At 62.7% G+C, this 55950-nt stretch carries 50 protein-coding genes and 1 pseudogene (1 of these 51 only partly in view); 24 read left to right on the top strand and 27 right to left on the bottom strand.

Annotated elements, in window-relative coordinates; genetic code table 11:
- Nucleotides 1-338: 338 nt before the first annotated feature.
- A pseudogene (locus tag ACF8Q6_RS12730) lies at nucleotides 339-3562 on the top strand (hypothetical protein).
- On the opposite strand, the gene ACF8Q6_RS12735 reads toward ACF8Q6_RS12730, so the two are convergent.
- Nucleotides 3526-4326 (bottom strand): IclR family transcriptional regulator, encoded by an 801-nt coding sequence (locus ACF8Q6_RS12735; protein ID WP_392490842.1) that lies wholly within the window; start codon nucleotides 4324-4326, stop codon nucleotides 3526-3528. The pseudogene ACF8Q6_RS12730 and the gene ACF8Q6_RS12735 sit on opposite strands and share 37 nt — an antisense overlap.
- A 112-nt stretch (nucleotides 4327-4438) precedes the next feature.
- On the opposite strand from ACF8Q6_RS12735, the gene hmgA reads away from it, so the two are divergent.
- Genes hmgA through maiA form a run of 3 tightly spaced genes read left to right on the top strand, consistent with a single transcriptional unit; the run spans nucleotide 4439 to nucleotide 7681 of the window.
- Nucleotides 4439-5740 (top strand): homogentisate 1,2-dioxygenase, encoded by a 1302-nt coding sequence (gene hmgA / locus ACF8Q6_RS12740; RefSeq protein ID WP_003251670.1) that lies wholly within the window; start codon nucleotides 4439-4441, stop codon nucleotides 5738-5740.
- 3 nt (nucleotides 5741-5743) lie between these two features.
- On the top strand, nucleotides 5744-7036 hold the full coding sequence (gene fahA, locus ACF8Q6_RS12745) for a fumarylacetoacetase (protein WP_014754420.1): 1293 nt from the start codon (nucleotides 5744-5746) through the stop codon (nucleotides 7034-7036).
- 12 nt (nucleotides 7037-7048) lie between these two features.
- Nucleotides 7049-7681, top strand: a complete 633-nt coding sequence (maiA, locus tag ACF8Q6_RS12750) for a maleylacetoacetate isomerase (RefSeq protein WP_392490843.1) — start codon at nucleotides 7049-7051, stop codon at nucleotides 7679-7681.
- On the opposite strand, the gene ACF8Q6_RS12755 is transcribed toward maiA, so the two are convergent.
- Nucleotides 7675-8481 (bottom strand): SirB1 family protein, encoded by an 807-nt coding sequence (locus ACF8Q6_RS12755; RefSeq protein WP_104962550.1) that lies wholly within the window; start codon nucleotides 8479-8481, stop codon nucleotides 7675-7677. The genes maiA and ACF8Q6_RS12755 overlap by 7 nt on opposite strands.
- A gap of 124 nt (nucleotides 8482-8605) precedes the next feature.
- Between ACF8Q6_RS12755 and ACF8Q6_RS12760 the strand changes: the two genes are divergently transcribed.
- Complete coding sequence (locus tag ACF8Q6_RS12760) at nucleotides 8606-9625, top strand: Glu/Leu/Phe/Val dehydrogenase dimerization domain-containing protein (RefSeq protein ID WP_003251677.1); 1020 nt, start codon at nucleotides 8606-8608, stop codon at nucleotides 9623-9625.
- A gap of 58 nt (nucleotides 9626-9683) precedes the next feature.
- On the opposite strand, the gene ACF8Q6_RS12765 is transcribed toward ACF8Q6_RS12760, so the two are convergent.
- Entirely contained in the window at nucleotides 9684-9947 is a 264-nt protein-coding gene (locus ACF8Q6_RS12765; RefSeq protein ID WP_003251679.1) for a YebG family protein, read from the bottom strand.
- Between the two features lie 9 nt (nucleotides 9948-9956).
- On the bottom strand, nucleotides 9957-10283 hold the full coding sequence (locus ACF8Q6_RS12770; protein ID WP_392490844.1) for a hypothetical protein: 327 nt from the start codon (nucleotides 10281-10283) through the stop codon (nucleotides 9957-9959).
- A 132-nt stretch (nucleotides 10284-10415) separates the two neighbouring features.
- On the opposite strand from ACF8Q6_RS12770, the gene ACF8Q6_RS12775 reads away from it, so the two are divergent.
- Nucleotides 10416-10886 carry a phosphate-starvation-inducible protein PsiE gene (locus ACF8Q6_RS12775; RefSeq protein WP_003251685.1) on the top strand — a complete coding sequence of 157 codons (471 nt, stop codon included), beginning with the start codon at nucleotides 10416-10418 and terminating at the stop codon, nucleotides 10884-10886.
- A gap of 3 nt (nucleotides 10887-10889) precedes the next feature.
- Here the strand turns inward: ACF8Q6_RS12775 and ACF8Q6_RS12780 are convergent, their stop codons facing one another.
- Nucleotides 10890-11180 carry a DUF3509 domain-containing protein gene (locus tag ACF8Q6_RS12780; protein WP_003251688.1) on the bottom strand — a complete coding sequence of 97 codons (291 nt, stop codon included), beginning with the start codon at nucleotides 11178-11180 and terminating at the stop codon, nucleotides 10890-10892.
- A 121-nt stretch (nucleotides 11181-11301) separates the two neighbouring features.
- Entirely contained in the window at nucleotides 11302-11649 is a 348-nt protein-coding gene (locus ACF8Q6_RS12785) for an HPF/RaiA family ribosome-associated protein (protein WP_003251689.1), read from the bottom strand.
- A gap of 256 nt (nucleotides 11650-11905) precedes the next feature.
- On the opposite strand from ACF8Q6_RS12785, the gene ACF8Q6_RS12790 reads away from it, so the two are divergent.
- From ACF8Q6_RS12790 to ACF8Q6_RS12815, 6 genes are all read left to right on the top strand, one after another.
- Nucleotides 11906-12211: a DUF3649 domain-containing protein gene (locus ACF8Q6_RS12790; protein WP_392490845.1), complete on the top strand. Its 306-nt coding sequence runs from the start codon at nucleotides 11906-11908 to the stop codon at nucleotides 12209-12211.
- Nucleotides 12208-13785: a PepSY-associated TM helix domain-containing protein gene (locus ACF8Q6_RS12795; protein ID WP_392490846.1), complete on the top strand. Its 1578-nt coding sequence runs from the start codon at nucleotides 12208-12210 to the stop codon at nucleotides 13783-13785. Before ACF8Q6_RS12790 ends, ACF8Q6_RS12795 begins: the two co-directional genes overlap by 4 nt.
- The gene (locus ACF8Q6_RS12800) at nucleotides 13785-14111 is read left to right on the top strand and encodes a DUF3325 domain-containing protein (RefSeq protein ID WP_004575362.1); all 327 of its coding nucleotides are present in this window, start codon (nucleotides 13785-13787) and stop codon (nucleotides 14109-14111) included. Before ACF8Q6_RS12795 ends, ACF8Q6_RS12800 begins: the two co-directional genes overlap by 1 nt.
- A gap of 5 nt (nucleotides 14112-14116) precedes the next feature.
- Nucleotides 14117-14692 (top strand): RNA polymerase sigma factor, encoded by a 576-nt coding sequence (locus tag ACF8Q6_RS12805; RefSeq protein WP_014859905.1) that lies wholly within the window; start codon nucleotides 14117-14119, stop codon nucleotides 14690-14692.
- Nucleotides 14689-15669 (top strand): FecR family protein, encoded by a 981-nt coding sequence (locus ACF8Q6_RS12810; RefSeq protein WP_392490847.1) that lies wholly within the window; start codon nucleotides 14689-14691, stop codon nucleotides 15667-15669. The genes ACF8Q6_RS12805 and ACF8Q6_RS12810 overlap by 4 nt, the downstream gene beginning before the upstream one ends.
- 174 nt (nucleotides 15670-15843) lie before the next feature.
- Nucleotides 15844-18234: a TonB-dependent siderophore receptor gene (locus ACF8Q6_RS12815; protein WP_392490848.1), complete on the top strand. Its 2391-nt coding sequence runs from the start codon at nucleotides 15844-15846 to the stop codon at nucleotides 18232-18234.
- Nucleotides 18235-18263: 29 nt separating this feature from the next.
- Here ACF8Q6_RS12815 and ACF8Q6_RS12820 read toward each other — a convergent pair whose 3' ends face one another.
- Nucleotides 18264-19139 carry a helix-turn-helix domain-containing protein gene (locus ACF8Q6_RS12820; protein ID WP_012053686.1) on the bottom strand — a complete coding sequence of 292 codons (876 nt, stop codon included), beginning with the start codon at nucleotides 19137-19139 and terminating at the stop codon, nucleotides 18264-18266.
- Between the two features lie 185 nt (nucleotides 19140-19324).
- Here ACF8Q6_RS12820 and ACF8Q6_RS12825 point away from each other — a divergent pair, with 185 nt between their 5' ends.
- On the top strand, nucleotides 19325-20227 hold the full coding sequence (locus ACF8Q6_RS12825; RefSeq protein ID WP_392490849.1) for a DMT family transporter: 903 nt from the start codon (nucleotides 19325-19327) through the stop codon (nucleotides 20225-20227).
- Nucleotides 20228-20315: 88 nt separating this feature from the next.
- On the opposite strand, the gene ACF8Q6_RS12830 is transcribed toward ACF8Q6_RS12825, so the two are convergent.
- Nucleotides 20316-21290, bottom strand: a complete 975-nt coding sequence (locus ACF8Q6_RS12830; RefSeq protein ID WP_392493543.1) for a 2-hydroxyacid dehydrogenase — start codon at nucleotides 21288-21290, stop codon at nucleotides 20316-20318.
- Between the two features lie 173 nt (nucleotides 21291-21463).
- Nucleotides 21464-22411 (bottom strand): LysR family transcriptional regulator, encoded by a 948-nt coding sequence (locus ACF8Q6_RS12835; protein WP_003251712.1) that lies wholly within the window; start codon nucleotides 22409-22411, stop codon nucleotides 21464-21466.
- Between the two features lie 192 nt (nucleotides 22412-22603).
- Between ACF8Q6_RS12835 and ACF8Q6_RS12840 the strand changes: the two genes are divergently transcribed.
- The 4 genes from ACF8Q6_RS12840 to ACF8Q6_RS12855 are packed head-to-tail and all read left to right on the top strand — an operon-like array spanning nucleotide 22604 to nucleotide 27368.
- On the top strand, nucleotides 22604-24133 hold the full coding sequence (locus ACF8Q6_RS12840; protein ID WP_392493541.1) for an efflux transporter outer membrane subunit: 1530 nt from the start codon (nucleotides 22604-22606) through the stop codon (nucleotides 24131-24133).
- The gene (locus ACF8Q6_RS12845) at nucleotides 24130-26307 is read left to right on the top strand and encodes an FUSC family protein (RefSeq protein ID WP_003251716.1); all 2178 of its coding nucleotides are present in this window, start codon (nucleotides 24130-24132) and stop codon (nucleotides 26305-26307) included. Before ACF8Q6_RS12840 ends, ACF8Q6_RS12845 begins: the two co-directional genes overlap by 4 nt.
- Nucleotides 26297-26497, top strand: a complete 201-nt coding sequence (locus ACF8Q6_RS12850) for a DUF1656 domain-containing protein (protein WP_003251718.1) — start codon at nucleotides 26297-26299, stop codon at nucleotides 26495-26497. Before ACF8Q6_RS12845 ends, ACF8Q6_RS12850 begins: the two co-directional genes overlap by 11 nt.
- A 10-nt stretch (nucleotides 26498-26507) precedes the next feature.
- Nucleotides 26508-27368 (top strand): efflux RND transporter periplasmic adaptor subunit, encoded by an 861-nt coding sequence (locus ACF8Q6_RS12855; RefSeq protein WP_392493540.1) that lies wholly within the window; start codon nucleotides 26508-26510, stop codon nucleotides 27366-27368.
- 72 nt (nucleotides 27369-27440) lie between these two features.
- Here ACF8Q6_RS12855 and ACF8Q6_RS12860 read toward each other — a convergent pair whose 3' ends face one another.
- The 3 genes from ACF8Q6_RS12860 to ACF8Q6_RS12870 form a co-directional block, all read right to left on the bottom strand.
- Nucleotides 27441-27908, bottom strand: coding sequence for a type II toxin-antitoxin system YhaV family toxin (locus tag ACF8Q6_RS12860; RefSeq protein ID WP_014859916.1), 468 nt, complete (start codon nucleotides 27906-27908; stop codon nucleotides 27441-27443).
- Nucleotides 27905-28231 (bottom strand): type II toxin-antitoxin system PrlF family antitoxin, encoded by a 327-nt coding sequence (locus ACF8Q6_RS12865; RefSeq protein WP_014859917.1) that lies wholly within the window; start codon nucleotides 28229-28231, stop codon nucleotides 27905-27907. Before ACF8Q6_RS12865 ends, ACF8Q6_RS12860 begins: the two co-directional genes overlap by 4 nt.
- A gap of 92 nt (nucleotides 28232-28323) precedes the next feature.
- A complete protein-coding gene (locus ACF8Q6_RS12870; RefSeq protein ID WP_014859918.1) occupies nucleotides 28324-28770 on the bottom strand; it encodes a universal stress protein in 447 nt (148 codons plus the stop codon).
- A 273-nt stretch (nucleotides 28771-29043) separates the two neighbouring features.
- Between ACF8Q6_RS12870 and ACF8Q6_RS12875 the strand changes: the two genes are divergently transcribed.
- The 4 genes from ACF8Q6_RS12875 (at nucleotide 29044) to ACF8Q6_RS12890 (ending at nucleotide 34167) form a co-directional block, all read left to right on the top strand.
- Nucleotides 29044-29949, top strand: coding sequence for a LysR family transcriptional regulator (locus tag ACF8Q6_RS12875; RefSeq protein WP_392493539.1), 906 nt, complete (start codon nucleotides 29044-29046; stop codon nucleotides 29947-29949).
- A 135-nt stretch (nucleotides 29950-30084) separates the two neighbouring features.
- Entirely contained in the window at nucleotides 30085-31626 is a 1542-nt protein-coding gene (locus ACF8Q6_RS12880; protein WP_392493537.1) for an MFS transporter, read from the top strand.
- A gap of 28 nt (nucleotides 31627-31654) precedes the next feature.
- A complete protein-coding gene (locus tag ACF8Q6_RS12885; protein WP_392493535.1) occupies nucleotides 31655-32716 on the top strand; it encodes an HlyD family secretion protein in 1062 nt (353 codons plus the stop codon).
- Nucleotides 32713-34167, top strand: a complete 1455-nt coding sequence (locus ACF8Q6_RS12890; protein WP_392493534.1) for an efflux transporter outer membrane subunit — start codon at nucleotides 32713-32715, stop codon at nucleotides 34165-34167. Before ACF8Q6_RS12885 ends, ACF8Q6_RS12890 begins: the two co-directional genes overlap by 4 nt.
- A 249-nt stretch (nucleotides 34168-34416) precedes the next feature.
- On the opposite strand, the gene ACF8Q6_RS12895 is transcribed toward ACF8Q6_RS12890, so the two are convergent.
- Entirely contained in the window at nucleotides 34417-35229 is an 813-nt protein-coding gene (locus tag ACF8Q6_RS12895; RefSeq protein ID WP_392490467.1) for an SDR family oxidoreductase, read from the bottom strand.
- Nucleotides 35230-35260: 31 nt separating this feature from the next.
- Nucleotides 35261-35725, bottom strand: coding sequence for a multidrug transporter (locus ACF8Q6_RS12900; protein WP_392490466.1), 465 nt, complete (start codon nucleotides 35723-35725; stop codon nucleotides 35261-35263).
- A 169-nt stretch (nucleotides 35726-35894) separates the two neighbouring features.
- On the opposite strand from ACF8Q6_RS12900, the gene ACF8Q6_RS12905 reads away from it, so the two are divergent.
- Complete coding sequence (locus ACF8Q6_RS12905) at nucleotides 35895-36347, top strand: hypothetical protein (protein WP_392490465.1); 453 nt, start codon at nucleotides 35895-35897, stop codon at nucleotides 36345-36347.
- A gap of 39 nt (nucleotides 36348-36386) precedes the next feature.
- On the opposite strand, the gene ACF8Q6_RS12910 is transcribed toward ACF8Q6_RS12905, so the two are convergent.
- The 13 genes from ACF8Q6_RS12910 to yaaA form a co-directional block, all read right to left on the bottom strand.
- Nucleotides 36387-37841, bottom strand: a complete 1455-nt coding sequence (locus ACF8Q6_RS12910) for a mannose-1-phosphate guanylyltransferase/mannose-6-phosphate isomerase (RefSeq protein ID WP_003251742.1) — start codon at nucleotides 37839-37841, stop codon at nucleotides 36387-36389.
- Nucleotides 37842-37876: 35 nt separating this feature from the next.
- Nucleotides 37877-38524: an alginate O-acetyltransferase AlgF gene (locus ACF8Q6_RS12915; RefSeq protein ID WP_003251744.1), complete on the bottom strand. Its 648-nt coding sequence runs from the start codon at nucleotides 38522-38524 to the stop codon at nucleotides 37877-37879.
- A 20-nt stretch (nucleotides 38525-38544) separates the two neighbouring features.
- Nucleotides 38545-39702 carry an alginate O-acetyltransferase gene (locus tag ACF8Q6_RS12920; RefSeq protein ID WP_392490464.1) on the bottom strand — a complete coding sequence of 386 codons (1158 nt, stop codon included), beginning with the start codon at nucleotides 39700-39702 and terminating at the stop codon, nucleotides 38545-38547.
- Nucleotides 39703-39713: 11 nt separating this feature from the next.
- On the bottom strand, nucleotides 39714-41171 hold the full coding sequence (locus ACF8Q6_RS12925) for an MBOAT family protein (RefSeq protein WP_047604385.1): 1458 nt from the start codon (nucleotides 41169-41171) through the stop codon (nucleotides 39714-39716).
- Nucleotides 41172-41346: 175 nt separating this feature from the next.
- Entirely contained in the window at nucleotides 41347-42450 is a 1104-nt protein-coding gene (locus tag ACF8Q6_RS12930; protein WP_081384629.1) for a mannuronate-specific alginate lyase, read from the bottom strand.
- Between the two features lie 8 nt (nucleotides 42451-42458).
- Nucleotides 42459-43898, bottom strand: a complete 1440-nt coding sequence (locus ACF8Q6_RS12935; RefSeq protein WP_019752509.1) for an alginate O-acetyltransferase — start codon at nucleotides 43896-43898, stop codon at nucleotides 42459-42461.
- Nucleotides 43899-43911: 13 nt separating this feature from the next.
- Nucleotides 43912-45471 (bottom strand): mannuronan 5-epimerase AlgG, encoded by a 1560-nt coding sequence (gene algG, locus ACF8Q6_RS12940; protein WP_135199071.1) that lies wholly within the window; start codon nucleotides 45469-45471, stop codon nucleotides 43912-43914.
- A 22-nt stretch (nucleotides 45472-45493) separates the two neighbouring features.
- Nucleotides 45494-46972, bottom strand: a complete 1479-nt coding sequence (locus tag ACF8Q6_RS12945) for an alginate export family protein (protein ID WP_392490433.1) — start codon at nucleotides 46970-46972, stop codon at nucleotides 45494-45496.
- The gene (algK, locus tag ACF8Q6_RS12950) at nucleotides 46969-48402 is read right to left on the bottom strand and encodes an alginate biosynthesis TPR repeat lipoprotein AlgK (protein ID WP_392490432.1); all 1434 of its coding nucleotides are present in this window, start codon (nucleotides 48400-48402) and stop codon (nucleotides 46969-46971) included. Before algK ends, ACF8Q6_RS12945 begins: the two co-directional genes overlap by 4 nt.
- Nucleotides 48403-48412: 10 nt before the next feature.
- Nucleotides 48413-49579: a PilZ domain-containing protein gene (locus tag ACF8Q6_RS12955; RefSeq protein WP_392490431.1), complete on the bottom strand. Its 1167-nt coding sequence runs from the start codon at nucleotides 49577-49579 to the stop codon at nucleotides 48413-48415.
- A gap of 37 nt (nucleotides 49580-49616) precedes the next feature.
- Nucleotides 49617-51098: a glycosyltransferase family 2 protein gene (locus ACF8Q6_RS12960; RefSeq protein ID WP_003251762.1), complete on the bottom strand. Its 1482-nt coding sequence runs from the start codon at nucleotides 51096-51098 to the stop codon at nucleotides 49617-49619.
- 86 nt (nucleotides 51099-51184) lie between these two features.
- On the bottom strand, nucleotides 51185-52501 hold the full coding sequence (locus ACF8Q6_RS12965; RefSeq protein ID WP_004577139.1) for a nucleotide sugar dehydrogenase: 1317 nt from the start codon (nucleotides 52499-52501) through the stop codon (nucleotides 51185-51187).
- A gap of 843 nt (nucleotides 52502-53344) precedes the next feature.
- Nucleotides 53345-54124: a peroxide stress protein YaaA gene (gene yaaA, locus ACF8Q6_RS12970; protein WP_392491195.1), complete on the bottom strand. Its 780-nt coding sequence runs from the start codon at nucleotides 54122-54124 to the stop codon at nucleotides 53345-53347.
- Between the two features lie 137 nt (nucleotides 54125-54261).
- Here yaaA and ACF8Q6_RS12975 point away from each other — a divergent pair, with 137 nt between their 5' ends.
- Nucleotides 54262-55389 carry a polysaccharide deacetylase family protein gene (locus ACF8Q6_RS12975; RefSeq protein WP_019752505.1) on the top strand — a complete coding sequence of 376 codons (1128 nt, stop codon included), beginning with the start codon at nucleotides 54262-54264 and terminating at the stop codon, nucleotides 55387-55389.
- 281 nt (nucleotides 55390-55670) lie between these two features.
- Nucleotides 55671-55950 carry the start of a PhoH family protein gene (locus ACF8Q6_RS12980; RefSeq protein WP_003251772.1) on the top strand. It continues 1115 nt past the right edge of the window, so the window shows 280 of its 1395 coding nt (coding positions 1-280); the start codon lies at nucleotides 55671-55673; the stop codon falls past the right edge of the window.

Consider the following 55950-nt stretch of genomic DNA (forward strand, 5'->3'; position numbering starts at 1 on the left):
CGGCGCTGAAAGTCTTGACGGTCACCTGACCGCCAGGATGCATTTTCAGATTTCAAAAAAAAGGCCGCTGCAAGCCGCAGCGGCCAATCGAGACGTCAGATCAAGGAGCTTCAAAATCTACGTCGGTGAACCTCGCAGGCTTGAAAGGCGGGGGGGAGATCCCTTCAAGCCGGCCAGTGAGTCAAGAATAAGCGCTTGATCCGTTAGGAAAAATAGCGTCTGTCGACATTCACCTTTACGTTTCAGGCAACAGTGCCAAGTGCTGGGTAAGCTTCCCTGCGCTATTGCCTTTATCATCCGTTCACTCTGCTGCCTCCTTGTTTTTTGGAGCGCAGTTCATGTCTTTCGATTTCAACCTCGGCAGCCCCGATTTCGGTGAAGGGTGCCCAGGTGCACGCTCTGTGAAAGAACAGGTGAAGGCCATGATGGCCCATGCCCAGGAGCTGCAACAGCTGATGGCTGCGGTTGCGCAATTGGGCAGCCTGATACCGGAGGCGCATCGACAACAGTTCACCGAGCAGAAGCGTTTGCCGTTGGCGGTTGTCGAGTCGCTTGTGCCGCAAAGGCAGTCGGTTCTTGACCAGTGGTGGAAGCAACAGTCCAGATTAAGTTCGAAACCACTTACCCTGGCGTCCCATTTGATCCAGCTGATGTTTGCTGAAACGCGCCTCAAGGCCCTTAGGTTCAAGGCCTGGGAAGCCGGTATCGAGGCCCTTGAGCAGGACGGGGACGTAAACAAGCATGAGGTGTACCTGGTTGCCGGCGATTTGCGTTTTCGTTTGCCGGGCGTCGTCGCCAGCTGTCATGACCTCGAACAGAACCCGGACGCACCTGCGGATTTTCTGATCTACAGCCTGGCCAGCGGTTGCTGGTTCGACACTGAACGCGCGCGCGCAGCCAGCGCACTCGCCCCAGCCTTTGCTGAAGGCAGCCCGTTGCGTTGGCTGTTGTGTTCGCAAGAGCGGGCGGCGTTGTCTACAGAGGGTTTGACACTCGATTTCGTGCCGCTGCAAGTGCCACTTCACAGGTACTTCATCCGTGATCTGCGGGCTTTCCAGCTTAAGGCCACCCAGCGCAGCCTACGGGTAAAGGTCGATGACGCGCGGCGTCTGGCCCAGCTCGACAGTGCGGCTCGGCTTGAGCCTTTGGTGGCTGCGCTGCAGAAACGTGCGACGCGGCATGTGCGAGCGTACCGCACCAGCCTGCTGCCCGAATGGCGGCGGTTCATGCAGGGTGAGGAACTGCGAGCCTATCGACAACTGGAAGATGACCTGCAGGTGAAGGAGCAGCGTTGCACCGAGCGTCTGGCGCAATGGCGCGACCTGCGCAGCTTCGCCAAGATACAAGTCAGGCAAGCCCTTGGCCTGGATATCGACCCCGAGCAGGTACGCGTGTGTGTCAGTCACGTCGATGACCCTGAGCAGGTGATGAAACACACCCTGCTCGATTGGGCGTTGAGTGGTGGCTACAGCGGGGGCCAGCTCAAGGTCGAAGTCCTGGGGGAGCGGCACCGTTCATTGTTGGGAAGCACCTCTATCCAGAGCGTGATCGAAAAACTGGATTTGCGCGTGAACTACGTCGAACAGATCCGTACGCTCTATGACGACGCTTTGACCATGGCCGCACTGTGCGAGGTGCTTGATGCGCGGCTGGCGCTGGCCAATCAGGCCGCTCGTCATCAAGGGTTTCACCCGGCTGGGTTCGATCTGCTGCACCACGCACGCCAGGGGAACATGCAGGCCAATGCCATCAGCGCCGGCCTGGTTTGCCTCAATGGTGCGCAAACGCCCTTGAAGGATCTGCTGTGTCTGGTGCAGGGCGATCAGTACTTGCTCTACGCCCCTGGTGCACCCGGAGGCGATTTTCATCTTTTCGATTCACTCCAGGAAATGGCACTCGAAATCGGTAGCTGGACCTTGTGGCCGGTAGGCAGTGAGTACCTGCTGGGGCAATGCTCGCGGGCCCAGCATGATTCGCTCAAACGCCATTTGCGCAAGGTCGAGATGCTGCCCACGACTGGTCCATGCACAGCGTGACGCTCGCGTCGATCAAGTCGCAGCAGTGGCCGGATGTGCTCAATGCCCTGGCCAGGCGCAAGATCACTGCCCTGATCGAGGACCAGCAGGCCACCACGCCAAGCTGGTTCATCAACGCCAGTCGTGCCGAGCAGCAGGCACTGGTTGATATCGATCAACTGCTCAAGCTGGCGCAGGCCAGGTACCAGTCGCTGATGAAGATGCCGAGTTTTCGCACCTTCGCCCATCGACAGGTGACGGAAAAAATCAACTCATACCCGGGCAATCGCGGCGGCGCAATCAACCCGGATCAGGTATTGATAACGCTGGAAGAGGATGCCATTCGCACACTGACACAGACCGTCATCAAAGGTTATCCCACGTATTACAATTTCTCCGACTTTGCCCGCATCACCTCGGCTACCGGCCAGGATATCTCGCACCTGAGCCCGGCGCTGCTGGGGAGCTACATTCGTGCTGCCGACCTGGGCATCAAGTACATCGAAGAAGTGAAAGCGCAGTTACTCGACCGCTCCAGGCCGGAATATGAAAGGCTCAGGCAGTGTTATCGCACGCTCTTTGCTTTGAAGATCAGGCGTGCCGTGCTCAGTGAGAAACTTCAGGGCCGATTGTCGGGCCGCCATGCGCAGTGGCTGGAATCGGTGATCGACAGTTTTTCGGGGACCTCGATCGACGCGGCGTGCAACCTTTATCCGTTGTGGATGGACGATTGCCCTGTTCAAGGTGCCTACCTGCTGAAGCATGCTCGTGACCGCGAGCTTGAGCCTTTGGTCTATCTGCCAGAAATCGAGCAAGGCCCCACGCTGCGGACCCTCAGCGAGCTGGCAAGGACTTGGCGTGAGCACGACTTGGCAGGTTATTGCCAAGACCGCGTGCCGTTATCGAGCCAGTCGCGCTTGAACGCATGGATCGAAGAGCAACTGCGCGCCGGGGATGGCATTGAGCTGGTGCTGGACGCCGTTGCCCGAGGCAGGGGCGTGCGGCCGCCGATAGGGGAGACCGGGCGTATCGGGGATCCTGTCCAGGACCTGGAGAAACGTATCAGGCGGATGATCAACGAAGCCGCTGAAGACAGCGCCGGTGCTGCCGAGCGTATTTCGGCCGTGGTGGTGGAGTGGGGGATTGTACTGGCCGGCATCCTCACCGTGCCGTTTCCGCCGGCGGCTATGGCCGTCGGGCTGTTCTGTGCAGCCAGGTCCTTTGTCACCGGCGCCATCGCGTGGAGCGATGGCGACCGTTCCGCCGCCTTGCTGTCGTTCGCGGCGGGGGTTGCAGGAACGGTGGCTTCCACGGGGGTTTTGGCGCGGCTGTTCGGTGCCGCGCAGAAATACATCACCGTACTTTCCCGGGCAGAGGTATCGCAGCCCACGGCCTTCTCGCGTGTGATCGGGCGGCTATGCGATGACTACGGCGATTTGGTGAGCGAGGTGGCACCCGCCCTTTATGACGGCTTCTCTCAGGAACTGCTCTGGCTCGTCGAGGCGGAAACTCAAGACGTCGAGGCGCAGTGTGGATTGTCCGCATAACCCATGCGCCAGCTCACGGTTCGTGCGGCCGTGAGCAGGCGCTGCGCCGCCGGTCCATGTTCATCGGCATGGAAGATCGACGTCGGCCCGACCACGGTCATCACCGCGGCGATCTGCCCCAGGGCGTTGAATACTGGCGCCGACAGCGCATCCACCCCTGGCATCAGCAGGCCATGCACATGGTGCAGGCCCTGTTCGCGGATGCCGGCCAGCAGTGTGTCGTAGTCATTGGCGGTTTGTTGCAAAGCGGCCAGTTCCCTGTCGCGCAGCTCCTGGGTTTCTCGCTCGGGCAGGTAGGCGGCGAATACCAGCCCGGTGGACGAGCTGAGCAACGGCAGCACCGAACCGATCTGGGTCACCACGGTGACCGCGCGCACGGCAGGTTCGATGCTTACCACCGTGGCCCCCTGGTTGCCCCACACGGCGATGAAGCAGCTTTCGTTGAGTTCATCTCGCAACTGCGACAACGGCATTGCCGCCACCTTCAGCACATCGATGCTGCCCAGCGCCGCCAGCCCCACCCGCAATGCCTCGCGCCCCAGCCCGTAATGGTTGGTGGCCGCATCCTGTTCGGCAAAACCACTCGCAATCAGTGCCTGCAGGTAGCGATGCACTTTGCTTGCAGGCATCTGCACGTGCTCGGCCAGGCGTGATAGTGAAGTCGAGGGTGAGAGTTCGGCGAGGGCCTTGAGGATGTCGGTGCCGACTTCCGCCGAGCGGACCTTCTGCTTGCCGGTGTCGGTGGGGGAGCTGGCTTTGGCCATGGGAGGGGAGGTTCCGGATTTATCGTGTCGCCTTTATAGCTTGACGCCTTGAGCGGAGCAAATTACGTTATTCGTAATTTGATTACGATAAAAACAAAATCCGGAGGCATCGATGAACCGCGACACGTCGCCCGACCTTCACTACCTGAGCGGCTTCGGCAACGAATTCGCCAGCGAAGCATTGCCCGGGGCGCTGCCTGTCGGGCAGAACTCCCCGCAGAAGGCCCCGTATGGCCTGTATGCCGAGCTGCTGTCGGGCACGGCGTTCACCATGGCCCGCAGCGAGCTGCGCCGTACCTGGCTGTACCGCATTCGCCCTTCTGCCTTGCACCCACGCTTCGAGCGCTTGGCGCGCCAGCCGCTCGGCGGGCCACTGGGTGGCATCAACCCCAACCGCCTGCGTTGGAGCCCGCAGCCGATTCCTGCTGAACCGACCGATTTCATCGAAGGTTGGCTGCCCATGGCTGCCAACGCCGCAGCGGAAAAACCGGCTGGCGTGAGCATCTACATCTACTGCGCCAACCGGTCCATGGAACGGGTGTTCTTCAACGCGGACGGTGAACTGCTACTGGTGCCGGAACAGGGGCGCCTGCGCATCGCCACCGAACTGGGCGTGATGGAGGTCGAACCGCTGGAAATTGCGGTGATCCCACGTGGCATGAAGTTCCGCGTCGAACTGCTCGACGGCCAGGCCCGTGGCTATATCGCGGAAAACCACGGTGCGCCGCTGCGCCTGCCGGACCTGGGCCCGATCGGCAGCAACGGCCTGGCCAACCCCCGCGACTTCCTCACGCCTGTGGCCCACTACGAAGAAGCGGAAGGCCCGGTGCAACTGGTACAGAAGTTCCTGGGTGAGCACTGGGCCTGCGAGCTGCAGCACTCGCCACTGGACGTTGTGGCCTGGCATGGCAGCAACGTGCCGTACAAGTATGACCTGCGCCGCTTCAACACCATCGGCACCGTCAGCTTCGACCACCCGGACCCCTCGATCTTCACCGTGCTCACCTCGCCAACCAGCGTGCATGGCATGGCCAACATGGACTTCGTGATTTTCCCGCCACGCTGGATGGTGGCCGAGAACACCTTCCGTCCGCCATGGTTCCACCGCAACCTGATGAACGAGTTCATGGGCCTGATCAATGGCGCCTACGACGCCAAGGCCGAGGGCTTCCTGCCGGGTGGTGCCTCGTTGCACGGGGTGATGAGTGCCCATGGCCCCGACGCTGAAACCTGTGAAAAGGCCATTGCCGCTGACCTGGCGCCGCACAAGATCGACAACACCATGGCCTTCATGTTCGAGACCAGCCAGGTGTTGCGCCCGAGCCTGCAAGCCCTTGAATGCCCGCAATTGCAGGCCGACTACGATAGTTGCTGGGCGACCTTGCCGAGCACCTTCAACCCGAACCGGAGATAACCCATGAACCACACTGCCAATGCCCGTAGTTGGGTCGAGCACGCCAACGGGCACAGCGACTTCCCGCTGCAGAACCTGCCCTTGGGCATCTTCAGCCGGCCGGGTGAAGCCAGGCGCTGTGGCGTGGCGATCGGCGACGCGATCCTCGACCTGGAGGCGGTGCTGGCCGCCGGCCTGTTCGACGGGGCGGCCAAGGCCGCCGTTGAAGCCACCCGCGGCGGGGCTTTGAACGCCTTCTTCGCTTTGGGCCGCAATGCCCGCGTAGCCCTGCGCGAGCGTTTGCAGGTGTTGCTCGATGAGCACAGCGAACACCAGGCGGCCTTGAAGCCGGCGTTGTTCCTGGCCAGTGACTGCCAGCTGCACGTGCCGGCGCAGATCGGTGACTACACCGATTTCTACGTTGGCATCGAGCATGCGAAGAACGTGGGTAAACTGTTCCGCCCCGACAACCCACTGCTGCCCAACTACAAGTACGTGCCGATCGGTTATCACGGCCGCGCCTCCACCATCCGGCCGTCCGGCACCGACGTGCGCCGGCCCAAGGGCCAGACCCTGCCGGCCGGGCACACCGAGCCGAGCTTCGGCCCTTGCGCTCGTCTGGACTACGAACTGGAACTGGGTATCTGGATTGGTCAGGGCAATGACATGGGCCAGGCAATTCCGGTAGGCGATGCCGCCGAGCACGTAGCCGGCCTGTGCCTGCTCAACGATTGGTCGGCGCGCGATATCCAGGCTTGGGAATACCAGCCACTGGGGCCGTTCCTGTCCAAGAGCTTCATCACCACCATTTCGCCTTGGGTGGTCACCGCCGAAGCGTTGGAGCCGTTCCGCTGTGCTCAGCCGGCACGCCCCGAAGGTGACCCGCAGCCGCTTTCGTACCTGCTGGACAAGCGCGACCAGGCCAGTGGTGCATTTGATATCGAACTCGAAGTGCTGCTGCTGACCGAGCGCATGCGTGAGCAGGGCATTGCCCCGCACCGCCTGACCCTGAGCAACACCCGCAGCATGTACTGGACCGTGGCGCAGCTGGTGGCGCATCACAGCGTCAACGGCTGCCAACTGCAGCCAGGTGACCTGTTCGGTTCGGGCACGCTGTCGGGCGCCACGCCGGGATCGTTCGGTAGCCTGCTGGAGATCACCGAAGGCGGCAAACTGCCGGTCGAGCTGGCCAGCGGCGAAGTGCGTAAATTCCTCGAAGACGGCGACGAAATCATCCTGCGTGCCCGCTGCACACGTGACGGCGTAGCCAGCATCGGTTTCGGTGAATGCCGCGGCACGGTCATCGCAGCCAACTGAGGAGGCAGGGGTATGGAGCTGTACACCTATTACCGTTCCACCTCGTCCTACCGGGTGCGCATTGCCCTGGCACTGAAGGGGCTGGCTTACCAGTCCCTGCCGGTCAACCTGCTGCAGGGTGAGCAGCGCGGCGAGGGCTATGTAGCCGTCAACCCGCAGGGCCGCGTACCGGCCTTGCGCACCGACGGTGGTGAAGTGCTGGTGCAGTCGCCGGCGATCATCGAGTACCTGGAAGAGGTTTATCCACAGCCTGCGTTGCTGCCGGCCACCGCCGAGGCACGGGCCAAGGTACGTGGGGTGGCGGCCATCATTGGTTGCGACATTCATCCGCTGCACAACGTCAGTGTGCTCAACCGGTTGCGCCAGGCCGGTCAGGATGAGGGGCAGGTCAACCAGTGGATCGGCCACTGGATCAGCCAAGGGCTCGCGGCAGTGGAGCAACTGATTGGCGATCACGGTTTCTGCTTTGGCGATACGCCTGGGCTGGCGGATGTGTACCTGATCCCGCAGTTGTATGCGGCCGAACGCTTCAATATCGACCTCGCCAGCTTCCCGCGCATCCTGCGGGTTGCCGCACTGGCGGCCAAGCACCCGGCGTTCGCCAAGGCCCACCCCGCCCAGCAGCCGGACAGCCCGGCTCAGTGAAGTGAACGGTTCGCCGCCGGAAGCTTGCCGATTCGCTCGGACAGCTTCAGGCGCTGGACCGGGTCTTCCGTCAGCAGCAATGCATGCTCCAGGTCGAAGCGCTCGGCCTGTGGGCAATCCAGATGATGGTAGAGCGAGGCGCGGGTCATGTAGTCGCTTACCTGCACCGGGCCCAACTGCATGATTCGCTCTGCATCGATCAACGCCGCCAGGTGGTTGTCGTTACTGATGTGCAGTTGGCGCAGGTTGCGTGACAGGCGTTGCAGCATCTGCAGCGGGCTGGCGCTGCGCAGGTGCTCGGCGGTCAGCGCCAGGTGCGGGCCGAACTGGCGCGCCAGCAATTCGCGGCAGTCGCTGGGGTACAGGCGCCGGCCGCCGCAGGGATCGAGCAGGTGGTCGGCACCCGGCACGCGCAGCAGGAAATGGCCAGGGAAGCCCACACCCTCCAGCGGTATGGACAGGCGCCTGGCCAGTTCCAACGCGAGGATGGCCAGGGTCAGTGGTTGGCCGCGGCGGCGCTGCAGTACCTTGTCCATCATCGCCGCATGGGGGCGCAGGGGGTGATATTCATCCTGCTGAAAGCCCAGCGCATTGAGCTGGCGCAGCAGTGGCTGGGCCAGTTCGCAGAGTGGAAGCATCGGCAGGTTGGCGCTTATCTCGCGCTGCAGGTCGTGCAGCGCAGCAAGGCTGGCCGCGGGCTCGACACCCGGGTCGTGCTCGGCAGCAATCCACAATGCGGCTTCCAGCAGGTCGACAGGCTCGCGTTCCAGGCAGGCCAGGCAGGCTTGACGTGGCTTCATGGGGCATCTCCACACACGTTTGAGTATTAGCCGTGGCGCGTGGTTTCGTCCAGTGGTCCGGCGGCGGCGTCAACGCCGAGGCCGTGCCTATACTGGAAGGAGCACCTCGTAGGGGAGCCGGTCGATGTTCGCGCTGATGCAAAGCACCCGTACCCAGTCACTGCACCTGTTCAATGACCCGCCTACGGGCCTGAAAGCCGTTGTGGCAATCCACAGTGAGCATTTGGGCCCGGCCATGGGGGGGTGCCGCTACCTGCCTTACGCCGATGACGAAAGCGCCATGACCGACGCGATTCGCCTGGCCCAGGGCATGAGCTACAAGGCAGCACTGGCCGGCTTACCGATGGGGGGTGGCAAAGCGGTGATCATGCGCAACCCGCATGTGGAAAACCGCGCCGCGCTGTTCGAGGCCTTTGGCCGCTTCATCGATACCTTGCATGGGCGCTTCATCATCGCCGTGGACAGTGGCACCTCGACCTTGGACATGGACTGCATTGCCCACAGCACGCCCTACGTGACCAGCACCACTGCGTCGGGCGACCCATCGCCACATGCGGCGATGGGGGTATTCGCGGGCATACGTGCCACAACCTCGTTCCGGCTGGGCAGCGATGACCTGAGAGGCTTGCGGGTAGCGGTGCAGGGGTTGGGCAATGTCGGTTATGCACTGGCGGAGCAATTGCATGCGGTGGGCGCGGAGCTGCTGGTCAGCGACCTTGACCCGGGGCGGGTGCGGCTGGCGATGGAGCAGTTCGATGCCAAACCGGTGACCAACGATGCGTTGATCAGTACTCCTTGCGATATCTTTGCACCCTGCGGCGTGGGCCCGGTACTGAACGGGCAGAGCGTGATGCAACTGCGTTGTGCGGCAGTGGCGGGGGCGGCCAACAACCAGCTGACGACCTTGCAGGTGGCAGACCAGCTGGAGTCGCGCGGCATATTGTATGCACCTGACTACGTGATCAATGCCGGTGGGCTGATCTATGTGGCACTCACCCACCGTGGCGAAGACCAAGGCACCATTACTGCGCACCTGGCGCGGATCCCTTCACGGCTGACCGAAGTGTTTGGCCATGCGCAGGCGGAGAAGCGTTCCCCGGCAAGGGTGGCACAGATGTTGGCGGAGCGGTTGTTGTATGGCTGAAGGTTGCTGATGGCGTTGTTGGCCACTTCGCCGGTAAACCCGCACACCTCGGGCGATATCACTCGGCAGCAGTACCCTCAAGCAATTCGGCCAATGCATCCGGCTGGCTTTTGAACGCCCGGGCAAACACGTCGCGGTTCTTCGCCATGTAGATACCGGCTTCCTCGACCTGCTGCTCGGTCAGCGACGGCACCGCCTTGTGCAACACTTCGGCCAGGCGCTCGGCCAGCTCGAGCATTTTGTCGTGACGGTCTGCTTCGGCCTTATCCATGAACAAGCGCTCCGGGTCGCGGCTGCTGCGGTACACCACTTCGACGGCCATTCATCACCTCTATGCCTTTTTGCTGGTTGTGTTGCGGTTTACTGTATCTATATACAGTAATGGCAATGCGGGTTGGTTCGCAAGCAGAAATTGTAGCGTGGCACAGACCGAGCGCTGCGCGCGCACCTTTGCCAGGAACAATTGGTTCGAAACAGATGTATGAGCGGGCTTGCCCGCGAATGCGGTGGCGGCTGCGACGGTGAATGATCGGGAGCTATTGGCCGGACCTTCCGGCACATTAACCAGCCTTAGTGCGAAGTTCCTGGGCTCAGCGGGCATCTGCACCTGAACCAGTGCCGACTCAAGCAGAGGCCGCAGCGCCTCCATTTCATGCATCGTGCCACGCCTCAAGGTGCCTTGCGGCAATCGGTCGCCTTCCAAGACAGGGGCTTGGCCCTTTAACTGCATGGCACAAGCGTCACATCAGCGACGCATCATCCTTAAAGACGTATCGGGGAATGGAACATCGTGAACATCAAATGGGCAGAAAAACTGCGCAAGGGCCTGCACGGCTCGGCCGACTCGCTGGGCAACCTGTGCGTCGAGGCGTTCCATTACCTGGCGCTGTTCGGCATTGGTGCGATCACCGCCTACGCGGCGGTGGTGACGTTCCTGGACATGCTGGGCAAGGGCGGAATCAGTGTCGATGACATCCTGCTGTTGTTCATCTACCTGGAGCTGGGGGCGATGGTGGGGATCTACTTCAAGACCAACCACATGCCGATCCGCTTCCTGCTGTACGTGGCAATCACCGCGCTCACTCGCCTGCTGATCGGCGATGTTTCGCACCACAAGGCACCCGATGAAGGGCTGTTGTACCTGTGCGGCGGCATCCTGTTGCTGGCGTTCTCGATCCTGGTGGTGCGCTACGCTTCGTACCGCTACCCCTCGACCAAGGTGCTGGACGCCAACGGCAAGGCAGTGGAGGAGGGCAAGTAGCCCTCAGTTGGCAATGAAATGGCGCGGCTCGTGGCGGGCGTCACGGGTCAGCGCGGCCAGCACTTGCAGGGGGTTCTGGCTGAGTTCGATCGCAAGGCCCAGGCGGATGCTGTCGATCACCCGTTGCAGGCGCACCGGGTCGTTGCGTTGGGCCGGGGTGATGAGGCGCTTGGCGACCACGCCGGCGTCGTCGGACAGGGTCAGCATGATACTGCCGTCGAGGTTTGCAATGCTCAGGTTCACCCGGTATTCGGGCGCGAATGCAGCACTGATTCGTTCGAATGGGTTGTTCATGGTCTTGCTTCTGCGTTGAGTGAATGCAGAGGTTGACCGGGACGTTCGCACGTTGGTTCAGCGCCATTGATCGGCACAAACGAAAACGCCCGGCTCAAGGCCGGGCGTTTTGCATTGCCGATCAGGCGTCCGGGTCACTCAGTTCCAAGACGCCGCGCTTGCTGCGCAGCTTGCCGTAGAAGTGCTCCAGCGCGTGATTGAGCTTGGTGGCGGCACCGTCGACTGCCTGGTCCAGCGAACTGGCGGTGTGGGTCACGGAAATCGGTTGGTGGCCTTTCGGGCGAGCCTCCATCTGGCAGCGTTTGTCATGCGGTCCGGGCTTGACGCCGTTCTCGTCGCGCAGGTGAACCTCGATGCGGGTGAGGTCTTCTTCGTAACGTTCCAGCGAGTTCTGCAGTGTGCTGCGGACCCACTGGTCGAGCCGGGCGTTACCGTCGAAATCGTTGCTGCTGTTGACCTGGATTTGCATGATTCAATCCTTATTCAGCTTGCTCGCATGGAGACGCGCCTAGGCCCTTGAGACCCTTGGAATTTCTGCGCCTCTTGACTCTAAGGTCAGGCAACTGCGGAATGAATTCAAGCCCTTTTTGAAAATAAATTTCTTGTTGCAACTGGGCTTACCGTGACGCGTGGCTCGTACGGCCAAATGGGTAGAGGGGGCTGGGCTTTGCTTATGAGAATTGAAATCATTATTATTGCAGCCCCAAGAACGCCCGGACCTCGCCATGACGCGCAAAACCGCCGGCCTCCCGCTCAGCTATCGCCTGGCCGTGACATCCCGTAGCCTGGCCGCGCTGCTGGGCGGCTATCTGCTGGCGTCCCTTGCGAGCGTCTGTATTGCCTTGCTGGCGCCACTGCCCAAGGTCGATGCCACGCTCACCGGCCTGCTGCTGTCGTTCGTCTTCTACCTGCTGGCGTTCATCTGGTGTTTCGCCTGCCGCAGCGCCTGGCGTGCCTGGTTGGGCGTATTGGCGCCAAGCCTGCTGCTGGGCGTGATCAGCGGCGTTGCCTACTGGATGAAAAACCCATGAAAGAAGGCTTCCGCCAGGCCATGGCCTGGCTGCACACCTGGACCGGCCTGATCTTCGGCTGGCTGTTGTTCGCCATCTTCCTTACCGGCACGCTGTCGTACTTCAAGGAAGAAATCACTCATTGGTCGCAGCCTGAAGTGCGCAGCCATGCCCTGGACCCGATCAATAGCCTGGCAGTCGCTCAACGTTACCTGCAGGACAATGCAGGGCATTCGAGTACCTGGTTCATTCGCATGCCGAACGAACGGGAGGCCGCCTTGAGTGTGGGCTACCGCGACCCCAGTGGCGGCCCGCGTGGCTTCGTCAGGAAAACCCTCGATACCCAGACCGGCCAGCCGGTGGACGCACGTGACAGCCGCGGTGGTGAGTTCTTCTACCGCTTTCACTTCCAGCTTCAGATGCCTTACCCGGTTGGCCGTTGGCTCTCGACGTTCTGCGCTTTCATCATGCTGCTGGGGTTGGTCACCGGCATCATTACCCACAAGAAGATCTTCAAGGAGTTCTTCACTTTCCGCCCTGGCAAGGGGCAGCGTTCCTGGCTGGACGGGCACAACGCCATCGGCGTGCTGGTGCTGCCGTTTCACCTGATGATCAGCTACAGCAGCCTGGTGCTGTTCATGTACATGGTGATGCCGGCGGGCATCATGGCCAGCTACGGCAATGACACCGACAAGTACTTCAACGACCTGTTTGGCCGCAACGATGCGCCCAAGGCGGCCCAGGTGGCCACGCCGCTGGTAGCGCTGCCGAACCTGTACGCCAAGGTGCAGGCGCTGCAGCCGGGGGCGCGTGTCGGCAACATCCAGGTGCAGAACCCGGGCGACAGCAATGCCCGCGTCACCTTCACCCAATCGGCAGCCGACCACGTGGCTTATCGGCGTAGCGCCAACTGGACATTCGATGGGGCCAGTGGTGCGCTGTTGAGCCAGGGCAAGCCAGAGAGCGGGGTAATGATGACCGCCTTCAGTTTCGCCGGCCTGCACATGGGTAACTTTGCCGGGCCTTGGCTGCGCTGGCTGTACTTCTTCTTTGGCGTGGCCGGTACTGCGGTGATTGGTACCGGGTTGGTGATGTGGTTGGGCAAGCGCCAGCTCAAGCACGCCAAGAACGGGCATATGCCAGGTGAGCTGCGTTTGGTCGAAGTGCTCAATATTGCCAGCATGAGCGGCTTGTTGCTGGCGGTGGCGAGCTTCTTCTGGGCCAACCGCCTGGTGCCCATGGCTGTCGAAGGCCGGGCCGATTGGGAGGTCAATGCTTTCTTCATCGCCTGGGGCCTGTCGCTGGTGCACGCCGTGCTGCGTAGCGGGCGCAAGGCCTGGGGCGAGCAACTGGCGCTGGGGGCGCTGGCCTTCGCCCTGCTGCCGGTGCTCAATGGCCTGACGACTGACCGGGGCTTGAACCATTCGGTACTGGAGGGTGACTGGGCCATGGCCGGCTTCGATCTGACAGCCCTGGGGACTGGCCTGTTTCTGGCCTGGCTGGCCCACAAGATGCTGGCCAGCCCAACCCCCGTAGCCAAGCGCGCGGCGCGTGCGACAAAAAAGTCGAGCATTGAAACGGTGGAGGTGAGCTGATGCTGGGTAACGCACTGATTGCCTTTGCGGGCTTCGTTGCCCTGTGCCTGGCGATGGAAAAGCACTTCAGCGACTTGCTCGGGCGCAAGCCGAGCCCTAGGCACTTGCTCCTGTTACGTGTTGCAGGTTGGCTGCTGCTGATGCTGTCGCTGGTGCTCAGCGTGTACCTGCGTGGCTGGGCCCTCGGCCTGGTGGAGTGGACCGCAGTGATGATGGCCGGGGTAACACTGTGGGTGTTCGGCCTGCCGTACCAGCCTCGTCTGCTGCTGGGCCTGGCTGCCGTCAGCGTGGTGCTGGGCCCCATGCTGGCCGTATCTGCTGCGTGATCCCTGTGAGCGAGCCGAGGGATATCATCGAACCTGACGCTGACAGCGCAGGCGCGCGTGCACGTTTCGTCCAGGTGTTCCAGGCCCAGCGTGCGCGTATGGAGGCGTTGGTAAGCCGTCGGGTCGGCTGCCGCGCCACCGCTTCGGACTTGGTCCAAGAGCTGTTCCTGCGTTTCTGGCGTCGCCCCGAGGTCAAGGTCGAGGCGCTGGACACTTACCTGCTGCGTTGCGCGGGCAACCTGGCCATAGACCACCTGCGCAGCGAAAGTAGCCGCGAACGCGTGGCCGAAGCCGCTGTGCCGGTGAGCGAGGCGAGCCTGGCCCAGGCCCCTGAGCAGGCCGTGGAGGTTGACCACGACTTGCAGCGTATCGAGGCCACCTTGCGTGCCTTGCCCGAACGCACCCGGCAGATCTTCCTGCTCAACCGCATTCACGGCTGCAAGTACAGCGAGATCGCCAAAGCCATGCAGCTGTCCCAGAGCGCCGTGGAAAAGCATATGATGCGCGCCCTCGAAGCGTGCAAGGCGAGTGTTGCCGAGCCCGCGTCCACCCCACGCCGGCCAGGGAGCGCCCGTCGATGAGCCGTTTACCGCCGATCACCGAAGCGCAGTTTCAGGCTGCCCTGCAATGGTTCAACCGGATCAACGAGCAACCCGGGCAAGCCGAAGGGGCGGCATTCAAGCGCTGGTTGCTGGCCGACCCCGCGCACCGCGCAGCTTATGAACAGGCCCAGGTGCTGTGGCAGAAAAGCGCCGCCCCGGCGGCGCGGCTGGCGGACGAAGAACAGGACGCCCTGCAGCGCTACCTCGATGCCATGGCCAGACCGCCGGCGCGTGGCGGGTGGCGGCGGGTGGCAGGGCTGGCGTTGGCAGCCTGCCTGGTGCTGGCCGTGGGCGTCGCCGGGGGCTGGCACCCGGGGTACTGGTTGCGGGACCTGCAGGCGGACTACAGCAGTGCCGGGCAGATTCGCCAGGTGACCTTGGCCGACCAGTCACAGGTGACGCTTGATGCCGGTAGCGCCATTGCGGTCGACTTCGCCCAGGGTGAGCGCCGTGTGCGGTTGCTGCATGGTGCGGCGTTCTTCGAGGTTACCCATACCGGTGAGCCGTTCCTGGTGGAAGCTGCCGGCGGCGAAGTGCGGGTGCTCGGCACCCAGTTCGAGGTGCGTGAGCAAGGCGAGGGTGCCCAGGTGACGGTGCGCAGCGGGCGTGTGGGCGTCAGCCCCGCGCAGGGCACTGTGGCGCGAGAACTGACTGCCAACCAGCAGCTGACCTACCGCGCAGGCAGGGTAGGCGACACCCTGGCGGTGGACAGTGACAACCGCCTGGCCTGGCGCCAGGGGTGGCTGAACTATTACCAGGTGCCGCTGGCGCAGGTGATAGATGACCTAGGGCGTTATTACCCGGGGCGTATCCTGTTACTCGACGGTGACCTGGGGCAGCGCAAGGTCAGCGGCAGCTTCCCGGTGGCCGAGCCGCTGCTGGCGCTGGATTCGCTGGGCAAGGTGATGGGTTTTTCACGGCAGATCGTGTTGGGGCGTTTGACCCTGATTCGGTAGTTGCCTGTGCCGGCCTCTTCACGGGTAACCCCCCGTAGGAGCGGGTTTACCCGCGAAGAGGTCGCCACAGCAAAAATATTTCCAGGCACAGGTGAGGTAACAGCACGTGGCATCCGTGTAATGAGTGAAAGTGCGATTCATTCGCAGTAATCACCCTCTCACAGGTCAGCGTCCATGAAGTTCTCCCCGCGTTGCGTCCCTCTCTGGTTCGGCCTTGCTGCGCTCCCGGCCTTCGCTGTCGCCCCCCTGGCAACTGCGGCCGAGCAGTTGCAGGCCTATGCCTTCGCCCAGCCGGCCCAACCCTTGGCCCAGGCCCTGAACGCCTTCAGCCGCACCACTGGCCAGAGCGTGGTCTACACCCTCGAGCTGCCGGGCGTGCAAGCGCCAGCGCTGAAGGGTCGGTTCAGCGCCGAGCAGGCGCTGCAACAACTGCTGGGCAACGCTGGGCTGGCCTGGCGCCGCGTCGACGCACGTACCCTGACCCTCGAACCTGCAGACACCTCCGGTGCCCTCAACCTGCAGGCCACCACCGTGACCTCGCAACAGGACGACTACAGCTACCAGCCCCCGGCCAGCGCTTCGATCATGCGCGGGCAGGGCCCGAACCAGGACATCCCCCAGGCAATCAACGTGGTACCGGCCCAGGTCATCCGCGACCAGGCCCCGCGCAACCTCGATGATGCCCTGGCCAACGTCAGCGGCATTACCCAGGGCAACAACTTCGGCGGCACGTCCGACACGGTGATGAAACGTGGCTTTGGCGACAACCGCGACGGCTCGATCATGCGCGATGGCATGCCCGTGGTGCAGGGTCGCAACCTCAACGCCAGCACCGAGCGGGTTGAAGTGCTCAAGGGGCCTGCCTCGCTGCTGTACGGTATCCAGGACCCGGGTGGGGTCATCAACGTGGTCAGCAAGCGTCCGCAGTTGCAGCAGTACAACGCCCTGACCGTGCGCGGCTCGACCTATGGCAGCGGCAAGAACGGCAGCGGTGGCGGGCTCGACAGCACGGGCGCACTGGGTGACAGCAACTTCGCCTACCGCCTGGTCGTCGACCACGAAGACGAGGACTACTGGCGCAACTACGGTGTGCACCGCGAATCGCTGGTGGCACCGTCGCTGGCCTGGCTGGGCGAAGACACCCAGGTGGTGCTGGCCTACGAGCACCGTGAGTTTCTCTATCCCTTCGACCGTGGCACCGCGTTCGGCAACAACGGCCACCCGCTGAACATCCCTGCCACGCGCCGCCTGGACGAGCCGTTCAACGACATGGAAGGGCGCTCCGACCTGTATCGCCTGGAAGTCGACCATCAGCTGTCCGATGACTGGAAGCTGCACTTCGGCTACAGCTTCAATCGTGAGACCTACGATGCCAGCCAGGTTCGCGTGACCGGCGTCAACGAAACCCAAGGCACGCTGACACGCAGCATCGACGGCACTCACAACGCCATGAGCCGTGACCAGTTCGTGACTCTGAGTCTCAATGGCAATGTCGAGCTGGCGGGGATGCAGCATGACCTGCTGTTCGGCATCGACCATGAAGACCGCAAGATCTTTCGCGGTGACCTGATTCGCCAGACGCCACAGTCCACGTTCAGTTATCTGGACCCGGTCTACGGACAGGAAGTGGAGGGCACCAACGTGCGAGCCAGCGACAGTGACCAGACCGACAAGCTGCGCACCGATGCGCTGTTCGTGCAGGACGCGCTGCACCTCGATGAGCACTGGATCCTTGTAGCAGGTGCGCGTTTCCAGCAGTACGACCAGTACGCGGGCCGCGGTCGCCCGTTCAAGGCCAATACCGACATCAGTGGCCAGGCCTGGGTACCCCACGCCGGTATCGTTTACAAAGTCGACGACCAGCTCTCGTTCTATGGCAGCTACAGCGAGTCGTTCAAGCCCAACTCGACCATCGCGCCGCTGACCGGCAATGTCGTGCTCGATTCCTCGGTGGCACCTGAGGAGGGCAAGGCGTGGGAGCTGGGCGCCAAGCTCGACATGCCAGGCCGCATCACAGGCACCCTGGCATTGTTCGATATCACCAAGCGCAATGTACTGGTCTCGAACTTTGACGCCGTCACAAGCGAGACGGTCTACAGCAATGCGGGTGAGGTCAGTTCACGCGGTGTGGAACTCGACGTGACCGGCCAGATCAGCGAGCGCTGGAGCCTGATCGGCAGCTATGCACTGACCGATGCCAAGGTCACCAAGGACCCTGATCTTGAGGGCAATCGCCTGCAGAACGTGGCCCGGCACAGCGGCTCGCTGTCGGCGGTGTATGACTTTGGCAGCCTGTTCGGGGGTGACCGGCTGCGCTTCGGTGCCGGCGCCCGTTATGTGGGCGAGCGTTCGGGTAACGCGACCAATACCTTCGACCTGCCGAGCTATACCGTTGCCGATGCGTTTGCCACTTATGAAACCAAACTCGACGAACACAACGTGCGTCTGCAACTGAACGTGAAGAACCTGTTCGACAAGGTGTATTACAGCTCGGCGGTGAACCAGTACTTTGTGGCGATTGGCGATGCGCGGCAGGTCAGTTTGTCGAGCACCTTCGAGTTCTAGGCAAATGGGGCCGCAGAGCGGCCCCGGTTTCAGATGAAAAAGGCCTTGCGGTATTCGCCAGGTGTGGCCCCCAGGGCTTGGCGAAACCGGTTGCTGAAATGGCTGGCACTGGCAAACCCGCACAACAAGGCAATCTCCCCCAGCGGTAACACGCCCAGCCGCAACAGCTGGCATGCCCGGTGCAGCCGCCTCGCCAGCAGATACTGGTGCGGCGGGAGCCCGAAACTGGCGCGGAACATGCGCGCAAAGTGGTATTCGGACAGATTGCAGCGCAGCGCCAGCTCTTCCAGGGTGATGGGCTGGTCCAGGTGTGCCTCGAGGTAGTCGACCAGCTGTCGGCGCAGGTTTGGCGCCAGCCCGCCTTTCAGGCGCAGGCCTTGGCGCAACCCGACCTGGCTGAGCAGCGCATGGTCAACGATCTCGTGCGCCAGGCTGCTGGCCAGCAGGCGCTCGCCGGGCTCGTCCCAGTCCAGCTGGATCAATTGACGAAAGCGGGCAGCCTGCTGCGGGTCGTCCAGAAAGGTCGCTTCCTGCAGTTGCAGCTCGCGCGGTTCCCGGTCGAGCAGGCGTACACAGCCCAGGGCGAACTGCGCCTCGCTGACATACAGGTGTGCCAGGCGGATCGCGCCATTGACGACCCAGTTCGATTCCTGCCCGGCCGGCATCACGCACAGCTTGTCGGGCGCACCTTTGTCGGCCGGGCGCTGGCGGCGGAAGGTGCCGGTGCCGTCGGCGATGTAGCACGACAGGGTGTGATGGCTAGGCGCCTGGTAGTCGCGGGCATCGTCACGGTTGCTCCACAACGCTGCCGCCAGTCCGTCGCCCAGGTGCGCGCTCAGCTCCAGCCTGGCGTTGGGCGAGGCATGCATGGCGTTGAACACTTGCAACTGGGTGAGTGGCGTCATTGGCGGGTCCTCTTGCCTGCCATCCTACTGCGCCCTGGATCGAGTGACAGCTACCGGCGCAAGAAAAGCGCAAGTTCGTGCAAGCAGACAGAGGCCGATCGAAAGAACACTGGTGATCCCTGTAGGAGCGGGTTTACCCGCGAAGCGCCGGGCACCGATTTCCAAAGGCCCAAGGAACCGCCACCATGAACCTGTCACTCTACCTGCTCACCGTCCTGATCTGGGGCACCACCTGGATCGCCCTGAAACTCCAGTTGGGCGTGGTCGCGATCCCGGTGTCGATCGTCTACCGCTTCGCCCTGGCCGGGCTGATCCTGTTTGCTTTCCTGTTGCTTACCCGCCGGCTGCAACCCATGAACCGCCGTGGTCACCAGATCTGCCTGGCCCAGGGCCTGTGCCTGTTCTGCGTCAACTTCATCTGCTTCCTCAGCGCCAGCCAGTGGATCGCCAGCGGCCTGATCGCGGTGGTGTTCTCCACCGCCACACTGTGGAACGCGCTTAACGCTCGCCTTTTCTTCGGCCAGAAAATCGCCAGCAATGTGCTTGGCGGGGGTGCCTTGGGCTTGCTTGGCCTGGGCCTGCTGTTCTGGCCGGAGCTGTCGCATCACGCAGCCAGCCGCGAAACCCTGTACGGCCTTGGCTTGGCCCTGTTCGGCACGCTGTGCTTCTCGGCCGGCAACCTGCTGTCGAGCATGCAGCAGAAGGCCGGGCTCAAGCCGATGACCACCAATGCCTGGGGCATGGTCTATGGGGCGGTGATGCTGGCGCTGTTCTGTGTGGTCAGCGGCGTGCCGTTCAGCATGGAGTGGAATGCGCGTTATATCGGTTCGCTGCTGTACCTGGTGGTGCCGGGGTCGGTAATTGCCTTCACTGCCTACCTGACGTTGGTCGGGCGAATGGGCCCGGAGCGGGCAGCTTACTGCACGGTGTTGTTCCCGTTGGTGGCGTTGAATGTGTCGGCGGTGGCCGAGGGTTACCAGTGGACGGCGCCGGCCTTGCTCGGCTTGGTGGCGGTGATGGCGGGGAATGTGCTGGTGTTTCGCAAGCCCCGGGCCAGGGTGGCTGGGGGTGTTGTGGTAGCCAAATAGGTGATGGGTTGCCTGGGCCGGCCCTTTCGCTCCAAATTGTAGGAGCGGGTTTACCCGCGAAGAGGCCGGCACAGGCACTCCAAAACGGTCAGCCCTTCCACACCTGCGGGTTCACCAAGTCCCGCGGCCGCTCGCCCAGCAGCGCCGCACGCAGGTTGTCGATCGCCCGGTTGGCCATGGCCTCACGGGTTTCGGCAGTAGCCGAACCAATGTGCGGCAGCGTCAGCGCATTGGGTAGCTTGAACAGCGGCGAGTCGCTCAGCGGCTCTTTCTCGTACACGTCCAGGCCCGCGCCGCGAAGGGTGCCGTTCTGCAGCGCCTCAATCAGCGCCGCCTCATCCACCACCGGCCCACGGGCAATGTTGATCAGGAACGCACTCGGCTTCATCAGCTTCAGCTCGCGGCTGCTGATCAGTTTGTGGGTGGCATCGGACAACGGCACCACGATGACCACGAAGTCGGCTTCGGCCAGCAACTGATCCAGGCTGCGGAACTGCGCGCCCAGCTCCTGCTCCAGCGCGGTCTTGCGGCTGTTGCCGCTGTACAGGATCGGCATGTTGAAGCCGAAGCGGCCACGGCGTGCCACTGCTGCACCAATGTTGCCCATGCCGACGATGCCCAGGGTCTTGCCATGCACATCGCTGCCGAAGTGGGCCGGGCCCACGGTGGCCTGCCAGTTGCCGGCCTTGGTCCAGGCATCCAGCTCGGCGGTGCGCCGGGCGCAGCCCATGATCAGCGAGAAGCCCAGGTCGGCGGTGCTTTCGGTCAGCACGTCGGGGGTGTTGGTCAGGGCGATGCCGCGCTCGTTGAAGTAGTTGAGGTCGTAGTTGTCATAGCCGACCGACACGCTGGACACCACCTCCAGCCTGGCCGCGCCTTCAAGCTGCGCCCGGCCGAGCTTGCGGCCAACGCCGATCAGGCCATGGGCTTCGGGCAGGGCTTCGTTGAACTGGGCGTTGATGTCGCCGAGCTTGGGGTTGGGCAGAATCACGTTGAAGTCTTGCTGCAGGCGCTCGGCCATGGCCGGGGTGATACGGCTGAAGGCCAGGACGGTCTTTTTCATCGGGCAACTTCTCTGCTAGGCGGGGTGGGGCTGTGCCGGCCTCTTCGCGGGCAAGCCCGCGCCTACAGGGGCGCGGTGCCTTGCAGGAACGGGCTTGCCCGCGAATGGGCCGGAACAGGCGAAATCAATGGTTAGCAACCTACCATTGTCCGCCCCCGCAATGCAGCAGCTTTTTAGTTGGCGATCAGCACCTGGTGGGTTTTCAGGTCTGCCTCATGCGCGGCAAGAATCTCTGGCAGCGAGTTGCGCAGGTACTCGACCCAGGTCTTGATCTTGGCATCCAGATACTGCCGCGATGGATAGATGGCATACAGGTTCAGCTCCTGCAGGCGATATTCGGGCAGCACCCGAACCAGGCTTCCGTCCCGTAGGCCCTCGATAGCCGAATAGATCGGCAGCACGCCTACGCCCATGCCACTGCGGATCGCAGTCTTCATGGCATCGGCGGTATTCACCATGAACGGCGAACTGGTGATGTTGACCATCTCTTGGCCTTCCGGGCCATCGAACAGCCATTTCTCCAGCGGTATGACCGGGCTGACCATGCGCAGGCAGGCGTGCTTGAGCAGGTCGGCAGGCTTGTGCGCCACGCCATGCTGGGCGATGTAGGCGGGCGAGGCACAGACAATGCTGTAGGTGATGCCCAGGCGCTGCGAAACGAACCCTGAGTCGGGCAGTTCGGTGGCCAGCACGATGGAGACGTCATAACCCTCGTCGAGCAGGTCGGGCACGCGGTTGGCCATGGTCAAATCGAAGGTCACGTCCGGGTGCGTTTCGCGGTAGCGGGCGATGGCATCGACCACGAAGTGCTGGCCGACCCCGGTCATCGAATGCACCTTCAACTGCCCGGCCGGGCGCGCATGGGCGTCGCTGGCTTCGGCCTCGGCTTCTTCGACGTAGGTAAGAATCTGTTCGCAACGCATCAGGTAACGCTTGCCGGCTTCGGTCAGCGCAATGCGGCGGGTGGTACGGTTGAGCAGCCTTGTTTGCAGATGGGCTTCCAGGTTGGAGACCGCCCGCGACACGTTCGCGGTGGTCGTATCCAGTTGCGCCGCAGCGGCAGTGAAGCTGCCGAGTTGGGCTACGCAACTGAAAGCACGCATGTTTTGCAGGGTGTCCATGGGTCACTCTCGAGGTAGAGGACAAAATTGTGTCACGAAGTAACTTGGAAAAGAGAAAAAGTTGCCTTCGACCAAAGGCGGATTATCGCTGTTTTGGTAACAAAGATTCGCAGGAATCTGTGCTTATCGCCAGTGCTGCCGCCCCCTAGAATTGCCCGGCCCCCTTCACCTCTTCCTCGGGAAATCGCAGCTGTGCCGCGTCGCATCATCAGAACGCTCAAGGCGTTCAGTGCCTGTGCCCTTGCCCTCACCTTGAGCGGCTGTATCGGAACCTGGGGCATTGCCCCGCAAAGCAAGACGCTGCAAGCCAATACCTTGACCACCGACGCGGCCATTCGCGAAGCCGCGACCGACGCTCACTGGCCCGACCAGCAGTGGTGGCACGCCTATGGCGACCCGCAGCTGGACCGCTGGATTGCCCTGGCCGTTGCCGGTAGCCCGAGCCTGGCCATGGCTGCGGCGCGGGTGCGCGAAGCCAAGGCCATGGCCGGTGTGGTCGAGTCGGCGGAAAAGCTCCAGGCCAACGGCCAGGCCACGCTCAAGCGCCACAACTGGCCTGAAGACCAGTTTTATGGCCCCGGCGCGTTGTCGGGTGCCAACACCTGGGACAACAACGCCGCCATCGGTTTCAGCTACGCCCTTGACCTGTGGGGGCGCGAGCGCAATGCCAGCGAGCAGGCCGTGGACCAGGCGCACATGAGCGTGGCCGAAGCCCGCCAGGCCCAGCTGGAACTGCAGAACAATGTGGTGCGTGCCTACATCCAGTTGAGCCTGCATTTTGCCCAGCGCGATATCGTCAAGGCCGAACTGGAACAGCAGGAGCAGATCCTGGCCCTGGCCAAGCGCAGGCTGGATGCCGGCATCGGCACCCATTTCGAAGTCAGCCAGGCCGAAGCGCCGCTGCCGGAAACCCACCGCCAGCTCGACAGCCTGAACGAAGAGATTGCCCTGACCCGCAACCAGCTGGCGGCACTGGCAGGCAAGGGCCCGGGCGAAGGCGCCCAGTTGCAGCGCCCGACCCTGGCCCTGGCTGCACCGCTGAACCTGCCGTCGAACCTGCCGGCCGAATTGGTTGGCCAGCGCCCCGACGTAGTTGCCAGCCGCTGGCAGGTGGCTGCGCAGGCGCGGGGTATCGACGTCGCTCACGCCGGCTTCTTCCCCAACGTCGATCTGGTCGGCAGCCTGGGCTTCATGGCCACCGGCGGTGGGCCGCTGGAATTCCTGACCGGGCGCAAGTTCAACTACAACGTCGGCCCTGCCATCAGCCTGCCGATCTTCGACGGTGGCCGTTTGCGCTCGCAGTTGGGCGCGGCTTCCGCCGGCTATGACGTGGCCGTGGCGCGCTACAACCAGACTGTGGTCGGTGCGCTCAAAAACATCTCCGACCAGTTGATCCGCCGCGAGTCGATGAAAGAACAGTCGCACTTCGCCGCCGAATCGGTTGCTGCCGCGCAGAAAACCTACGACATCGCCATGGTCGCGTTCCAGCGCGGCCTTACCGACTACCTGAACGTACTCAACGCGCAGACCTTGCTGTTCCGCCAGCAGCAGGTGCAGCAGCAGGTGCAGGCCGCCCGCCTGATTGCCCATGCCGAGCTGGTCACCGCCCTGGGTGGTGGCCTGCAGGCCGGTCAGGATGCGCCGAAAGAGGAACGCCAGGCAGCACCGAAGACCCCGGCCACCCTGGCCATTTTCGACAAGAAGCCGGATAACGCCGAATGAGCACTTCCAGTTTGCCCGTGCGCTGGCTGCAAAGCCTGGAATGGCGCCGGGGCTTCTTTGCCTGGGCACGCACCGACGGCGTGACCTGGGTGTACATCTTCAAGGTGCTGGCCGCTGCGTTCATCACCTTGTGGTTGGCCATGCGCCTGGAGCTGCCGCAACCGCGTACAGCGATGATCACTGTTTTCATCGTCATGCAGCCGCAAAGCGGGCATGTGTTCGCCAAGAGCTTCTACCGGGTGCTAGGCACCCTGGCCGGCTCGGCGATGATGGTGGCGCTGATCGCCATCTTCCCGCAGAACACCGAGCTGTTTCTGCCCAGCCTGGCCCTGTGGGTGGGCCTGTGCTCAGCCGGTGCCATGCGCTACCGCACCTTCCGCGCCTATGGTTTCGTGCTGGCTGGCTACACCGCAGCGATGATCGGCCTGCCGGTGCTGCAACACCCCGACCAGGCGTTCATGGCAGCGGTATGGCGGGCGCTGGAAATCGCCCTGGGTATTCTGGTGTCGACCTTCGTCAGTGCCGCGATCCTGCCGCAGTCGGCCAGTGCCGCAATGCGCAACGCCCTGTACCAGCGCTTTGGCGTGTTTGCCGGGGTGGTGGTCGAGGCCCTGCGTGGCGACAGTCAAAAGGACCGCTTCGAGAGCAGCAACGTGCGCTTCGTGGCAGAGGCCGTGGGCCTCGAGAGCCTGCGCAACGTCACCGCTTTCGAAGACCCGCACATGCGCCGTCGCAGTGGCCGGCTGGTGCGCATGAACAGCGAGTTCATGGCCATCACCACCCGCTTCAATGCCTTGCACCGCTTGCTGGAGCGCCTGCGTGCCCGTGGCCCGCTGCAGATCGTCAGTGCCATCGAACCGGGCCTGAACACCTTGGTGGAGTTGCTGCAGCCCTATGTGGGCCGGGCGTTGACTGACGCCGATGCGCTGCGCCTGACCCTGGAGCTGGCCGCCTACAAGGAAGGCCTGCAGGCCCAGGTGCGGGGGCTGCGGGCTGAGTACCTGGCAACGGACCCCAGCGAATCCGACCTGCTCGATTTTCACACTGCGTTCGAGCTGCTGTACCGCTTCGTCGACGAGATGTTGAGCTACGCCGAAACCCATGCCTCGCTAGCCGCGCACAAGCACGAGCGCGAGCAGTGGGACGAGCCCTACGTGGCGCAGACCAGCTGGCTGGTATCGCTGGCGGCCGGTGTGCGCGCCTCGGCAGTGCTGTTGCTGCTGGGCAGTTACTGGCTGCTCAGCGATTGGCCCAGTGGCGCCATGATGACCCTGATCGCCACGGTCACCGTATGCCTTTCGGCGGCGTCACCCAACCCCAAGCGCATGTCGTTCCAGATGGCTTGCGGCACGGCCATCGGCGCTTTTGTCGGCTTCTTCGAAACCTTCTTCGTGTTCCCCTGGATCGACGGTTTTCCGCTGCTGTGCATGGTGCTGGCGCCTGTGTTCGTGCTGGGCGCGTTTCTTTCGTCGCGCCCCGCCTACGCCGGTTATGGCATCGGCCTGCTGGTGTTCTTCGCGATTGGTTCGGTGCCGAACAACCTCACCGTTTATGACCCGTACACCTTCATCAACGACTACATCGGCATGGTGATCGGCATGTTCGTCTGTGCCGCCGCCGGGGCGATCATCCTGCCGCCCAACAGCCGCTGGTTGTGGAGCCGCCTGGAGCAGGCGTTGCGCGAGCAGGTGCTGTTCGCCATCAGCGGCCGCCTGCGCGGCCTGGGCTCGGCCTTCGAAAGCCGCACCCGCGACCTGCTGCACCAGGCCTATGGCCTGGCGGCCGGCAAGCCGCAGGTGCAAAGCCAGCTGATGGGCTGGATGTTCACCGTGCTGGAGATCGGCCACGCCGTCATCGAGCTGCGCAAGGAGCAAGCCCGCGCCCCGGTGCACCCGGCCTATGCCGAGTCGCAGCCCTGGCGCCAGGCAATCCGTGTCATGGGCCGTGCGCTGACCCGGCTGTTCCTGCAGCCCAGCGCCAGCAACCACGAGCGCGCACTGGTGGCAGTGGACCACGCCATCGCCCGCGTGCAGGCCACCGACGAGCCATTCGCCCGGCACTTCGACACCTCGGTGCTGCGCCGCGTGCAAAGCTACCTGCACTTCATTCGTACTTCCCTGCTGGACCCACAGTCGCCACTGGCACCGGCGAAAGGACTGCACCATGCCCCGTGAGATCGCCTTCCATGGCGTGTACATGCCCACCATGACCTTGATGTTCCTGTTTGCCCTGGGCCTGGCCTGGGGCCTGGACCGGTTCATTGCCAGCCATGATGGCTACCGCTTCTTCTGGCACCCGGCGCTGCTGCGCCTGAGCCTGTTCGTCTGCTTGTTCGGCGCCATGGCGCTGTCTGTCTACTGGTGAGAATCCTTCGATGAAAAAGTTCTTCAGCCTGATCGCCACCCTGCTGGTGCTGGTCGCTGCCGTGGCCATCGGTCGCCAGTTGTGGCTGCACTACATGACCACGCCATGGACCCGTGATGGCCGTGTGCGTGCCGACATCATCAACGTCGCTGCCGACGTGCCCGGTTACGTGGTGGATGTACCGGTCAAGGACAACCAGCGGGTGAAGAAGGGCGACCTGCTGATCCAGATCGACCCTGAGCACTACCAGTTGGCCGTCGACCAGGCCAAGGCACTGGTCGCCTCGCGCAAGGCCACCTGGGAAATGCGCAAGGTCAATGCCAAGCGCCGTGCCGACATGGACAACCTGGTGATCTCCAAGGAAAACCGCGACGACGCCAGCAACATCGCCAATTCCGCCCAAGCCGATTATCAACAAGCCCTTGCCGAGTTGGCCGCAGCCGAGCTGAACCTCAAGCGTACGCATATCGTGGCGACGGTTGACGGCTATGTGACCAACCTGAATATTCACAAGGGCGACTATGCGCGTACCGGTGAAGCGGTGATGGCGGTGGTCGACGAGAATTCGTTCTGGGTTTACGGGTTCTTCGAGGAGACCAAGCTGCCGCATGTGAAGGTGGGGGACCAGGCCGAATTGCAGATGATGAGCGGCGAGCGTCTCAAGGGGCATGTGGAGAGCATCGCCCGCGGCATCTACGACCGTGACAACCCACAGAGCCGCGAGCTGATCGCCGACGTGAATCCGACCTTCAACTGGGTGCGGCTGGCACAGCGGGTGCCGGTGCGCATTCACATCGATGAAGTGCCGCAAGGGTTTTTGCTGGCGGCGGGGACGACCTGTACGGTGGTAGTCAAGCCTGGCGAAGGTTGACCTTCGCGACCATACCGGCCTCCCGCATCATCTGTGGGAGCCCTGCTGATGCATGCGTATTAGCCAGTCGGCTCAATCTGCGGCAGCCTCTTGCAGCAACTGGTCCCAATCGTCCGGTGGGTGGCCGCTATGCAACATCTTTTGAAAGACCTTGTAAGCATCGTCGTTACTTTCATAGGCCCGCTTGCTCGACTCGTCATTGACCCAGGCCAGCACGATGATCCTGCTGGGGGTGTGGTAGCGGAAGAACAACCGGTACTGCTGGAAGAACTTTGCTCTGAACCAGTGCTTGTGGTCACCGCCAAGTGTTGCCCCTTGCCGGTATTCGGGTTTGGTCGGGTCTTGAGGGATTACATCGAACGCCAACCGCCGGATGGCGGCCAGCCTTTTAAAGGTATTTCTTTTCGTATAACCCGTTGGGTCTTTGTCCCGTTGAGCCTCGACTTGAGCGCTTAGCGCGTCCAGTTTGGCCAGGAACAGCGGGTGGGCAATTACAGTCCATCCATGAATAACCAGAGGCTTCCTGCTCGCATCACTCATTCATCGTCCGCCGACAGAGGTTGATCCAGGTCGACCTCCGCGTCGCCGACAAGCTTGTCGAGGCGCGCGATGAGGCCAGCATCGACAACCTGCAGCCGTTGAGGGTTGGTAGCGATATCGTGTGCCAGGAAATCCAGAAATTTGCCCAGTACCGGATCGTCCTCGGTTGCCTCTGCGCGGGTGAGTATCACCCCACCGTCGGGGCGAATCGAGTAATGGATCTTGTCACGTTTTTTCAAGCCCAAGGCGCGCCGCACCGTTTCGGGAACAGTGGTTTGATAGCGATCGGTCAGCGTGGACTCGACGTCGAAGGTGGCAGCCATGAGTAATGTCCTGTGGGTGACAGCGATACAACCCAAGGTAATGCGATTGCATTGCCTTGTCAATGCAGGTGCATTACCACGCTGATGAGCGGTCAGGCAGAGCCCACCAACACTGGCATGTCTACCCGGTCAATCACCTTCGCGCTGATTGACGGGTCCAGCAACCGCCCCAACCGCGACAGGTGGCGGTGGCCCATGATGATCAGTTCGCAGTTCAATTCCTGCGCTTTGGCCACAATCGCTTCAACCGGCAGCCCGGCCACCATGCAGCCCTGGCTGGCGAAGCCGGCTTGCTGCAGTTCGCGCACGGCCTCGGCTACGGCGTGGTCGGCATGCTGCTGTTCCTGGCAGGCGGCGGGGTATTCTTCCAGTTCCTCGGCGGTGTAGGGCGCGGGTTGCTCATGCACGGCGAAGGTGGAATCGATGGCCAGCAGCACGTGCAGTTCGTGTTCGCCGGGGCGGCAGTAGCGGCGGGCGAGGGTGAGCAGGGTGCTGGAGGCGGGGGAGGCGTCGATGGCGATCAGGACGGGGCTGGGCATTGGAATCCTTGGCAGAGGCTGGCTTGTGTGTCTGCAGGATCGGCCCTTTCGCGGGCATGCCCGCTCCCACAGGTTGTGTCGCACAACATTCGGGAATTGTGGGGGGCCTGTGGGAGCGGGCGCGCCCGCGAAAAGGCCAAACCTGCCAATGCTTCATTTAAGGCCGAATACGCCCAGTGAATAAATGCCCCACCACGCAAGAGCGCATTGCGTCTGATGCAATCCTCCAACCTGCTACCATCGCGTTTCCCGCAGCTGTAACGGAAAACGGCCATGCAACTCCCGGACATGAACCTGCTCGTCGCCCTCGATGCCTTGCTCGACGAGGGCAGCGTGGTGGGCGCAGCGCAGCGCATGAACCTGAGCCCGGCGGCCATGAGCCGGACATTGGGGCGTATCCGCGATGCTTTGGGTGACCCGATCCTGGTGCGCGCCGGCCGTGGCCTGGTGCCTACGCCCCGTGCGTTGGCCCTGCGCGAGCAGGTGCATGGCCTGGTGGAGCAGGCCGGGCAGGTGTTCCGCAGCCGTGACGATGTCGACCTGGTCAACCTGGACCGTGCCTTCAACATCCGCACCAATGACCTGTTCATCGCCCTGTATGGCGCTCAGTTGTTGCGCATGATGCTGGCCCAGGCACCGCATACGGTGCTGCGTTTCGTGCCAGAGGGCAGCGGCGACGATGATGCGGTGCTGCGCAATGGGCAAATCGACCTGATCATCAGTTCAGCCATTGAACTGGGCCCTGAAATCAAGGTTCAGAGCCTGTTCAACACCTACTTCGTGGGCTTGGCGCGTGAAGGGCACCCGGTTTTCGATGACGAGATCACCCCTGAGCGCTTCGCCGCCTACCCGCACATCAGCGTGTCACGCCGTGGCCGTGCCAATGGGCCTATCGACGTGGCGCTGGCCAATTACAAGGTGGAGCGCCGGGTAGCGCTGATCACGACGAGTTTTCACTCCGCGATGTTTTCGCTGCCGGACTCGGACCTGATCTTGCCGATACCCGCCAATATCCTGAACAGTGTGAACAGGCTGAAACTGCCATTGCGGTCCTTCGAGATCCCCGTGCCACTGGAAAAGGTCAATGTCATGCAGGCATGGCACCCGCGGTTCGATAACGACCCGGCCCATCGCTGGCTGCGGCAGACGTTGAAGGTGTGCGGCAGGATGGACCCTTGAGGCGTATGGCACGTGCGCATCCGTTGCCCGATTGCGTTTGACGCAATATAAAACTGCCAACAAGTCAGTTTTCGTAAGCATTTGACCTTTTTAGACTTGCTCCAGTCGCAAATTTGTTGCCGGAGATGTCTGCCCATGAGTTCCCTGTCCGTCCCGTCTGCCGCCATGGCCGCCGCCCCTGCGCCGGCTGCGCCCGCGCAGGCTGCGTTCGGCCTGCAGGTGGTGGTCGGGTTGTTCGGTGTATTGCTGGCTGTGCTGTGCGCCGGCCTCAACGAGTCGGTAACCAAGATTTCCCTGGCCGATATCCGCGGCGCCCTGGGCATCGGTGCCGACGAAGGTGCCTGGTTGCTGGCGGTGTACAGCGCCGCTTCGGTCTCGGCCATGGCCTTTGCGCCGTGGCTGGCCACGACCTTCTCGCTGCGGCGCTTCACCCTGAGCGCAATTGGTCTGTTCGCCGTGTTTGGCCTGCTGCAACCGTTCGCCCCCAACCTGCACAGCTTGATGTTGCTGCGCGTACTGCAGGGCTTTGCCGCTGGCGCCTTGCCGCCGATGTTGATGAGCGTGGCCCTGCGCTTTTTGCCGCCAGGTATCAAGGTCTATGGCCTGGCCTGTTACGCCCTGACCGCCACCTTTGGCCCCAACCTCGGCACGCCACTGGCGGGGCTGTGGACCGAATACGTCGGTTGGCAATGGGCATTCTGGCAGATCATCCTGCCCTCGCTGCTGGCCATGGTCTGCGTAGGCTGGGGGCTGCCGCAGGACCCGCTGCGCCTGGAGCGTTTCAAACAGTTCGACTGGCGGGGCGTACTGCTGGGCCTGCCCGCCATCAGTTGCACTGTGCTGGGCCTGTCGCTGGGCGACCGCTGGGGTTGGTTCGACTCGCCGCTGATCTGCTGGCTGCTGGGCGGTGGCCTGCTGTTGCTGGTGTTGTTCATGTACAACGAGTGGTCCGAGCCGTTGCCGTTTTTCCAGTTGCGCTTGTTGCAGCGGCGCAACTTGAGTTTCGCCTTGGTGACCCTGGCCGGTGTGCTGATCGTGCTCTCGGGTGTGGGCAGCATCCCGTCGGCCTACCTTGCGCAGATCCAGGGCTACCGCCCAGCGCAGACCAGCCCGTTGATGATGCTGGTGGCCATGCCGCAACTGATCGCCCTGCCGCTGACGGCGGCACTGTGCAACATCCGCGCAGTGGACTGCCGCTGGGTGCTGGGCATTGGCCTGGCGATGCTGGCGGTGTCCTGTGTTGGCAGCAGCCTGCTGACCAGCGAGTGGATCCGTGGCGACTTCTACCCGTTCTACCTGCTGCAGGTGTTCGGCCAGCCGATGGCAGTGCTGCCATTGCTGATGCTGTCCACCAATGGCATGACCCCGCAGGAGGGCCCGTTCGCCTCCAGCTGGTTCAACACCGTCAAGGGCCTGGCCGCCGTCATCGCCGGTGGCCTGCTGGATGTTCTTGGCACCCTGCGCCGGCATTTCCATTCCAATCACCTGGTGGACAGCCTGGGCAACGCCCCGCTGGTTGACGGCAACGCCGCCGGCCTGGCCAAGCGCATTCACGACCAGGCGCAGGTATTGACCTCGGCTGACCTCTATCTGGTGCTGGCCTGTATCGCCGTAGCCCTGATCTGCCTGATTCCTTTCGTGCCTACCCGGGTCTATCCGCCGCGTGCGGTGGCTTGAACCCTGGATGATTTCGAGAACCATTGAAATGACCAACAACCGCAAAACCCTTTTCATCGGCTCGGTGCTGGCCGTGGCCGTCCTGGCCGGCATCGTCGGCCCCTGGATGTTTGGCAGTGACCACCGCCAGAGCACCAATGACGCCTATGTGAGCGCCGACTACACCGTGGTCGCGCCCAAAGTCGCCGGTTTCATCAAGCAAGTGCTGGTGGAAGACAATCAGCAGGTCACGGCTGGCCAGTTGCTGGCGACCATCGATGCGCGTGACTACCAGGCTGCGCTGGATGCTGCGCAGGCGCAGTTGCTGGTAGCCCAGGCACAAAGCGCCGATGCCCGCGCCACGCTTGAACGCCAGGACGCGCTGATTGCCCAGGCCGAAGCGGCAGTGAAGGCGGCTCAGGCTGAAGCGGCGTTCGCCGACCATGAAGTCAACCGCTACAGCCGCCTTGCCGAGCAGGGCGCGGGTACCGTGCAGAACGCACAGCAGGCGCGCAGTGCTGTCGATCAAGCCCGTGCTCGCCTGGCCAACGCTCAAGCTGCGCGGGTCGCGGCGCGCAAGCAGGTAGACATCCTCACGGCTCAAGTGGCCAGCGCCGATGGCCAGCTCAAGCGTGCCGAAGCAGGCCTGGAAAAGGCCCAGCTCGATCTGTCCTACACCCGCATCACAGCGCCGGTGGACGGTATGGTCGGCGAACGCGCCCTGCGCGTGGGGGCCTACGTCAACCCGGGCACCCGCCTGTTGTCGGTGGTGCCGTTGCAGCAGGCCTATGTGGTCGGCAACTTCCAGGAAACCCAGCTGACCCACGTACAGCCGGGCCAGCCGGTGCGCATCAGCGTCGACACCTTCTCCGGCGAAACCCTGCAAGGCCATGTGGAAAGCATTGCCCCGGCTACCGGCGTCACCTTCGCCGCAGTCAAGCCAGATAACGCCACCGGCAACTTCACCAAGGTGGTGCAACGCATTCCGGTAAAGATCGTCTTCGATGATGGCCAGCCACTGCTCACCCGCCTGCGTGTGGGCATGTCGGTAGAAGCCACCATCGACACGCGTGGCGACAAGCTGGACGGCAAAGAGGTAAGCGCGCGATGAAACCGGGATTACGCTTGAGCCCTTTGCTGCTGGCTGTGCTGCTGACCGGTTGCACCCTGGGCCCGGATTTCCTGCGCCCAGATAGCCAGGCCCCGCAGCAGTGGGCGCCGCTGCAAGGCGAGGCAGCGGCCAGCCAGCCGCAGGCCGAACCGCTTGAGCTGCGCTGGTGGGAAACGTTCCACGATGCCCGCCTGAGCGCGTTGATCCAGCGCGTTGCCGAACGCAACCTCGACCTGCAGATGGCCAGCGCGCGGCTGCTGCAAAGCCGTGCCCTGCGCAGTACCTTGGCTGCCGACGAAGTACCGTCGGTGGACGTGAATGCCGGTTACAGCCGCGCTCGTAACAGCGCCGATGGCTTGAGCGATCCGTCCGGCAAGTCCGGCAAAGAAGCCTTCAACCTTTGGCAGGGCGACCTGGTGGCCGGTTGGGAACTGGACCTGTGGGGCCGTGTGCGGCGTCAGGTCGAGGCTGCCGATGCCACGGTCGAAGTGGCCGAGAATGACCGCCGCGGTGTGCTGTTGGCACTGCTTTCGGAAACCGCCGGCAATTACATCCAGCTGCGTGCCGTGCAGCACACCCTCGATGTGACGCAGGATAACCTCAGGGTCGCCCGGCACAGCCTGAAGCTGTCCCAGGACCGCCAGGCTGAAGGCGTTGCCACACGCCTGGATGTGGCCCAGGCCAGCGCCCAGGTCGCTTCTATCGAAGCGCGCCTGCCAAGCCTGGAAGCGCGGCGTGATGACCTGATCAATGCCCTCAGCCTGCTCGCTGCCGAGCCGCCGCGCAGCCTCCAGGCCGAATTGCTGCCAGGCGGCGAGCTGCCTGCGCCGCAGCAGAAGTTTGCCATCGGCTTGCCGTCCGAACTGGCTGAGCGCCGCCCGGACATCCGCCAGGCCGAGGCCCGTCTGCATGCCGCCACTGCCAGCATTGGCGTGGCCAAGGCGGATTTCTACCCGAGTATCCGCCTGTCGGGCAGTGTCGGCTTCCAGGCTCTGCAGCTGTCGGATTTCGGTGGCTGGGATTCGCGTCGGTTCGCCTTCGGTCCACAGATGTCGCTGCCAATTTTCGAGGGCGGTCGGCTCAAGGGCACCTTGGAACTGCGCGAGGCGCAACAGCAGGAAGCCGCGCTGAACTATCGCAAGGTGGTGCTGGGGGCCTGGCATGAAATTGATGATGTGCTACGCCTGTACAACGCCAGTCAGTTGCGCCGTGATCACCTTGCCGAGGCCGTGCGGCAAAACCGTATCGCCCTGGAAACCGCCCAGCGCCAGTATGTGGAAGGGGCGGTGGACTTTCTCAATGTGCTGACGGTGCAAGGCGCGCTGCTGGCCAGCGAGGAGCAATGGATCGACAGCTCGGCGGCGGTGTCGCAGGCGCTGGTGGGGCTTTACAAGGCACTGGGCGGTGGCTGGCAGGCGTTTGACGAGCAGCTGCCGAATGCTCACAGTTAGAGAGGACGCGCAGCATCTGGAGGGCGGGGTACGGCGGTCCATGGCATGATGCTTTACAGCCTGTACTGGCCTCTTCGCGGGTGAACCCGCTCCTACACGACGGCCTGCGCCCAATCACCGAGATGTGTCCACCACCAATCTGTGTAGGAGCGGGTTTACCCGCGAATACGGTAGCGGCGGCAACGGTGAACGGCGGGTGAAAACTGGCCTGCAGGCCCGGCCCTTTCGCGGGTACAGGCAGGCGATCACTCAGAGCGGGCGCAGCAGGCCAAAGCGCTTGCGCAGCGCCCAGTCCAGCAACCGCCGCGGCAGCAACCGTGCCATCAGCGGCAAGGCTGTACTGCCATTCCCCAAACGTACCACCGCGGGCGCCGGCGACTTGCCGACTGCTGCCAGCACGCCTTGGGCAAATACCGCGGCCGACGTTGGCTTGTCCTGCGATGCCCGCGCCCGCGCCTGCACATGCTCACGCAAAGGCCACCACGCCGAGTCTACCGACAGCACCTGCTCAGCCTGGCGCTGGGCATTGCTGGCGAACTGCGAGGCAATTGCACCCGGCTGTACTTCCATCACCTGCACACCGAACGGCGCCAACTCCAGGCGCAAGGCATCGCTCAGGGCATGCACAGCCGCCTTCGAGGCGCAGTACGCGCCGGCGAATGGTGTGACCAGCACGCCCGATACACTGCCGATATTCACCACCAGGCCGCGTGAGCGGCGTAACAGCGGGAAGAGCGCCCGGGTAACGCCGACCACGGCGAAGACGTTGGTTTCGAACTGCTGGCGCAGGGCGTCGACGCCACCATCGAGCAGTGGGCCCATGGCGCCGTAACCCGCGTTGTTGATCAGGATATCGAGGGTTTGCAGTTCCTCTGCCAGGCGGGCCAGGTCCTCGCCGTCGTTTACATCCAGCTGCCGGGCCGTGTAACCGGCGGCACTCAGTTGCTCGACATCCTCAGGCTTGCGGGCGGTGGCCCAGACATGGTGGCCGGCATCGCGGAAAGCGTCGGCCAGGGCGCGGCCGATGCCGCTGGAACAACCGGTGATCAGGACGGTGGGCATGGTGGGGGCCTGTTGTCATGGAGGAAACACATCAATTGGCAAACGTACCTTGCACGTGCTCTGCCCGGAATTCCAGGGTCTGCGGCCGATAGCCGGAACGCAGCGGCGGCAAGGGCAGGCAGTCTTGCCACTCGGCCCCCGGCTGCAATTCTCCTGGCCCTCGGTATCGCGGGGCGTTGTAGGTGTTCTCGGCGAGGTTCACGGTATCGCCCGGTGCGTACGCCGCCACGCGCCAGCGCAGTTCGGTCAGCGGCACGTCGTTGCCGTTCTTCATGCGTACCTGCAAGGCACGGTCGGCGGGACAGTGTTCGGGGGCGTAGGTCAGGCGCAGGTCCAGGCGTGCCAGTCGACTGCTTTCGCGGCTGTCTTGCCAGACGACGAACAAGGCCACCAGGCCCAGGCCACACACAGCCGCCAGGGAGATGGGAAGAGCCTTGGCTGGGTAACGCAACAACAACACCAGCCAGGTGAGGATCAGCAGGGCACCGATCAGCATCGCGTAATCGCCTCATTCGCGCGGATGGATGGCTAGAGCCTATCGAAAACCCAGCAGTCATGTAACCGGTGAGTCGCTATGCCAGAAGCCAAACCTAGCATTGCTGCGAGTAGTGGAAAGGGTACATCCATTTTAGATTCCGCCATGCCTATTCAAAAGGAGCATGGTTATGAATGACACATCGGTTGAGCAAAAGCATGTGCAAGAAATGAAAAGAACGCCTGCCAAGGGCACAGTTACAGCTGTCATCAGCCTTGCGGGTCAAAGAGAGGATTTCGTTTCGCAGGGCGTGGATTTCGGGACCACTGAACACTACGGATGGTTGTACGCGTACAAGGGGCAGGCCGAAGATGCGGACGTCTACATTGACTTCGATCTGGAACTACAGGAGGGCGTGCGGGATGTCGTTATCGGGGGTGAGGCTAACCGGGCGCTTGTTCACAAGCGCGGCACAACCTATGGCGGCTATGCGAAATCCGGTCGTATCCGGAAGCTCGAAATGACTGCCACGAGCATCAGGGCTGAATCCTTCGAATTTGAAGGGGAGGATGATTTGCAGCGACCTTTCAGGGTGGTGGGTGGCCCATTCGACATCTACGTCATAGCCCCGACCCTTGAATGAGCAGGCTCGCCCCTGGTCAGCCCAGGGGCGAGTCAGCATTTACTGCGCGATGGTCTTCACCGAAACGCCGCGCTCGATGGGTGTGGACGTGCGCCCATACACATCCTCGAAGCGCTCGATATCATCCTCGCCCAGGTAGCTGCCGGACTGCACTTCGATGATCTCCAGCGGGATCTTGCCCGGGTTGCGCAAACGGTGCACCGAAGCGATGGGGATATAGGTCGACTGGTTTTCGGTCAGCAGGAACACGTTCTCATCGCAGGTCACCTCGGCGGTACCGGATACCACGATCCAGTGCTCGGCGCGGTGATGGTGCATCTGCAGCGAGAGGCTGGCGCCCGGCTTTACGGTGATGTGCTTGACCTGGAAGCGGCCGCCCATGTCCACCGAGTCGTACGAGCCCCACGGGCGATACACTTCCAGGTGGTTCTGGGTTTCCGTGCGGCCCTGTTCGTCGAGGGTCTTGACCATCTGCTTGACGCCCTGGACCTTGTCCTTGTGGGCAATCATCATGGCATCCTTGGTCTCGACCACCACGATGTTCTCCAGGCCGATCACCGACACCAGTTTGCCGTTGCCGTGGATCATGCAGTTGCGGCTGTCTTGAACCACCACGTCGCCCTTGGTGACGTTGCCGTTGTCGTCTTTCTCGTGCACTTCCCACAGTGACGACCAGCAGCCTACATCGCTCCAGCCGGCCGACATCGGCACCACGCAGGCACGCTGGGTTTTCTCCATCACCGCATAGTCAATGGAGTTGTCCGGGCAGCAGGCGAAGGTGGCTTCGTCGATGCTCAGCACATCGCCGTCTTCCTGGCTGCGCTCCAGCGCCAGTACGCAGGTATCGTAGATGTCGCCGTCGTGCTTTTTCAGCTCTTCGAGGAAGCGGCTGGCGCGGAACAGGAACATACCGCTGTTCCAGAAGTAACCACCGGCCTGGACGAACTCGGCCGCGCGTTTTTCGTCGGGCTTCTCGACGAACTGCGCAACCCGCGCCACGCCTTCGGGCAGCAGCGCATCCTGGCTGGAACGGATGTAGCCGTAGCCGGTTTCAGGCTTGGTCGCCGGCACGCCGAACAGCACCATTTCGCCACGCTCGGCGGCCACGGTGGCCAAGGCCAAGGCACGTTGCAGGGCTTTCTGGTCATCGATCACATGATCGGCAGGCAGCACCAGCATCAGCTCGTCGCGGCCTTCGTTGACCAGCTTCATGGCAGCCATGGCCACGGCCGGCGCGGTGTTGCGGCCGAACGGTTCCATGAGGATGCCCTGGGTTTCCAGCTTCAGTGCGGCCAGTTGCTCCTGGACGATGAACTTGTGGTCCTTGTTACAGACCACGATCGGGGTGTCCATGCCCTCGAATACCAGGCGCTCGATGGTTTGCTGGAACAGTGTATGTTCACCGGTCAGGGCCAGGAACTGTTTGGGGAACTGCTTGCGCGACAGAGGCCAAAGACGGGAACCGCTACCACCAGAAAGAATTACCGGGATCATCATGTTTCTCCAATAGTCGTTGAGAGGCAGGGGAATCAGTTGCTAGCCACGGGGCGAGTTACCCACACCGGCGACAAGGCGTTGCCGGAACCCGTTACGTACAGCACTGCGGCTTCGCCGCGCTCTAGGGCGACGGGTTTCACGTCACCCACTTTCTTGTCTCCTTGGTACAGCGCCAGGTTGACCTTGACCGGGTTGATCTCCCGTTCGCCACGGCCGTTGGCGGCCACCGGCTTGACCACTTCGGTCTTGCCGTCGGCGGTTTTCAGGGTCAGCTGCTGGTCGCTCAGGTTCTGCACACGCACCAGGGCTTTCTGCTTGTTCTTGAACGGTGGTTCTTCGATCAGTTTCGGGCTGCCGCTGTTGCTGTTGACCAGGGTGTAGTACTTGTCCGAGGCCAGCTTGACCGGCACGCTCTTGCCGCCGACCTGGGCGGTGTAGTCGCCGCCTGGCAGGAAGCTGAAGTCGCTGCTGGCCTGTGCGCCCACCTGTTTGATCTGGGTGTTGCCGACCGACGCGGCGGCGGGGGCGCTGGTCGCGTTGTACAGGCGGACGAAGGTCGAGCCTTTCGGCGCACTTGGGCCATACAGTGCGGCGTCGGCACCGGCGAAGGCCTGCATCGAAGCAAGGGAAAGGCCGGCCGCGAGGGTGAGGGCTTTGGCAATGGAAGTCTTGGTAGTCATGTGCGTTTCCTCTCTATCAGTCAGTGGTCTGTCCGGGTGGACGACAAGGCCAGGTTTTCTTCGGATTTACGGGAGTTTTTCAGCTGCGCGATCCACTGCGGATCGAAGCTGCTGAGGTCGTTTTTCATTGGCAGATAACGTTCTGGGAATTCCCACACCACCACTTGTGGTGCGGCGTTTTTAAAGGCATCGCTTTGCAGGTACTTGAGCATCGGCAGCAGCGGGCCATGGCCGTCTTCGGCGTAGTTGGCGACGTCACTGCGCAGGGCCTGCTGCAGCGCGCCGAGGAAGTTCCAGTGCGGGTTGGCGCTGTAGCTGGTGCCTACCAGTGCAACCGGGATCTGCTGGTCGGCGAACAACGCGTCGCTGGCGTCACCCTCGGCATCGACCGGCCGGGTGGTGCGTTTCTGCAGGTTGTCCGGGGCCGGCAGCAGGTTGCTGAACAAGGGGTCCAGTGGCAGGAAGTTGGTCAGGTCGCCCTTGTAGGGGGCGGTGTTGCCGGCTTCGGTGATGAAGGCTTGCGGGTCGCCGTTGAGCAGGCTCTGGCGGCTGACCGCTTCGGCCAGCGCCTGCGCCGCCACTTCGGCCCCCATAGGCGTCCAGTGGGTGTCAGTACGCAGGAACACCTGGCCGCGGGCCTTGGCCTGCTCCATCGGTGCCATCAGGTCCGGTGCGAACACGTTGGCCTGGCGTGCCTGGGCATGGAACTGGTTGTACAGGTCGTCATGCAGGCTGGCAGGCCGCTCTTTGCCCAGGTACTCGGCGTAGACCCGTGCCTTGGCCGGCACGATCGCCAGCACCAGCTGGCTACCGTGTTGCTGCAGGGTGTCGCGTACGCCACGGATCAGTGCCAGGTTTTCCTGCATCAATTGCTCGGCACCGGCGGTGGGCTTGAACTCCTCGTCGCTGAACAACCACTGGTCGCGGCCCAGTACCACACCAGGGCGGCCTTCGTTGAACAGTTTGAAGTCCATGGCCGCCCACAGGTTGGTGCCCAGGCGCTTGATCGGGAACTCGGCGTCGTAGTGGGTCTCGGCGGCCTTGGCCAGCTTGCCGTTGAGCAGGGTCATCTGCTCGGTGCGCTGGAAACTCTGCAGGCCACCGGTGGACCAGGCGCCCATGCCGACCAGCAGGCCGAGGAACGACAGGGAGTAGGTGATGCGTAATGTCCGGGTCATGGTCATCAACCTCAGAACTGGAAGTAAAGGAACGGCGAGTAGCTTTGCGCCGAAAGCTTGAGGATCGAGGCGACGAACAGCAGCAGGATCAGTGCGCGGGTCATCACCCGGGTCCAGTCCAGGCCGATCGAGCCGTCCGCGTTGACCTGCACCGGGGCCACCTTGGGCGTCGGCCTGGCATTCCGGTAGAAGTCGCGCAGGCCGAAGAACGCCAGGGTGAGGTAGGCGATGACCAGCGTGGCCACCTGCAGACCGGTGAGCTGGGCGCGGTTGAGCTCCGACAGCTGCCAGTCGCCGAAGCTGAACATGGCGCCGTACATGCGGGCGGCCACCTGCAGGTTTTCGGCGCGGAAGATCACCCAGCCAACCACCACCAGCAGGAAGGTGAAGGCCCACTTCACCGGGTTGAAGCGCTGCGGGTTGGTGTCGAGGCCCAACGCGCGCTCGATGGCCAGCCACATGCCGTGCCAGGCGCCCCAGATGATGTAGGTGAAGTTTGCACCGTGCCACAGGCCGCCCAGCAGCATGGTCAGGAACAGGTTGCGGTAGGTATTGAAGGTGCCTTTACGGTTACCGCCCAAGGTGATGTACAGGTAGTCGCGCAGCCAGGTCGACAGGCTGATATGCCAGCGCCGCCAGAACTCGGTGATCGACTGGCTGATATAGGGCTGCTTGAAGTTTTCCATGAAGCGGAAGCCCATCATCAGGCCCAGGCCGATGGCCATGTCGCTGTAGCCGCTGAAGTCGAAGTACAGCTGTGCGGTGTAGGCCAGGGCGCCGAGCCAGGCATCGCCCGTGGTGGGGTTTTGCAGGGCGAAGCAGTGGTCGGCGACCACGGCCAGGGTGTCGGCGATGAACACTTTCTTGATGAAGCCCTGCATGAAGCGGGTGCAGCCTTCGGAGAACTTGTCCAGGGTGTGGGTACGGTTGTTGAACTGGTCGACCAGGTCCTTGAAGCGCAGCACGGGGCCTGCGATCAGGTGCGGGAAAATCGCCACGAACGCTGCGAAGTCGATCAGGTTGCGGGTAGCCGGGGTGTCACCGCGGTATACGTCGATGATGTAGCTGATCGACTCGAAAATGTAGAACGAGATACCGATCGGCAGCAGCACGTGAGTCAGAATGAATGGCTCCAGGCCAAACGACGTCATGATCGCGTTAAGGCTGTCGACGCCGAAGTTGGCGTACTTGAAGTAGCCGAGGATCGCCAGGTCGACACCCACGCCGAGCAGCAGCCAGCGCTGCGCCGGCTTGGTGCGCACACCGGCGGCACCGACTTTCAGGCCGATCCAGTAGTTCCACAGGGTGACGCCGGCGAACAGTGCCAGGAAGTCCACCCGCCACCAGGCGTAGAAGATGTAGCTGGCGACCAGCAGCAGCAGGTTGCGATAACGTTGCCCGCTCAAGTAGTACAGGCCGAGGAAGATCGGCAAGAACAGGAACAGGAACACGTTGGACGAGAAGACCATCCCGGTTCTCCTAATTTGTTCACAGCATTCAGGGCAAAGCGCCCCCCAAACCCCCCAGTGCAAGACTGGAAGGCAACTTAGGTCCCTGTGGGAGCGGGCAAGCCCTTGCCACCGCGGTGGCTTCTTCGCGGGCATGCCCGCTCCCACAGGTTCCGCCCCCGCAATGGGGGTCAATTCATTTCTTGCTCTCTGCACTCGGGTCGTAGACCCGGGTCACATCGCCCCCCAGCCGGAAGCTGTTGAACGGCTGCATGTCGTGCTTGCGCTCAAGCGTGTCGCCAACGCAGTGGTACAGCGCACACCAGGGCTCGAGCCAGGAGTACTTGCTGTCGACCTTGAGGTCGGTCATGTCCTGTTTCTTGCCCGCACGCGCCTTGAAGTGGCTGGGATCGCGGGCGCCGGCCAGCACGCCTTCACCCAGGCGCTGCAAGGCGAAGTTGTTCTCGGCGCGCAGGTCGACGCCATTGGCCTGGGCGAAGCTGGCAATCATCGCCAGCGGCGGCAAGGCGTAGTTGTGATAGGCCAGCGCGCGTTGCTTGCGCTTGATTTCGTTGGGCAGGAAGCCCTGGTCATCCACCTGGTTGGCGCCAACCTTGTATTCCTTCACGGCCCAGTCGAACAGGTCGCGACGGTCGGTGGCGACGGCGGTAGCCATGACTGACCAGGCCGCCCAGTAGCTGTGGTTGTTGATCTTCTCCAGCGGCAGGTCGCTCCAGTCACGCACAGTCTGCTCGGCCAGGCGGCTGAGCCATTTTTCGATCAGGTCGGCCTCGGCCTGGTGTGCCGCCAGCGGTTGCGAGTTGGAGAATTTCAGCCGCAACCATGAACCGCTCATGCTGCCCAGCGCCCATTTGCGCATCGACTTGCCGGTATGGTTGTAGTCGGTGGACAGCAATGCACCGGCACGTGCCCAGGTACCCAGCCAGGTCAGGGTGCAGTCGAGTTGCGCCGGGCGGCCGTCGCGCATGTACTGGCCGACCATCTTGCTCACGCCTTTCTCCAGCGTGGTAATGTCTTCGGTCGACTTGCGGAAGGCCTTTTCCGAGGCTGCGTTGAGCGTTGCCCGTGCCTTGTCCGAGCCTTCGTACTTGCTGCGAAACTGCAGCGGGCCGGTGTATGGCTTGGGCGCCGCTTCGCAGCGGAAGTTACCCTCACCGGTCTTGAGCTTTTCGATCCCCTGGTAGTAACCCTGCGGCGGTACCAGCGCGGCGTGCGCGGCACCGCCAAACAAGGCCAACGCGAGCAGGGCGGGGCTGGAGATTCGCTTGAAAATGGTCATGGGTCGCCTCACTGGCCAGCCTGTGCGGTCTGCGCAGGCACGGCGAAGTTGTTGCGTTTGCAGAGTTTGGCTTCGACCTTCTGGGTGCCGCTTTCCGGCCCCTGTACCTCGAACGCCAGCAGGCTCTGGCTGGCCCAGTCCTCGTCTTCGCGCATCTGGAAGACGAAGCGGCCGTCGGTATCGGAGGTTTCCGGTTTTTCCAGCTTGATGTCCTCATGGCGGCCGTTGAGGTACCAGAGGGTGGCCTGCAACACCTTCACCGAGGGGTCTTCGAACTTGACGTCCATCTGCAGGTTGCGGTTGATCAGGTCTTTGATCACGCCGCCCTTGCCGTTGACCATCAGCTCGTTCTTGCCAGGCTTGAGGGTGGCGCTGGCGCTCATCAGGGCTGGGCGGTCGTCGCAGCCGTCGTCGAGCAGGCCAAGGATTTGCCGCCAGATGGTTTCCTGGTCCAGGCGGTACAGCGGGGAGAATTCCCAGATCAGGATCTTCGGCGGGTTCTTCTGGAATTCCTCGCTGCCCAGGTACTGGATCATCGACCCTTCCAGGCCGCCGCCTGGGAAGGCGACGTTGAGCACGTCGGCGCCGATGTATTGCTCGAGGAAGCCCGAGAAGTTGTAGTTCTTGCCGCTGTGGCTGGTACCGACCAGGGTGATCTGCGCATTGCCGCTGTCACCGAACAGGTCGTCGCCACCGCTCGCGCCTTTCGGCTCGGTGGCGAACTGGTCCATGTACTGGACGGCGTAGCTGGTGCCGCACAGTTGGCCGGCAACGTTGTGCAGGGTGCCGGTCTTGCCCATGCGCCCGGACTTCTTCGTCTCGAATTCCTTGCGTGGGATGCCTTCGAAGGCCGGCATCTTGTGCACGGTGTCGGCCACGATCTTCGCCGCGCGCTCGGCCCCGTACGGCGTCCAGTGCTGGTCGCCACGGAAGTAGAAGTCCTTGCCCTGGTCAGCGGCGGCCAGTTGCTCGTTGGTCAGCGGTGACAGGTCGGGCACGTTGTAGCCCATGCTGGCGAAGCGCTTGAGCATGGCCTGGTAGTTGCCCAGGGCCTTCTGGTAGTCGAACGCGGCTTTTTCGGCCGGGTTGAGCATGTTGCGGTTCACCAGGCCGCGGGTCGGCTGGTACACCACCACCAGTTCCACGCCACGTTTCTTGAACGCGTCGTGCACTTGCTGCAGGCGTTTGTAGCCGGCTGGGGTGGTGTTGAACTCGGTGCGCAGGTCTTCGCGGGTGCGGAACAGCCAGTCGCCCTGGGCCTGCACCAGCGTGGTGAAGTTTTGCTGATAGCGGGTGGTGTAGCGGCTGGCATCGTGCGCTTCAGGGCACAACTGGCAGCAGGGCTCGGCGTTGAAGGTCGGGGCCTTGACGTCTTCGGCGCGCACGCCCTGGCTGATTGCCAGAAGGGCGGCGGACAGGCCCAGCAGTTTCATCAGGTGTGGAGTCATGGTCTGGGCTTCCTTAATCGATCATTTCGGTCTGGCGTTCGACCGGGTCGATCAGCACAGCCTTCTGCTGGCGTACCAGCAGGTCGAGGATTTCGTCCTGGCGCTCACCCAGCACACCATTGAGGCTGATGCCGCTGGCCTTGCGCGGGGCGAGCATGGACACCTTGTACAGCTCGACCGACAGCGGCGAGTCGATCGACAGCGGGCCGGAGCCGTTGGCCGACAGCTCGCCACCCACCACGATCAGCGACACCTTGGTGTCGAACGGGTCGAGGGCGATGTCGCGGTCGGTGTCGGACAGGTCCTTGATGTGGCCGTATACGCCGACCAAGCCGTTGGCCATGGCGACGTTTTCGTACAGGCGGATGTTCACGCTGTTACGCACGCGGATGCCGTGGCGGCGGTTGTTGACCAGCTTGTTGCCCCAGATCAGGTTGTCGCCGCTTTCGTACAGGGTGATGCCGTCGGTGTGGTTGCGGTAGATCTCGTTGTAGGCCACCAGGTTGTTGACGCTGTTACGGTCGATCACCACGCCCGAGAGCTTGTTGTCGTAGCTCTTGTTGTTGATGATCCAGCTGTCGTTGACCTCACGCGAAACGATGATGCCGTGCTTCTTCTTGGTGCCGTACACCGTGTTGCCGGCGATGATCAGGCGATGCGAACGGTCGTGCGGGTCAATGCCGTAGACGATGTTGTCGCGGTAGGTGCTGTCCTTGATCACGAAGTCCTGGGTTTCGTAGCAGTAGAAGCCGTACCACATGTCGCTGAACTCCGAACCGATGATCCAGCCGGTGGGCTCCGGGCGGCCCATGCGCTTGGCCATGTTCGGCGTGTACTGCGAGATGCTCACGCCATATGACTTGGACTTGGCGTAGCCGAAGCTGGCCATCTTCGTATTGACGATATAGGTCTCGGTACCGCCCCAAGACAGCAGAAACGGGCGGAATTCCTTGGGCGAGCGGAAGGTCGACGGGCCGTTGTCCTTTTCCCGCCAGCCGGTCACCTGGGTGTCGGTTACGAACAGCTTGCCGTCATTGACCAGAAAAGCGCCGCCCTCCTGGGACAGGCGCAGCTGTTTGACCTTGCCGTCGATCTCGAGGATGCCCTTTTGCCCGACCACGATCGGCAGGCGTGCCAGGTAAACCCCAGGCTCGACTTCGCTGAAGTACTGTTTGGGTACCTTCTTGCTCAACTCGGTCAGGTCGACATGGCCGTCATCGACGAAGATCGCCTGCGGGATGCCGTGCTGGCGCTGCACCCACTCGGCGGCTTTGTTGTCGCCGCCGACGAACTCCTTGAGGGTGTCCTCCTGGAACATACGGCGCAGGCTGACCTTGCCCTTGTGGCGGCGGTCGATTTTCTTCTGCACCGCCTCGGCCGTGAAACCGGTGAGGTCGGGCAGCTTTGGCGGGTCCATCTGCAGCGGCTCGATCGGTGCGCTGGCCACCGTATAGGTCTTGGCCTGCTGCAACTCCTTGGCGATCACCTGGGGTTCTGCGGCAGTGGCCAGGCCGCTTGCCAGCAGCAAGGCACTGGCCAACAGGCTGTGACGTAAGTGCGGGTGAAGGTTCATCACGGTCAGTCCCCTACCGGCCTCAGAAGCGCCAGATGACGTCGACGAAGGCGCGGTGCATGTACGAGTCCGCTTCCTTGCCGTAGGCGTCGCCCGGCTTGAATACACCGGCACGCAGGCGCACCAGGGCTGACGGCTCGTCGATGGCCTGGCTCATCGAAGCCGGCAGCAGGCCTTGCTTGAAGTACTTGGTCACGACCACGTCCATTTCCTGGCCAAGGTCCTTCTCGCCGTCGACCAGCTGACGGTTCACGCCGTTGTCGTTGACCACCGCGTTGATGCCACTGGAACCGATGTTCTGGTTGCCATCGACCCGCCAGAATTTGTGGTAGATCAGGCTCGCGTCATAGTCGTCACGCAGCTGCCACGAAGCGAACAGGGTGGCGGCCTGCAGGTTGCCCAGCTCGCCGCGGAACGCTTCGCCGAAGCGGTGCACACGCGAGCGGGTGCCGGTGAAGTTGGAGCGGTTGCTCTCCAGGCCGGTCTGCTCGAAGTTGTTCGAACCGTCATCGCCGCCGCCGCCGCTACCGCGGGCGTAGGCAGCGCCGACCTGCCATTGCGGGTCCAGACGCAGGCGGATACCGAGGTCGGTTGCCCAGGCGTTGACGTCACCGCTCTGCTTGCCGGTGGCGACCTGGTCGTCACCCACCTGCTGCGTGCTCAGCTTGTCGCGGTCACCGGTCAGCCAGGTGACGCTGCCCCAGTAATTCACGGTGTGGTCGTTGCGCCAGTTGTAGGCGTCGCTGTTGGCCTCCAGGCCCAGCCAGGTAAGGTCGCCAGTGCGGGTCTTGTCCAGCGCGTTGACCGTTTCGCCGGGGTTCTTCAGGCTGCCGCTGTCATGTGTGTGGTGAGCGCGCAGGCCAACCCAGTGGCCAGGGGTCCACTGCGTGGCGACGTTGCCGTAGATATGGGTGCGGTCCTTGTCTTCCGGCGCCAGTTCGGTGAGATCGGTGCGGTATTCGCTGAAGCGCTGGGCGACGCCCAGGTCGGCCTTGAGCAAGGTGGTATCGAAGGTCCAGTTCAGCGCTTCGATGTTGGTATCGCGCCACATGCCATCGTCGCTGCGCAGGCGCTGGCGACCGAAGCGCAGTTGCTCGCCTGGGTAGGCGGTAAGGCCGCTGTAGCCGACCCAGAACTCGCGCATGGCCAGGTAGCTTTTGTCTGGTTGACGGCTGTCGTCGCCGGTGTCGGTGCTGGTGCCGTCGTCGTTCTGACGCAAGGTGTCGGTTTCGATGGTGTCGGTCGCAGCGACCGCCTGGCCCATGGCGTAGGCACTCCAGTTGCCGCGCTCGCCGTACACCCACGGGCGCAGGTCCAGGCCCAGGCCGTTGACGTCGCCGCCAGAGCGGGTGCCCAGGTCACGGTCGTCTTCCGACTGGCCGGTGATTTTCACGTCCAGGCCGAAGTTTTTTTCAGCGGTCATCTCCGCCAGGGTCGGGCAGGACCACAGCAGGGCGAAGCTCAGGCCGATGCCGGCTTTCACGAAGGGATTGAGCGTCATAGCGAGTCCTCACCGTCTACTTCTTTTTCGTCGTCTTGCAGGGCTTCGAGGGCCAGGGTGCTATTCGCGCCCTGCGCCATGCTGCCGCGTGCACGCTTTTCCTGGTCCAGCAGTTGCTGGGCCTGGTTGCGCTGATCAGGTGTCAGTTGCTGGTCGAGCTGCTGCAGCAGTTCGGCTGATTGCGGCGTCGGGTTGGCCTGCGACAGCTGGGCGAACACCCAGGCGTTGCCCGGTTGCGGGCGGATGCCGTGGCCCTCGCTGAACAGCTGGGCCAAGGCATAGTCGGCGCTATTCTGCCCGCCACGGGCGGCGGCCAACAGGTGGTCGACGGCCTTCTGCGGCTCGACATTGCCCAGGTAGCCGCGGCGGTAAAGCTGGCCCAGGTAGTAATGGGCGCTGATCTCACCGGCTTCGGCAGCGGCTTGCAGGTGCTGCTCGGCTTTTTGAGCGTCGGCTGGCAGGGTTTTGCCTTCGTAGTACAGACGGCCCAGCAGCAGTTCGGCGCGTGGCTGTTCAGCTTCGCGGCCTTTGTCGATGTAGGCCATCAACTGGTCGGTGTCGCCCAGTTCGGGGAAGTCGTATACCAGCTGTGCCAGGCTGACCCAGGACGCCGGGTTGGCCGGGGCTACTTGCTCGAGCAGGTCCTTGGCGGTTTTTTCGTCGGTCTGGCCAAGGCTACGGTCGGCCAGCACCCGGGCCACGCTGTCAACCCGGGTGGCCGGCACTGCGCCACGGGCGTACGCGGCCTTCAGCTGGCCGAGCAGGGCGGCTTGCTGGTCGGCCTGGCCGCGTTTCTGGTACACGGTGGCCAGTTCCACGTAGCAGATGTCGGTGGTGTTCAGCGCGGCCTTGCAGATTTTCTCCACTTCGCCCAGGTGCTGGTCGTAGGTGCCCTGGGTGCGGTACAGCAGCACCTGGGCCAGGCCCGCTTCCGGGTTGCCGGCGGCGCGCCACTGGTCGATCTGCTGCTGCGCGTTGACCTTGGGGAAGCTCTGCGGGTAGCTGAGGTAGAGCATCGCCAGTGGGATCAGGGTGTTGCTTTCGCCTTGACTGGCCGCTTGCTTGAGCAGGGTTTCTGCTTCTTCGCGCTCGGCCTGGGTGCTGTCCGGCTTGGCCACCAGCAGGCGGCCAAGGCGCGCCTGGGCGCGTGGCGACGTGGCGGCTGCAGCGCGATAGGTGGCTTCGGCTTCCCTGATTTGCGAGGGGTCGCGGGTGGCCACCTTGATGTCCGCAAGGCCGACTTGCGCTTCGCTGTAGCCCAGGTCGGCCAACGCCTTGTAGTTGCGCTCGGCCAATGCCGTGTCACCGCGCTTCATGGCCTCGTTGGCCAGGCGCTGGTCGGGCAGGCCGGCACAGCCGGCCAGGGTGATGGCGGCGGCCAGTGCACACAATCCCAGGTTCACGCGGACCTTGTAGGTATCAGAGATCATTGTCCGTCCCTCACAGGCCACGGGCCACGGCTTTGTCGATCAGCCAGTTCAGCGATGGGCCACGGTCGCTGTTGACCGAGGCCGGGCGGCCGGCCAGTTCGGCGGGCAGGCCGGTGTCTGGCTTGATCTGCACGCGGATGTCGGAGGACAGGTCTTCGCTGTTGAGGCTGGCGCTGCTGACGATCTGACCGGTGCGCACTTCGTTTTCGCCGGCCACCTGGAAGTTGACCCGGGTACCTGGCTTGACCTCGTCGAACTGGCGGTAGCTGAAGCGCGCCTCGACCATCGGGTTGGTGGTGCGTGGGATCAGCTGAAAGATCGGCTGGCCCTTGGCGGCGTACTGGCCGTCGTCCACCAACTGGCGCGCGACCACGCAATCGCAGGGGCTGGTGAGGGTGCCGGACAGTTGCTTGCCGAACAGCTCCTCGATCTTCGCCGGCTCCAGCTGTGCGTCTTCAAGGTTGCCCTTGAGCATGTCCAGCATGCTGGTGGTGAAGCTGGCCAGTGGCGCGCCCTTGGCGATCTGCCCACCGCTTTCGACCAGGCTGCTCACGGTACCGTCGCGCGGCATGGTGACGTTGGTGGTCGGCACTGCGACCACACCGGCTTCGGCGTGGCTGACGAAATACATGCCATACAACGATTTGGCGACGAAGCCGAAGGCCGCAACCCCGACCACGAACACGCCCAGTGTGACGGTGACTGCCTTGAAACGGCCGAAGGCGCTCAGGCCTGACCCACCGTCCTTCTGCTTGCGCGCCTTGGTGAAGTTGTCGCGCTGCAGGGTGCTGAGGACGTCGCCGATGCTGATCAGCTCACCCGACAGGTGGCTGGTGATGATGTGCCGCAACGTGGCGATGTCGCGAGGTTCAAGGTTCTGGAACTGCGCACCGATACGGCCATTGTCCGGGTTGTACGAGCGCACCTGGAACTCGATGTCGATCGACAGGCCCAGGTTGTCGACCACGAACTGCAGGCGTCCGCGCAGCACATCGCCCACCGACTGCGGTTGCTTGGTGTGGAAGCTCAGGCCGCCGGCAGAAAGGTCTTCGACCTTGACTTCGTGGACCTGGCGCTGGGCGTCCAGGAACCGCAGCTTGGCGGGAATGCGTACCCGGGCGTGTTGGCGCTGGGCTTCGGACTCATGCACGACATTGACGTTCACGGCGGTATTCATGGTGGTTTGTTCCTGTTAGATCCGATCCGGGTTGGGCTCACACGACCATGAACAGCACAGCAACGAAGATGCTGGCAGCCGAGAAGGTCATGGTCCGCGAGGACCAGGTGTTGAACCATTGTTGAAAGCTGGCGAGGTCACGCTTGAGGGCAGTGGGCTGACGCGTCCACGACTGCTTGTCGAGGCGGAAGAACACGTAGATCTTCATCAGCGCGCCGATGATCTGGTTGTAATAGAGAATCAGCGGGTAGGCTGGGCCTACGTTGTGGCCTGAGCACAGCAGCATGATGGTGAGGATCAGGCGCGTGATGCCGATCCACAGCAGGTACACCAGCAAGAAGGCCATGCCGAACTTGAGGCTGGCGATCACCGCCACGGTCAGGCCCAGCAGGCTGGTCCACATCGACACGCGCTGGTCGAACAACACGATGCTGGTGAACAGCCCCAGGCGGCGCAGGCCAAGGCCCAGTGCCCGTGAGTTCTGCCGCAGGTTGTTGCCGTACCAGCGGTACATCAGCTTGCGGCTGGCCTTGAGGAAGCTTTTTTCCGGCGGATGCTCGACCGTGTTGATGGCGGCGTCCGGCACGTAGAAGGTGTCGTAGCCCAGGCGCATCAGGCTGAACCAGCTGGACTTGTCGTCCCCGGTAAGGAACTTGAAGCGGCCCAGGCGCCAGTGCATCAGCGAGTCGCTTTCGACGTCGGCGATGAACTCGGGGTTGGTCACCACGCTGGCGCGGAACATCGACATGCGCCCGGTCATGGTAAGCACGCGCTTGGACAGGGCCATCGAGCACATGTTGATGTGGCGCTGGGCGAAGCGCAGCTTGTGCCACTCGCTCATGATGTAGCCGCCACGCACTTCGCAGAATTCATTGGTGGTCAGGCCGCCCACATTGGGGAACAGCTTGAACCACGGCACGGTCTTGCGCACCACGCCGTCGGCCAGCACGGTGTCACCGTCGATTACCGCCACCACGGCGTTCTCGTCCGGCAGCATGCGCGAGATGGCGCGGAAGCCGTAGGCCAGGCCATCGCGCTTGCCGGTACCGGCGATACGCACGATGTCCAGCTTCACGTGGGCCGGCGGGTTGTACTTGGCCCACAGGCTTTTCACCAGCAGTTCATCGGACATTTCCACCAGCGAGCAGACCACGGTGGTGGGGAAGCCGCAGTTGATCGCCTCGCGGATCACCGAGCTGTACACCTGGGCGGTGGTCAGCGCTTCGATACGGAAGCTGGTGACCATCAGGTAGACATGCGACGGGTCGGTGGCATTACCCATTTTCTGCACCTTGCGGCGCAGGTACGGGTACACGCCGTAGAGGAAGATCATGCCGCGGATGAAATGGGTGGCGCCCATGGAGTAGCGCCAGATGCCGACTGCGCCGACCAGGAAGATGAAGTGCTTCGACTGCGAGTCGAAGATATCAGCTGGCAGGGCCAGGGCGATCAGCATGAGCAGGCTCATGTAGAGCAGCCACCCGGCGCACTGCAACAGCACTGTCTGGAGCCTTTGCATGTTCAGCATCCGTCGAGAATTCGGGAAAGGGTGGGCAGCGAGGAGGCGGCTCTTGTCGAGTGCCTCATCGCTGCCCGGCCGGGCACTTACCAGCAGATGCCTTCGGTACGGGCGGTGGTGCTGGTCGGTTTGTTCATGAAGCCGACCAGGTCGATCACCTGCTTGCCGGCTGGCGCTTGCAGGGCCAGCGCACGGAACTGCTCGTCACGGTTGCCGAGGACGATGATGTCGGCGTTGTCGATCACCTGCTGCAAGTTGGCGTTGAGCAGCGACGACACGTGTGGGATCTTCGACTCGATGTAGTCCTTGTTGGCGCCGTGAACACGGGCGTACTGGACGTTCTCGTCGTAGATGTCCAGCTGGTAGCCCTTACCGATCAGGCGCTCGGCCAGTTCCACCAGCGGGCTTTCGCGCAGGTCGTCGGTGCCGGCCTTGAAGCTCAGGCCCAGCAGGGCGACCTTGCGCTTGTCGTGGGCTTCGATCAGCTCGAAGGCGTTCTGCACCTGCGATTCGTTGCTACGCATCAGCGAGTCGAGCAGCGGTGCCCGCACGTCGAGGCTGGCGGCGCGGTAGGTGAGGGCGCGTACGTCCTTGGGCAGGCAAGAGCCGCCGAAGGCGAAGCCAGGGCGCATGTAGTACTGGGACAGGTTGAGGACCTTGTCCTGGCAGACCACGTCCATCACCTCGCGGCCATCGACGCCCACGGCCTTGGCGATGTTGCCGATTTCGTTGGCGAAGGTGACCTTGGTGGCGTGCCATACGTTGCAGGTGTACTTGATCATCTCGGCCACTTCGATCGGCTTGCGGATGACCGGGGCGTCGAGTTCTTCGTACAGGGCCTGGAGGATGTCACCGCTGGCGCTGTCCAGTTCGCCGATGACCGTCATCGGGGGCTGGTCGTAGTCCTTGATGGCGGTGCTTTCACGCAGGAATTCCGGGTTGACCGCCACACCGAAGTCGACGCCGGCCTTCTTGCCCGAGCAGTCTTCGAGGATCGGGATGACCACGTTCTTGACGGTGCCAGGCAGCACGGTGCTGCGCACCACGATGGTGTGACGGCGGGTGGTGTCACGCAGCACGTAGCCGATTTCGCGGCACACGGACTCGATGTACTCCAGGCCCAGGTCGCCGTTTTTCTTGCTGGGGGTGCCCACGCAGATCATCGACACATCGCTGGCACGGATGGCTTCGGCGAAGTCGGTAGTGCCGCGCAGGCGGCCATTGGCGATGCCCTGTTGCAGCAGTGCTTCCAGGCCAGGTTCGACGATGGGCGACTTGCCCTGGTTGATCAGGTCGATCTTGGTGCTGGACACGTCCACACCGATCACTTCATGGCCACGCGCCGTCAGGCAGCCTGCACAGACTGCACCCACATAACCCAAACCAAAGATGCTGATACGCATCGCTATCACCTCATGTGTTTATCACGCCGACGCCTCCGCAGAGAGCCGGGCTGGGTTGATTAACAACAGTTTTCGGGCGCACGGATCCATGGCGAATGCACACTTCGCCGAGCGCAGGCAAAATAAATCCGGAGCGCAAAAAGTTATGCGCTCAAAGTTGGCACTCAATAGCCATTCATTAAAAAACGTGCCCTGAAATGCAGCCGTCTTTATTGCAATGCGCTACTTGGCGCGTTGCTGTGCTTGTTTTTTCAAGTGAATAAATCCTTTGAAATCAACCACTAGGACGATTTGTAAGGGACGCGTCTCTCCTGCATGGACAAGGTCTTCGGAGGGTTCCGTGATACCTGTCGAATTTCTTATGGCGGGCAGTGGATACCCGCCGCTGTCATCTGTAAGTCATCTCTCACAGCCCGTAGGCAGGAAAATCGTTACGGCACTATGAGCGATTGGCTTTGGTAGAAGTTCCTGAGCCGGTTTCGCTCGAATGAAAGATTTCTAAATATTTATTCAGTTGCGGACAGTTTCAAATTGATAGCACGCGGGTGTTTCGCCCCCGTGTATCAAGGGCGTAACTGTTGCGAGATATTTTTATGCCAGCATCTGAAAATTTTTTTCAGAATTCGTCAAAAAAGGTATGAACGGTCTTATGTCGTTTGGCGATAAAGGTGGGTGTGCTGGATTTTTGGCGTCGGATTAATGGCGTTATGGCGGTTTGCAGCGTGCCCTGTTGCAGGGCAGAGAGGGGGGCAGAGCTGCTGGCCTCTTCGCGGGTGAACCCGCTCCTACAGGTAGCGCATAACCTGTAAGAGCGGGTTTGGCCGTGAAGGGGGCGTTACAGGGTCATTCCAAGGGGTGATCGCGCAGGAACACCAGATGGTCCGGCCTGGACTGCTCGTCACTGTAGTAGTACCCCTGAGCATCGAACTGCTTGAGCTGTTCCGGGGTGCTGATGCGCTGCTGGATGACGAAGCGGCTCATCATGCCGCGGGCTTTCTTGGCGTAGAAGCTGATGATCTTGTACTGGCCGTTTTTCTGGTCCTTGAAGTCGACGTTGATCACCCGGGCCTTCAGTGCACTGCGTTTCACTGCACTGAAATACTCGTTACTGGCCAGGTTCAACAGCACGTCATCGCCTTGGTCGGCCAGGGCCTGGTTCAGCCATTCGCTGATGCGCGTGCCCCAGAAGGCGTACAGGTCCTTGCCGCGGGCGTTGGCCAGCTTGGTGCCCATCTCCAGGCGGTAGGGCTGCATCAGGTCGAGCGGGCGCAGCAGGCCATACAGGCCCGAGAGCATGCGCAGGTGGTCCTGAGCGTAGCTGAAGTCGTCGTCACTCAGGCTCTGGGCATCGAGGCCGGTGTACACGTCACCCTTGAACGCCAGCAGCGCCTGCTTGGCATTGGCCGGGGTGAAGTCTGGGGTCCAGCTGCCAAAGCGCGCCGCATTCAGGCCGGCGAGCTTGTCGGACAGGTGCATCAGCTCGCTGATCTGCGCCGGCGACAGTTCGCGCAGTTGCTGGATCAGGGCCTGGGATTCATCCAGGTACTGGGGCAGGGTGAAACGCTCGGTCACTGGCGGGGTGTCGTAGTCGAGGGTCTTGGCGGGGGAAATCACCGTCAGCATCGGGTCGGCTCCTGGCATCGTAGGCCGAGGATTCTACGGGGTGGGCGGTACAAGTCCAAACTATGGCGACGATAGTCACAGCCCATGGTCGGTGCAGGCGCTATAGTTCGCGTTTTGCCGTTGCGGAGCCTTCCACTGTGCGCATTGCTTCTGCCTTGCTGGCCGGCCTGCTGAGCCTGGCCGTGCAAGCCGCCCCTTCACCTCAGGTCAGCCTGGACCGCAGCCTGTGGCCCGAACAGCTGGACAGCCCGGCGCTGTTCGATGTGGCCTCTCGGGCAGAAATCCTGTCGTTCGCCCAAGTGCTGCACGAAAGCGAGTTGCTGGATGACGCAAGCCTGGCGGCCCGGCTGGGGCTGCGGCAGATCAACCTGCAGAAGGTGCGCCAGGTTCGGGCGCGCATGTGGCAGCGGTTGTGGGAGGGTTATCAACAGGCGCAGCGCAGTTGTGAGCAGGATGCATCATTCTGCTACCCGGTTACGTCCATGGCGGAGTTGCGTACACAAGCGGCGACGTTCGCTGCCGATGTCGGTGCGTTCTATACCGGCTGGATCGAACCGAGCCACCAGTTCCATGTCCGCTACCTGAACGAGCAACTGCGCAAGGCGGCGTTGCTGCCGCAGACCAGCAGCGAAATCGAGCGGTTGTCTTCGCGTGAGCGCACGGGTGACGAACTGAACGACCGCATGTTCCTGCTGACCTTTGTCGGCGGGCCTGGGCCCGAGGGTGGCAGTACGGATCTACTCACCGATTACCTGCGCCGGCAAAAGCTCGAAGGCACGTTCTTCACGCTCGGTAACCGCTTGCAGCAACGCCGTGATGGCGCGGCGACAAATGCCTTGCGCCAGCTCTATGGCGGGCAGTGCGTGGGTATCCAGGGGTGGGAATACCGCTCCCATGCGCAGTGGACCGACTGGCAGGATTCGCTGCGGCGCAGCCAGGCGCGGGTGCAGGCTGATCTGCCCGAGCAGTATGTGCCGCTGTTCCGCCCTCCTTATGGCCAGCGCCGGGCTGACGGCGAAGCGTTCATGGCCCGCCAGCAGTTGCGGGTATCGTTGTGGGACATCGATGCCCAGGATGACGGTGCATTGAGCGCAGAGGCGTCCGCACAGCGCGTATTGACCCTGATGCTGTTGTGGCGCAAGGGCGTGATCCAGTTTCATGACAGCCTTCCCAAGGCGCAGCCGGCGGTGGAATGGCTGCTGCGCAATACCGCGCAAAGCGGCATCGGCTGGGAGGATTGCCGGGAATATGGATACCGCGAATAAAGGGTATGACTTTTGAGCGTAGTCCCCTCTGACGCTGGCGCCAAGGCCTCTTCGTCAATCGGAAAAATAAACTTCAAAAATGCGTAAAAATGCTTTTTTCGGTCATGGTTTTTGCGGTATGAAGAAACCAGACAGCCGATTCCTGCAGCACAGGTGGCGTCATCCAGGCCCACCTAGCCAGGTTCGCTTCCCGCCCGTAACAACGCGGATACGGGAACAGCGGCAGTCACTCTGCGGCGTAACAGACCACGCCGTGTGGCTTCGACATAAGGTGACCGAGTATGGATGACCAAGGACGCAACCCTTCCTCCAGCAAGCCAATCCTGTATGTGCTCGATACCAACGTCCTGATTCACGACCCTAACGCGTTACTGAACTTCGAGGAGCACCATGTCGCCATCCCGATGACGGTGCTGGAGGAACTCGACAAGCTCAAGACCGGCAAACAGAGCATCGCCGCCGAATGCCGGCAAGCCATCCGCCTGATAGACCAGACCCTCGGTGACGCTTCGCCCAGCGATGTCGAGCAGGGCGTACCGATCCAGCGCAACAAGAGTGGCC

The sequence above is a fragment of the Pseudomonas sp. GLN_2 genome, assembly GCF_043106005.1.
Lineage (GTDB): Bacteria > Pseudomonadota > Gammaproteobacteria > Pseudomonadales > Pseudomonadaceae > Aquipseudomonas > Aquipseudomonas alloputida.

Excerpts from the sequence above, each read along its gene's own strand:
- ACF8Q6_RS12910 (WP_003251742.1), bottom strand. The coding sequence starts at position 37,841 with ATGATCCCGGTAATTCTTTCTGGTGGTAGCGGTTCCCGTCTTTGGCCT.
- ACF8Q6_RS12780 (WP_003251688.1), bottom strand. The coding sequence starts at position 11,180 with ATGAACAACCCATTCGAACGAATCAGTGCTGCATTCGCGCCCGAATAC.
- ACF8Q6_RS12900 (WP_392490466.1), bottom strand. The coding sequence starts at position 35,725 with ATGCTGATCGGTGCCCTGCTGATCCTCACCTGGCTGGTGTTGTTGTTG.
- ACF8Q6_RS12770 (WP_392490844.1), bottom strand. The coding sequence starts at position 10,283 with ATGCATGAAATGGAGGCGCTGCGGCCTCTGCTTGAGTCGGCACTGGTT.
- yaaA (WP_392491195.1), bottom strand. The coding sequence starts at position 54,124 with ATGCTGACGGTGATTTCCCCCGCCAAGACCCTCGACTACGACACCCCG.
- ACF8Q6_RS12830 (WP_392493543.1), bottom strand. The coding sequence starts at position 21,290 with ATGAAAAAGACCGTCCTGGCCTTCAGCCGTATCACCCCGGCCATGGCC.
- ACF8Q6_RS12850 (WP_003251718.1), top strand. The coding sequence starts at position 26,297 with ATGCCCCGTGAGATCGCCTTCCATGGCGTGTACATGCCCACCATGACC.
- fahA (WP_014754420.1), top strand. The coding sequence starts at position 5,744 with ATGAACCACACTGCCAATGCCCGTAGTTGGGTCGAGCACGCCAACGGG.
- ACF8Q6_RS12835 (WP_003251712.1), bottom strand. The coding sequence starts at position 22,411 with ATGGACACCCTGCAAAACATGCGTGCTTTCAGTTGCGTAGCCCAACTC.
- ACF8Q6_RS12870 (WP_014859918.1), bottom strand. The coding sequence starts at position 28,770 with ATGCCCAGCCCCGTCCTGATCGCCATCGACGCCTCCCCCGCCTCCAGC.
- ACF8Q6_RS12735 (WP_392490842.1), bottom strand. The coding sequence starts at position 4,326 with ATGGCCAAAGCCAGCTCCCCCACCGACACCGGCAAGCAGAAGGTCCGC.
- ACF8Q6_RS12845 (WP_003251716.1), top strand. The coding sequence starts at position 24,130 with ATGAGCACTTCCAGTTTGCCCGTGCGCTGGCTGCAAAGCCTGGAATGG.
- ACF8Q6_RS12885 (WP_392493535.1), top strand. The coding sequence starts at position 31,655 with ATGACCAACAACCGCAAAACCCTTTTCATCGGCTCGGTGCTGGCCGTG.
- ACF8Q6_RS12890 (WP_392493534.1), top strand. The coding sequence starts at position 32,713 with ATGAAACCGGGATTACGCTTGAGCCCTTTGCTGCTGGCTGTGCTGCTG.
- ACF8Q6_RS12945 (WP_392490433.1), bottom strand. The coding sequence starts at position 46,972 with ATGACGCTCAATCCCTTCGTGAAAGCCGGCATCGGCCTGAGCTTCGCC.
- ACF8Q6_RS12895 (WP_392490467.1), bottom strand. The coding sequence starts at position 35,229 with ATGCCCACCGTCCTGATCACCGGTTGTTCCAGCGGCATCGGCCGCGCC.
- ACF8Q6_RS12820 (WP_012053686.1), bottom strand. The coding sequence starts at position 19,139 with ATGACGCCACTCACCCAGTTGCAAGTGTTCAACGCCATGCATGCCTCG.
- ACF8Q6_RS12765 (WP_003251679.1), bottom strand. The coding sequence starts at position 9,947 with ATGGCCGTCGAAGTGGTGTACCGCAGCAGCCGCGACCCGGAGCGCTTG.
- hmgA (WP_003251670.1), top strand. The coding sequence starts at position 4,439 with ATGAACCGCGACACGTCGCCCGACCTTCACTACCTGAGCGGCTTCGGC.
- ACF8Q6_RS12855 (WP_392493540.1), top strand. The coding sequence starts at position 26,508 with ATGAAAAAGTTCTTCAGCCTGATCGCCACCCTGCTGGTGCTGGTCGCT.
- ACF8Q6_RS12930 (WP_081384629.1), bottom strand. The coding sequence starts at position 42,450 with ATGACCATTTTCAAGCGAATCTCCAGCCCCGCCCTGCTCGCGTTGGCC.
- ACF8Q6_RS12760 (WP_003251677.1), top strand. The coding sequence starts at position 8,606 with ATGTTCGCGCTGATGCAAAGCACCCGTACCCAGTCACTGCACCTGTTC.
- ACF8Q6_RS12810 (WP_392490847.1), top strand. The coding sequence starts at position 14,689 with ATGAGCCGTTTACCGCCGATCACCGAAGCGCAGTTTCAGGCTGCCCTG.
- ACF8Q6_RS12955 (WP_392490431.1), bottom strand. The coding sequence starts at position 49,579 with ATGAATACCGCCGTGAACGTCAATGTCGTGCATGAGTCCGAAGCCCAG.
- ACF8Q6_RS12935 (WP_019752509.1), bottom strand. The coding sequence starts at position 43,898 with ATGACTCCACACCTGATGAAACTGCTGGGCCTGTCCGCCGCCCTTCTG.
- ACF8Q6_RS12795 (WP_392490846.1), top strand. The coding sequence starts at position 12,208 with ATGAAAGAAGGCTTCCGCCAGGCCATGGCCTGGCTGCACACCTGGACC.
- ACF8Q6_RS12960 (WP_003251762.1), bottom strand. The coding sequence starts at position 51,098 with ATGCAAAGGCTCCAGACAGTGCTGTTGCAGTGCGCCGGGTGGCTGCTC.
- algK (WP_392490432.1), bottom strand. The coding sequence starts at position 48,402 with ATGATCTCTGATACCTACAAGGTCCGCGTGAACCTGGGATTGTGTGCA.
- ACF8Q6_RS12920 (WP_392490464.1), bottom strand. The coding sequence starts at position 39,702 with ATGACCCGGACATTACGCATCACCTACTCCCTGTCGTTCCTCGGCCTG.
- ACF8Q6_RS12755 (WP_104962550.1), bottom strand. The coding sequence starts at position 8,481 with ATGAAGCCACGTCAAGCCTGCCTGGCCTGCCTGGAACGCGAGCCTGTC.
- ACF8Q6_RS12915 (WP_003251744.1), bottom strand. The coding sequence starts at position 38,524 with ATGACTACCAAGACTTCCATTGCCAAAGCCCTCACCCTCGCGGCCGGC.
- maiA (WP_392490843.1), top strand. The coding sequence starts at position 7,049 with ATGGAGCTGTACACCTATTACCGTTCCACCTCGTCCTACCGGGTGCGC.
- ACF8Q6_RS12880 (WP_392493537.1), top strand. The coding sequence starts at position 30,085 with ATGAGTTCCCTGTCCGTCCCGTCTGCCGCCATGGCCGCCGCCCCTGCG.
- ACF8Q6_RS12965 (WP_004577139.1), bottom strand. The coding sequence starts at position 52,501 with ATGCGTATCAGCATCTTTGGTTTGGGTTATGTGGGTGCAGTCTGTGCA.
- ACF8Q6_RS12790 (WP_392490845.1), top strand. The coding sequence starts at position 11,906 with ATGACGCGCAAAACCGCCGGCCTCCCGCTCAGCTATCGCCTGGCCGTG.
- ACF8Q6_RS12905 (WP_392490465.1), top strand. The coding sequence starts at position 35,895 with ATGAATGACACATCGGTTGAGCAAAAGCATGTGCAAGAAATGAAAAGA.
- ACF8Q6_RS12785 (WP_003251689.1), bottom strand. The coding sequence starts at position 11,649 with ATGCAAATCCAGGTCAACAGCAGCAACGATTTCGACGGTAACGCCCGG.
- algG (WP_135199071.1), bottom strand. The coding sequence starts at position 45,471 with ATGAACCTTCACCCGCACTTACGTCACAGCCTGTTGGCCAGTGCCTTG.
- ACF8Q6_RS12925 (WP_047604385.1), bottom strand. The coding sequence starts at position 41,171 with ATGGTCTTCTCGTCCAACGTGTTCCTGTTCCTGTTCTTGCCGATCTTC.
- ACF8Q6_RS12875 (WP_392493539.1), top strand. The coding sequence starts at position 29,044 with ATGCAACTCCCGGACATGAACCTGCTCGTCGCCCTCGATGCCTTGCTC.
- ACF8Q6_RS12800 (WP_004575362.1), top strand. The coding sequence starts at position 13,785 with ATGCTGGGTAACGCACTGATTGCCTTTGCGGGCTTCGTTGCCCTGTGC.
- ACF8Q6_RS12815 (WP_392490848.1), top strand. The coding sequence starts at position 15,844 with ATGAAGTTCTCCCCGCGTTGCGTCCCTCTCTGGTTCGGCCTTGCTGCG.
- ACF8Q6_RS12825 (WP_392490849.1), top strand. The coding sequence starts at position 19,325 with ATGAACCTGTCACTCTACCTGCTCACCGTCCTGATCTGGGGCACCACC.
- ACF8Q6_RS12865 (WP_014859917.1), bottom strand. The coding sequence starts at position 28,231 with ATGGCTGCCACCTTCGACGTCGAGTCCACGCTGACCGATCGCTATCAA.
- ACF8Q6_RS12860 (WP_014859916.1), bottom strand. The coding sequence starts at position 27,908 with ATGAGTGATGCGAGCAGGAAGCCTCTGGTTATTCATGGATGGACTGTA.